The organism is Hymenobacter properus, assembly GCF_015694735.1.
Lineage (GTDB): Bacteria > Bacteroidota > Bacteroidia > Cytophagales > Hymenobacteraceae > Hymenobacter > Hymenobacter properus.
The window spans coordinates 459752-514356 of record NZ_JADQDP010000004.1; the positions used below are offsets into that span (position 1 = coordinate 459752).

The 54605-nt window shown below is 62.7% G+C and carries 55 protein-coding genes and 1 pseudogene (2 of these 56 running past the window's edge); 17 read left to right on the forward strand and 39 right to left on the reverse strand.

Features of this window, described 5'->3' with window-relative positions; all coding sequences use genetic code 11:
* A protein-coding gene (locus tag I2I01_RS18475) for a spondin domain-containing protein (RefSeq protein WP_196287983.1) crosses the window boundary here: on the forward strand, positions 1-499 show its 3' portion. Its footprint begins 182 nt before the window's first position; only the last 499 of its 681 coding nucleotides appear in the window; its start codon lies off the left edge, out of view; it ends in the stop codon at positions 497-499.
* A gap of 271 nt (positions 500-770) precedes the next feature.
* Positions 771-3002: a TonB-dependent receptor gene (locus tag I2I01_RS18480; protein ID WP_196287984.1), complete on the forward strand. Its 2232-nt coding sequence runs from the start codon at positions 771-773 to the stop codon at positions 3000-3002.
* A gap of 38 nt (positions 3003-3040) precedes the next feature.
* Here the strand turns inward: I2I01_RS18480 and I2I01_RS18485 are convergent, their stop codons facing one another.
* A complete protein-coding gene (locus I2I01_RS18485) occupies positions 3041-3877 on the reverse strand; it encodes an SDR family NAD(P)-dependent oxidoreductase (protein WP_196287985.1) in 837 nt (278 codons plus the stop codon).
* Between the two features lie 82 nt (positions 3878-3959).
* On the reverse strand, positions 3960-4862 hold the full coding sequence (locus tag I2I01_RS18490) for a helix-turn-helix domain-containing protein (protein ID WP_196287986.1): 903 nt from the start codon (positions 4860-4862) through the stop codon (positions 3960-3962).
* A 199-nt stretch (positions 4863-5061) separates the two neighbouring features.
* Between I2I01_RS18490 and I2I01_RS18495 the strand changes: the two genes are divergently transcribed.
* Together I2I01_RS18495 and I2I01_RS18500 are read left to right on the forward strand one after the other, a co-directional pair.
* Complete coding sequence (locus tag I2I01_RS18495; protein WP_196287987.1) at positions 5062-5709, forward strand: zinc ribbon domain-containing protein; 648 nt, start codon at positions 5062-5064, stop codon at positions 5707-5709.
* Positions 5710-5931: 222 nt separating this feature from the next.
* Positions 5932-7251 (forward strand): glycoside hydrolase family 28 protein, encoded by a 1320-nt coding sequence (locus I2I01_RS18500; protein ID WP_211538030.1) that lies wholly within the window; start codon positions 5932-5934, stop codon positions 7249-7251.
* A gap of 278 nt (positions 7252-7529) precedes the next feature.
* Here I2I01_RS18500 and I2I01_RS18505 read toward each other — a convergent pair whose 3' ends face one another.
* From I2I01_RS18505 to I2I01_RS18515, 3 genes are all read right to left on the reverse strand, one after another.
* A complete protein-coding gene (locus tag I2I01_RS18505) occupies positions 7530-7820 on the reverse strand; it encodes a hypothetical protein (RefSeq protein ID WP_196287988.1) in 291 nt (96 codons plus the stop codon).
* A 220-nt stretch (positions 7821-8040) separates the two neighbouring features.
* On the reverse strand, positions 8041-8391 hold the full coding sequence (locus I2I01_RS18510; RefSeq protein WP_196287989.1) for a DUF3140 domain-containing protein: 351 nt from the start codon (positions 8389-8391) through the stop codon (positions 8041-8043).
* 151 nt (positions 8392-8542) lie between these two features.
* Positions 8543-8914, reverse strand: coding sequence for a hypothetical protein (locus I2I01_RS18515; RefSeq protein ID WP_196287990.1), 372 nt, complete (start codon positions 8912-8914; stop codon positions 8543-8545).
* Positions 8915-9048: 134 nt separating this feature from the next.
* Between I2I01_RS18515 and I2I01_RS18520 the strand changes: the two genes are divergently transcribed.
* Together I2I01_RS18520 and I2I01_RS18525 are read left to right on the forward strand one after the other, a co-directional pair.
* Entirely contained in the window at positions 9049-9411 is a 363-nt protein-coding gene (locus I2I01_RS18520) for a glyoxalase superfamily protein (RefSeq protein WP_196287991.1), read from the forward strand.
* A gap of 218 nt (positions 9412-9629) precedes the next feature.
* Positions 9630-10049: a response regulator gene (locus I2I01_RS18525; protein WP_196287992.1), complete on the forward strand. Its 420-nt coding sequence runs from the start codon at positions 9630-9632 to the stop codon at positions 10047-10049.
* Positions 10050-10163: 114 nt separating this feature from the next.
* Here the strand turns inward: I2I01_RS18525 and I2I01_RS18530 are convergent, their stop codons facing one another.
* Positions 10164-11405 (reverse strand): serpin family protein, encoded by a 1242-nt coding sequence (locus tag I2I01_RS18530; RefSeq protein ID WP_196287993.1) that lies wholly within the window; start codon positions 11403-11405, stop codon positions 10164-10166.
* Positions 11406-12001: 596 nt separating this feature from the next.
* On the opposite strand from I2I01_RS18530, the gene I2I01_RS18535 reads away from it, so the two are divergent.
* Entirely contained in the window at positions 12002-12457 is a 456-nt protein-coding gene (locus I2I01_RS18535; protein WP_196287994.1) for a hypothetical protein, read from the forward strand.
* A gap of 120 nt (positions 12458-12577) precedes the next feature.
* On the opposite strand, the gene I2I01_RS18540 is transcribed toward I2I01_RS18535, so the two are convergent.
* Entirely contained in the window at positions 12578-13567 is a 990-nt protein-coding gene (locus I2I01_RS18540) for a GlxA family transcriptional regulator (protein ID WP_196287995.1), read from the reverse strand.
* 168 nt (positions 13568-13735) lie between these two features.
* On the opposite strand from I2I01_RS18540, the gene I2I01_RS18545 reads away from it, so the two are divergent.
* The 4 genes from I2I01_RS18545 (at position 13736) to I2I01_RS18560 (ending at position 15651) form a co-directional block, all read left to right on the forward strand.
* Positions 13736-14173 carry a DoxX family protein gene (locus I2I01_RS18545; RefSeq protein WP_196287996.1) on the forward strand — a complete coding sequence of 146 codons (438 nt, stop codon included), beginning with the start codon at positions 13736-13738 and terminating at the stop codon, positions 14171-14173.
* A gap of 105 nt (positions 14174-14278) precedes the next feature.
* Positions 14279-14737, forward strand: a complete 459-nt coding sequence (locus tag I2I01_RS18550; RefSeq protein WP_196287997.1) for a VOC family protein — start codon at positions 14279-14281, stop codon at positions 14735-14737.
* Complete coding sequence (locus I2I01_RS18555) at positions 14734-15267, forward strand: dihydrofolate reductase family protein (RefSeq protein WP_196287998.1); 534 nt, start codon at positions 14734-14736, stop codon at positions 15265-15267. The genes I2I01_RS18550 and I2I01_RS18555 overlap by 4 nt, the downstream gene beginning before the upstream one ends.
* Positions 15268-15273: 6 nt before the next feature.
* Entirely contained in the window at positions 15274-15651 is a 378-nt protein-coding gene (locus I2I01_RS18560) for a VOC family protein (protein ID WP_196287999.1), read from the forward strand.
* A 142-nt stretch (positions 15652-15793) separates the two neighbouring features.
* Here I2I01_RS18560 and I2I01_RS18565 read toward each other — a convergent pair whose 3' ends face one another.
* The 20 genes from I2I01_RS18565 to I2I01_RS18660 form a co-directional block, all read right to left on the reverse strand.
* Complete coding sequence (locus tag I2I01_RS18565) at positions 15794-17590, reverse strand: HAMP domain-containing sensor histidine kinase (protein ID WP_196288000.1); 1797 nt, start codon at positions 17588-17590, stop codon at positions 15794-15796.
* A 153-nt stretch (positions 17591-17743) separates the two neighbouring features.
* On the reverse strand, positions 17744-18904 hold the full coding sequence (locus I2I01_RS18570) for a sensor protein KdpD (protein ID WP_196288001.1): 1161 nt from the start codon (positions 18902-18904) through the stop codon (positions 17744-17746).
* A 183-nt stretch (positions 18905-19087) separates the two neighbouring features.
* Positions 19088-20227 carry a porin gene (locus I2I01_RS18575; protein WP_196288002.1) on the reverse strand — a complete coding sequence of 380 codons (1140 nt, stop codon included), beginning with the start codon at positions 20225-20227 and terminating at the stop codon, positions 19088-19090.
* Between the two features lie 97 nt (positions 20228-20324).
* Positions 20325-20885 carry a potassium-transporting ATPase subunit KdpC gene (gene kdpC, locus I2I01_RS18580; RefSeq protein ID WP_196288003.1) on the reverse strand — a complete coding sequence of 187 codons (561 nt, stop codon included), beginning with the start codon at positions 20883-20885 and terminating at the stop codon, positions 20325-20327.
* A gap of 141 nt (positions 20886-21026) precedes the next feature.
* Positions 21027-23072: a potassium-transporting ATPase subunit KdpB gene (gene kdpB, locus I2I01_RS18585; RefSeq protein ID WP_196288004.1), complete on the reverse strand. Its 2046-nt coding sequence runs from the start codon at positions 23070-23072 to the stop codon at positions 21027-21029.
* Positions 23073-23198: 126 nt separating this feature from the next.
* The gene (gene kdpA, locus I2I01_RS18590; RefSeq protein WP_196288005.1) at positions 23199-24899 is read right to left on the reverse strand and encodes a potassium-transporting ATPase subunit KdpA; all 1701 of its coding nucleotides are present in this window, start codon (positions 24897-24899) and stop codon (positions 23199-23201) included.
* Positions 24900-25052: 153 nt separating this feature from the next.
* Complete coding sequence (gene kdpF / locus I2I01_RS23695) at positions 25053-25133, reverse strand: K(+)-transporting ATPase subunit F (RefSeq protein ID WP_394369287.1); 81 nt, start codon at positions 25131-25133, stop codon at positions 25053-25055.
* Positions 25134-25471: 338 nt separating this feature from the next.
* Positions 25472-26608, reverse strand: coding sequence for a TlpA disulfide reductase family protein (locus I2I01_RS18600; protein ID WP_196288007.1), 1137 nt, complete (start codon positions 26606-26608; stop codon positions 25472-25474).
* A 104-nt stretch (positions 26609-26712) separates the two neighbouring features.
* Complete coding sequence (locus I2I01_RS18605; RefSeq protein WP_196288008.1) at positions 26713-28065, reverse strand: sigma-54-dependent transcriptional regulator; 1353 nt, start codon at positions 28063-28065, stop codon at positions 26713-26715.
* 147 nt (positions 28066-28212) lie between these two features.
* Positions 28213-28587, reverse strand: coding sequence for a cupin domain-containing protein (locus I2I01_RS18610; protein ID WP_196288009.1), 375 nt, complete (start codon positions 28585-28587; stop codon positions 28213-28215).
* A gap of 22 nt (positions 28588-28609) precedes the next feature.
* Positions 28610-29206: a hypothetical protein gene (locus I2I01_RS18615; RefSeq protein ID WP_196288010.1), complete on the reverse strand. Its 597-nt coding sequence runs from the start codon at positions 29204-29206 to the stop codon at positions 28610-28612.
* A 64-nt stretch (positions 29207-29270) separates the two neighbouring features.
* Positions 29271-30461 (reverse strand): MFS transporter, encoded by a 1191-nt coding sequence (locus I2I01_RS18620; protein WP_196288011.1) that lies wholly within the window; start codon positions 30459-30461, stop codon positions 29271-29273.
* 128 nt (positions 30462-30589) lie between these two features.
* Entirely contained in the window at positions 30590-30883 is a 294-nt protein-coding gene (locus I2I01_RS18625; RefSeq protein ID WP_196288012.1) for a hypothetical protein, read from the reverse strand.
* A 91-nt stretch (positions 30884-30974) separates the two neighbouring features.
* Complete coding sequence (locus tag I2I01_RS18630; RefSeq protein ID WP_196288013.1) at positions 30975-31961, reverse strand: DUF4249 domain-containing protein; 987 nt, start codon at positions 31959-31961, stop codon at positions 30975-30977.
* A gap of 24 nt (positions 31962-31985) precedes the next feature.
* The gene (locus tag I2I01_RS18635) at positions 31986-34343 is read right to left on the reverse strand and encodes a TonB-dependent receptor (RefSeq protein WP_211538032.1); all 2358 of its coding nucleotides are present in this window, start codon (positions 34341-34343) and stop codon (positions 31986-31988) included.
* A 248-nt stretch (positions 34344-34591) separates the two neighbouring features.
* Complete coding sequence (locus I2I01_RS18640; protein ID WP_196288014.1) at positions 34592-35287, reverse strand: OmpH family outer membrane protein; 696 nt, start codon at positions 35285-35287, stop codon at positions 34592-34594.
* Between the two features lie 214 nt (positions 35288-35501).
* Positions 35502-36467, reverse strand: a complete 966-nt coding sequence (locus I2I01_RS18645) for a succinylglutamate desuccinylase/aspartoacylase family protein (RefSeq protein WP_211538033.1) — start codon at positions 36465-36467, stop codon at positions 35502-35504.
* A 155-nt stretch (positions 36468-36622) separates the two neighbouring features.
* On the reverse strand, positions 36623-37576 hold the full coding sequence (gene rimK, locus I2I01_RS18650; RefSeq protein ID WP_196288015.1) for a 30S ribosomal protein S6--L-glutamate ligase: 954 nt from the start codon (positions 37574-37576) through the stop codon (positions 36623-36625).
* Between the two features lie 208 nt (positions 37577-37784).
* On the reverse strand, positions 37785-38267 hold the full coding sequence (locus I2I01_RS18655; protein ID WP_196288016.1) for an ATP-dependent zinc protease family protein: 483 nt from the start codon (positions 38265-38267) through the stop codon (positions 37785-37787).
* Between the two features lie 221 nt (positions 38268-38488).
* On the reverse strand, positions 38489-38794 hold the full coding sequence (locus I2I01_RS18660) for a 2TM domain-containing protein (RefSeq protein ID WP_196288017.1): 306 nt from the start codon (positions 38792-38794) through the stop codon (positions 38489-38491).
* 180 nt (positions 38795-38974) lie between these two features.
* Between I2I01_RS18660 and I2I01_RS18665 the strand changes: the two genes are divergently transcribed.
* Positions 38975-39508 (forward strand): O-acetyl-ADP-ribose deacetylase, encoded by a 534-nt coding sequence (locus tag I2I01_RS18665; RefSeq protein WP_196288018.1) that lies wholly within the window; start codon positions 38975-38977, stop codon positions 39506-39508.
* Between the two features lie 121 nt (positions 39509-39629).
* Here the strand turns inward: I2I01_RS18665 and I2I01_RS18670 are convergent, their stop codons facing one another.
* The 6 genes from I2I01_RS18670 to I2I01_RS18695 form a co-directional block, all read right to left on the reverse strand.
* The gene (locus I2I01_RS18670; protein ID WP_196288019.1) at positions 39630-40511 is read right to left on the reverse strand and encodes a 4-hydroxy-3-methylbut-2-enyl diphosphate reductase; all 882 of its coding nucleotides are present in this window, start codon (positions 40509-40511) and stop codon (positions 39630-39632) included.
* Positions 40512-40615: 104 nt separating this feature from the next.
* On the reverse strand, positions 40616-41308 hold the full coding sequence (gene cmk, locus I2I01_RS18675) for a (d)CMP kinase (RefSeq protein ID WP_196288020.1): 693 nt from the start codon (positions 41306-41308) through the stop codon (positions 40616-40618).
* 31 nt (positions 41309-41339) lie between these two features.
* On the reverse strand, positions 41340-41744 hold the full coding sequence (locus tag I2I01_RS18680) for a hypothetical protein (protein ID WP_196288021.1): 405 nt from the start codon (positions 41742-41744) through the stop codon (positions 41340-41342).
* A 147-nt stretch (positions 41745-41891) separates the two neighbouring features.
* On the reverse strand, positions 41892-42632 hold the full coding sequence (locus I2I01_RS18685; protein ID WP_196288022.1) for a hypothetical protein: 741 nt from the start codon (positions 42630-42632) through the stop codon (positions 41892-41894).
* Between the two features lie 309 nt (positions 42633-42941).
* A complete protein-coding gene (locus I2I01_RS18690) occupies positions 42942-43490 on the reverse strand; it encodes a hypothetical protein (RefSeq protein WP_196288023.1) in 549 nt (182 codons plus the stop codon).
* A 16-nt stretch (positions 43491-43506) separates the two neighbouring features.
* The gene (locus I2I01_RS18695) at positions 43507-43668 is read right to left on the reverse strand and encodes a hypothetical protein (RefSeq protein WP_196288024.1); all 162 of its coding nucleotides are present in this window, start codon (positions 43666-43668) and stop codon (positions 43507-43509) included.
* A 78-nt stretch (positions 43669-43746) separates the two neighbouring features.
* On the opposite strand from I2I01_RS18695, the gene ade reads away from it, so the two are divergent.
* Both ade and I2I01_RS18705 read left to right on the forward strand, forming a co-directional pair.
* Positions 43747-45405 carry an adenine deaminase gene (gene ade / locus I2I01_RS18700; RefSeq protein WP_196288025.1) on the forward strand — a complete coding sequence of 553 codons (1659 nt, stop codon included), beginning with the start codon at positions 43747-43749 and terminating at the stop codon, positions 45403-45405.
* A 78-nt stretch (positions 45406-45483) separates the two neighbouring features.
* Positions 45484-45999: a hypothetical protein gene (locus tag I2I01_RS18705; protein ID WP_196288026.1), complete on the forward strand. Its 516-nt coding sequence runs from the start codon at positions 45484-45486 to the stop codon at positions 45997-45999.
* 67 nt (positions 46000-46066) lie between these two features.
* Here the strand turns inward: I2I01_RS18705 and I2I01_RS18710 are convergent, their stop codons facing one another.
* From I2I01_RS18710 to I2I01_RS18720, 3 genes and pseudogenes are all read right to left on the reverse strand, one after another.
* On the reverse strand, positions 46067-46471 hold the full coding sequence (locus I2I01_RS18710) for a response regulator (protein WP_196288027.1): 405 nt from the start codon (positions 46469-46471) through the stop codon (positions 46067-46069).
* 74 nt (positions 46472-46545) lie between these two features.
* A pseudogene (locus I2I01_RS18715) lies at positions 46546-47520 on the reverse strand (PLP-dependent cysteine synthase family protein); the annotation flags it as partial.
* Between the two features lie 126 nt (positions 47521-47646).
* On the reverse strand, positions 47647-48366 hold the full coding sequence (locus tag I2I01_RS18720) for a GAF domain-containing protein (protein WP_196288029.1): 720 nt from the start codon (positions 48364-48366) through the stop codon (positions 47647-47649).
* A gap of 328 nt (positions 48367-48694) precedes the next feature.
* Between I2I01_RS18720 and sucD the strand changes: the two genes are divergently transcribed.
* Positions 48695-49576, forward strand: a complete 882-nt coding sequence (sucD, locus tag I2I01_RS18725) for a succinate--CoA ligase subunit alpha (protein ID WP_196288030.1) — start codon at positions 48695-48697, stop codon at positions 49574-49576.
* Positions 49577-49682: 106 nt separating this feature from the next.
* Positions 49683-51371, forward strand: a complete 1689-nt coding sequence (locus tag I2I01_RS18730) for an IPT/TIG domain-containing protein (protein WP_196288031.1) — start codon at positions 49683-49685, stop codon at positions 51369-51371.
* A 127-nt stretch (positions 51372-51498) separates the two neighbouring features.
* On the opposite strand, the gene I2I01_RS18735 is transcribed toward I2I01_RS18730, so the two are convergent.
* Positions 51499-52233, reverse strand: a complete 735-nt coding sequence (locus I2I01_RS18735) for a hypothetical protein (RefSeq protein ID WP_196288032.1) — start codon at positions 52231-52233, stop codon at positions 51499-51501.
* A gap of 150 nt (positions 52234-52383) precedes the next feature.
* Here I2I01_RS18735 and I2I01_RS18740 point away from each other — a divergent pair, with 150 nt between their 5' ends.
* Entirely contained in the window at positions 52384-53784 is a 1401-nt protein-coding gene (locus I2I01_RS18740) for a mercuric reductase (protein WP_196288033.1), read from the forward strand.
* 165 nt (positions 53785-53949) lie between these two features.
* Here the strand turns inward: I2I01_RS18740 and I2I01_RS18745 are convergent, their stop codons facing one another.
* Both I2I01_RS18745 and I2I01_RS18750 read right to left on the reverse strand, forming a co-directional pair.
* Positions 53950-54318, reverse strand: coding sequence for a hypothetical protein (locus I2I01_RS18745; RefSeq protein WP_196288034.1), 369 nt, complete (start codon positions 54316-54318; stop codon positions 53950-53952).
* Between the two features lie 133 nt (positions 54319-54451).
* Positions 54452-54605 carry the 3' portion of a hypothetical protein gene (locus tag I2I01_RS18750; protein WP_196288035.1) on the reverse strand. Its footprint extends 362 nt past the window's final position, so 154 of the gene's 516 nt are visible here — the last part of the coding sequence; its start codon lies off the right edge, out of view; its stop codon occupies positions 54452-54454.

A 54605-nucleotide genomic window follows, 5' to 3' on the forward strand; every position in this document is an offset into this window, starting at 1 on the left:
CGTCATCGGCGCCTCGCACGCAGCCGATGGGCTGCTGTTTCGGCCCGGTCAGGCGGCCAGTCTCGGTATCAAGGACATGGCCGAGCGGGGCAACAACACCGCCCTGCGCGCCGAAATTGCGGCGCTGCAACGTAGCGGGGTCGCTTTCCGCTTGCTGGAAGCTCCCTACTTCTACTCGCCCGGCATGGTGGCCGACACCATTCGCCTCGACGCCGCCCATCCCCGCCTGAGTCTGGTCACAATGATTGCGCCGAGCCCCGACTGGTTTGTGGCGCTCGAAGCCGAAAACCTGCTCGACGCCAAGGGCCAATGGGTAGCGCAGCGCCGGGTTCCCGCCCGCGCCTACGACGCCGGCACCGACAGCGGCCCTACCTTCACCGCCCCCGACCAGCCCACCCTGCCGGCCGGCGTGGTAGCCCCGCTGCAATTGCCTCCCGCCCAGGGCACCGCACCCGACGGCCCACCGCTGGGCACTTGGCTGCTGGAGCGCATTAAATAATAAGTTGGCCGCGGCTTCTAAAGCAGGCAACGCGGCCCGGCCTCGTGCTTCACGGCGCCTTCACCCCCGGGCGCGGTATTTGGCCCCGCGAGCTACTTGGTCGCAAACCGGCTTTTTTCCAGTAAGCCCCGCCTCTGCGTCGTTGGGTGCGCGAGCGCCGCCGTACCGATTTGAAGCCCCTGCGCTACAGATTTGCTACAAAAGAGGCGCCTACCTTCGCCGCGCCCGGCCGTATGACGCCGGTTGGGCTTTCACCAAATCTTTCTGTGGCATGCGCTTTTGTGTTGAGTTGTTGAATCGGCGGGCTGGCGGGCTGCTGGTCGTGTTGTTTTTGCTGCTGCCGCTGGCGGGCCGGGCGCAGTCGCTCACGGTCATTCTGCGCGATTCGCTGAGCCAGGCGCCCGTGATTGGGGGCAGCGTGAGCGTGCCGGGCACGGGCGTGGGCGCCGCCACCGACGTGCGCGGCGAGGCCGTGCTTACCCCCGCTCCGGCCGCCGGCACCCGCCTGCGCGTGGAGGCGCTGGGCTACCGCACGCGGCTGGTGGCCGCCCCGGCCGCAGGCACCCCGCTCACCCTGCAGCTGGCCGCCAGCGCCCAGGCCATTGAGGAAGAAGTGCTGGTGACGGCCACCCGCACCAATTCGCGCCTCGAAGACCTGCCCACCCGCGTGGAGGTGATTGGCGAGGAGGAGCTGACCGAGGAAAACGGCATCAAGCCCGGCAACATCGCCTCGCTGCTCGGCGACCTGGCCGGCACACAGATTCAGCCCACCTCCCCCACCACCGGCAACGCCGACCTGCGCATTCAGGGCCTGCCGGGGCGCTACTCCCAGATTCTGCGCGACGGCCTGCCGCTGCTCGGCGGCTACTCGGGCTCGTTCGGCATCCTGCAGATTCCGCCGCTCGACCTGCGCCAGATTGAGCTCATCAAGGGCTCCAGCTCTACGCTGTATGGCGGCGGTGCCATTGCGGGCCTGGTGAACCTGGTGAGCAAGGCGCCCGTGCTGGGAACCCCGCAGCTCACCTTCACGGCCAACCAATCGACGCTGAAGGAAAGCAACCTCAACGGCTTCGCCAGCGGGCGCAACCAGCGAGTGGGCTACACGCTGTTTGCGGGCGGCACCCGCCAGCAAAGCACCGACGTGGACGGCGACGGCTTCGTGGACGTGCCCCAGCTGCGCAACTTCATGGTGCACCCGCGCCTGTTCTATTACCCCAAAAACGGCCAGCTGGCCCTTGGCTATACCGGCACCGTGGAAAACCGCCAGGGTGGCGACGTGGCCGTGGTGCAGGACCAAATCAGCACCGGCGTGCCCAAGTTTTTCGTCACCAACCGCACCCAGCGGCACTCCGCCGACCTCATTTACACCCAGGACAGCCTGGCCGGCGGCAGCCTCACGGTGAAGGGCACGGCCAGCTGGTTTCGGCGCGGCGTGAGCACCAACACGGTGGACTACGCCGCGCGGCAGCTGAGTTATTACTCCGAAGTGAGCTACCTGCACCGCTACGGCCACCACACGCTGGTGGGCGGCCTCAACGTGCTGGGCGAGGACTTCCAGCCCCTGCCGGCCGCGAGCCGCACGTCCCTGCTCAACGACTACACCTATGCCACGGTGGGTGGCTTTGTGCAAGACGACTGGCAGCTCACGCCCACCCTGAGCGTGCAGGGCGGCCTGCGCCTCGACCATCACAACATCTACGGCAACTTCCTATTGCCCCGCGCCGCCGTGCTGTTCAAGGCCAGCGCCGATTTCACGCTGCGCCTGAACGGCGGCTACGGCTACCGTGTGCCGGTACCCTATGTGAACGAGCTGGACGAGCGGGAAATGCCCCTGGTGCAGCCCCTGCGCGGCCTCAGCGCCGAGCGCAGCCAAGGCCTAAACGGCGACGTGAACTACCTGCACCGCTTTGCCTCCGGCCTCAGCCTGAACCTGAACCAGGGCTTTTTCTACACCCGCCTGCAAGACCCGCTGGTGCTGAGCCAGCCGGTAATAGATTACACCAACCCGTTGCAGTACACCGAGCCCCTGACCTGGTACAACGCCTCCGCGCCCACCGTGAGCCAGGGCCTGGAAAGCTACGCCCGCCTGCGCTACGACGAAACCGAAATCTACTTCGGCTACCTCTACACCTACGCCCGCCGCCAATACGACGCCGCGAACCCCAACGTGCCCCTGGCCGCCCGCCACAAGCTCTCCACCGTGGCCACCGAGGAACTGGGTGAGCACCTGGCCCTGGGCATCGAGGCCAGCTACACCGGCCGCCAGTACCTCGACGACGGCTCCACCCGCCCCGGCTATCCCATTCTGGCGGCCCTGGTGCGCTACACCACCGGCCCCTGGACCTTCATCCTTAACGGCGAAAACCTGCTCGACTACCGCCAGACCCGCCGCGAGGCCGTGGCCTTCGGCAACCGCGCCAATCCCGTTTTCCCCGAGCTCTGGGCGCCGGTGGAAGGCCGCGTGTTCAACCTATCGGTGAACTGGAAACTGGTGCGGCAATAGAGCGGCTACGCAAGGCTGTCGGTGGCTTGGCGCGGGCTTTAGTCGAAGGCGATGGATTTCGAGACGGCCTGCCAGGTATCAAACTGCTGGCCGAGCGAGGTCAGTTTGGCTTGCGCCCGCTCGTAGGCATCGGCCCCGAGCAGCAGGTGCAACGGCGGATTTTTTTCACGGGCCAGGCGAATGATGGCGGCCGCGGCTTTGGCCGGGTCGCCAGCCTGGGCGCCGTTTAGGGTGAGGTAGCGGGCGTGGGAGGCGCGCACGGCTTCGTATTCGGCAATGGGCTGGCGGGCCATCACCAAGGATTCGGGCGCAAGGAAATTGGTGCGGAGCGCGCCGGGCTCCACCACCGTCACTTTTAGGCCGAAATCGGCCACGTCCTGGGCCAGCACCTCCGTGAAGGCACTCATCGCTGCCTTCGTCGCGGCATAAATAGCCCAGCCCGTAGCGCCCGCCATGGCAGCAATGGAGGAAATGTTAATGATGTGTCCGCTGCCCTGCGCCCGCAGGTGAGGCAAGGCCTTCCGAATAACGTTCAGCGCTCCAAACACGTTGGTTTCGAAGCTGTGGCGGGTTTCGGCATCGCTCATTTCCTCGATGCTGCCGCCCATGCCGTAGCCGGCGTTGTTCACCACCACATCGAGGCGGCCGAAGGTGGAAATGGTGGCGTCAATGGCCTGCGCCACGCTGGCCTCGCTGGGCAGGTCGACGGCCAGCGGCAGGAAGGATTCGGTGGGCTCGGAAATGGCAGCGGTGAGGCTGGCCAGGTGGCGCGAGGTGGCCGCCACGCGGTGCCCGGCGGCCAGCAGCTGGGTGGCCAGGCCCAGGCCCAGGCCCTGCGAGGCGCCGGTGATAAACCAGGTTTGAGGAGAATTCATAAACTGTGCGGTTAGTACAGCACAAAGGTTGGGCAAGCCACGGCCCGCCCGTTTGCCCCATTCAAACCAATGCTTACGAAAATCAAACAGCCCGCGCGGCGGTGGGCGTGTGGCCGGTGTGCTTCTTGAAAAAGTTGTTGAAATGCGCCGGCTCCTCAAATCTCAGGCTGTAGCCAATGAGGCCCACCGGCCAGTCGGTGTGCTTGAGCAGGGCCTGGGCTTCCTGCACCAGGCGCTCGGCCAGGAGCTGGGTGGTGGTTTTGCCGGTTACTTCCTTGAGGGCGCGGTTGAGGTGGTTGGTGTGCACGGCCAGCTGCGTAGCGAAGTCCTGCGCGGTGCGCAGCTTCACTTGCTGCCCTTTCACTTCGATGGGAAACTGCCGGGCCAGAAGCTCAGTGAAGAGCGAGGCAATGCGCGTAGCAGCCGTGCTGCCGCGGTAGAGCGTGGTGGCCGGCTGCAGCTTCTGGGCGCTGTGAATCAGCTCCAGCACGTAGGCCCGCAGCAGGTCATACTTAAAGGCATAGTCCGAACCAAGCTCGTCGAACATCTTTTGGTAGAGCTGGCGCACATTGGCCTGCTGGGCTTCATTGAGCAGGTAAATGGCTTGGCCATTGGGCTGAAACACGGGGAACTCAGCGAGCCGGATGCTGGTGTGCTGCTGCAGGAAATGCTCGGTGAAGATGCAGAAAAAGCCGCTTTGCTGCGCGTCAAACGGCTCCCAGTGGTAGGGCACCTGCGGGTTAGAGAAGAAGAGTGCATTGCCTTCCACGCGCACACTTTTATCGGCGTAGTGGTAGGTGCTTTGGCCCACCACGAAGGTGATTTTATAAAAATCCTTGCGGCTATACGGCAGGCTCCTAGCGGCCGGCCCCACAAAGTCGTCGAGCCGGAACACGTTGAAATGGCCGAGGTCCTGGCGCAGGTTGTCGGGCAGCCAGTTGACCTTGACGCGGTAAAAGTCTTCGAGGGTGTGATGCTGGGGCATAGGCCGAAGCTACGCAAATCAAACGACCAAATTTCACCAGGCAAGGCTTCGAGCGCAGGGCAATGCGTGTGATGGCAGTGCCATTTAATTGCAGTAATGAAAAATGCCGGGCGGCGATGAAATGAGCACGTTGGCTCCCCTAGCAGCCAAATCGGAGCTGCTTCTATTTTTGCCCATCCACACCCTTCCCCGTTCCGCTATGAGCGACTTAATTCAATTCGTTGCCAACTACGACGACCTTTCCACCGACAAAGGATTCCAGTTCAAGTTCCACTGCGACAAGTGCTACAACGGCTACATGTCGCGCTTCCAGCCCAACGCCATTGGCATTGCCGGCAGCCTGCTGCAAGCGGCGGGCAGCTTGTTTGGCGGGCTAGGCGGGGCCGAAAATGCGGCCTACCACATCCAGCGCGCCGTGGGCGGCAAGGCCCACGACGAGGCCCTGCAAAAGGCCGTGGCCGAGGGCAAGCAGCAGTTCAAGCAGTGCACCCGCTGCGGCCACTGGGTGTGCCCCGATGCCTGCTGGAACCATAGCGCCGGCCTCTGCGAAGACTGCGCCCCCGACGAGCAGGAAGAGCTGCGCGCCCACCAGGCCCAGGCCACGCAAGAACAAATTCGCACCAAAACCCGCGAGCAGGACTACACCCAGCACATCGACTTTCTGAACCGCGGCGCCCTGCTGCAGTGCCCCAACTGCCAGGCCAAGCTCACGGCCGAGCAGAAGTTCTGCGGCAGCTGCGGCACTCCCAACCCCGCCGCCAAGCCGCAGGAGCGCCACTGCACCGGCTGCGGCACCAAGCTGCAGCCCGAGCAAAAGTTCTGCGCCGAGTGCGGCACGAAGAGCTAGAGCGGCTGAAGGCCAATACCTGAGTAAAATTGACCGTCATGCTGAGCGCAGCCGAAGCATCTCTACCGCGAGAGTAAATGATAACTGCTGCACGCGAGATGCTTCGGCTGCGCTCAGCATGATGTTCTTCTTAACATCGAAAACGCCTACATCAGGTAACTACAGAACAGTGCGGCCGGCGGGTGGGCGCTTCTTTGCGTTGTTCAACCTATTTCCCGCCCCATGAAACTCCTCCTAGCGCCGCTGATGGCCTGCCTGGCGGCCTTTTCGCTCCGCTCCCCCGCCCCGCCGAAAGCGCCTGCTGCCCCCAAAGAGTACGTCATTACCCAGTACGGCGCCAGCACCGACAGCACCAAGCTGAATACCCAGGCCATCCAAAAGGTAATCGACAAGGCCAGCGCGGCCGGTGGCGGCACCATCGTCATTCCCAAGGGTGTGTATTTAAGTGGGGCGCTGTTTTTCAAGCCGGGCACCCACCTGCGTCTGCAGGCCGGGGCCAAGCTCAAAGGCTCCGATAACATTGCCGACTACCCGCTGGTGCCCTCGCGCATGGAAGGCCAGAAGCTCGACTACTACGCCGCGCTGGTGAATGCCACCAAGGTGAACGGCTTCACCATCAACGGCCCCGGTACCATCGATGGCAACGGGCTGAATTTCTGGAAGCGGTTCTGGTTCTACCGCGACTCGATGTCGAAGCTGGGCAAGTATGCCACCAATCTAGAGGTGCACCGCCCCCGCCTGGTCTTCATCTGGGGCTCCGACAACGTGGCCATCAAGAACGTGAAGCTGCACAACTCGGGCTTCTGGACCACCCACCTCTACCAGTCCAACAACGTCCTCATCGAGGGCTGCGACATCCGCTCGCCCTTCCGCCCGGTGAAGGCGCCCAGCACCGACGCCATCGACATCGACGTGTGCCGCAAGGTCACCGTCCGCAACTGCTACATTTCCGTCAACGACGATGGCATCGCCATCAAGGGCGGCAAAGGCCCCACGGCCCAGAAGCTGCCTGAAAACGGCCCCATCGAAGACGTGCTGATTGAGAACTGCACTTTCGGCGAAGTGCACGCGGCCCTCACCTGCGGCAGCGAGTGCATCCACGCCAACCGCATCACCATGCGCAACTGCAAAATGGACAACGAGCGGCCCGTGCTACTCTTCAAGATGCGCCCCGACACCTACCAGGTCTACGAAAACATCACCGTTGACGGCATCACCGGCAAGTGCGGCACCATCGTCACGCTTTCGCCCTGGACGCAGTTTTTCAACATGGCCGGCAGCACCGAAAAGCCTTTTGGCACCATCCGCAACATCACCGTGTCGAACGTAAAGGTGAAATGCAAGCAGTTCGCCGTGCTCAACGGCAACCCCACCGACAAAGTGAGCAACATCACCTTCAAAAACGTGGACGCCACCGCCGACCAGGCCGCTTTCCCAAATAAGTACCCGGACATCAAATTCCAAAACGTCACCCTCAACGGCACCCCCCTCACCGCTGCCACCCAAACCGCCCCAGCCGCTACGCCCCTGAAGCCGGATTGAGCTCATGGGCAGATGACCATTCGAACGTCATGCTGAGCGCAGCCGAAGCATCTCTACTGCGCCATCTGTCATCTGAGCATTCTGCGGCTCGAGCAGAGACGAAGGACCTTATCAAGTAAGAACGACTGTCGTTCAGTGGTGATAAGATGCTTCCTTCGTCAGGATGACAAACGGCGCGATAGAGATGCTTCGGCTGCGCTCAGCATGACGGCCCTTTTCGCCAACAAAAAAGCCTCGCCAGTATATGGCGAGGCTTTTTTGCTCAAAATGGCATCTACTTAGCGGCGGCCGTGGCCATCGTAGCGGTGCTGGGCTTCCCAGCGGGCGCGTTCGGCGGCGCGCTGCTGCTCGGCGCGGCGCTGGGCTTCGAGGCGGGCGCGCTCGGCGGCGAGGCGTTGCTGTTCCCGTTGGGCGGCTTCGCGGCGGGCCCGCTCAATGGCCCGTTCGCGCTCAATGCGGGCCAGTTCGCGGCGGTCTTTGATGGGAGGATAAGTGGCGGCCGTGGCCGAAGAAGCAGTGGCAGCAAACAGGCCGAGGGCGGCGACGAACGAAAAAAGCTTGGTTTTCATGGCAGTGGTTTTTTAAAGGGTGATGCGCTGTGATGAGTGTTTAAGCGCTTGTCTATCCCTTTGCAACGCCTGTGCCACGAGCCAGGGGCATAGGCTGCTCTCCGGCGTTTCACCGCCGAACCGGCCCGGATTATCGGCTGGCCTGGATGTTTCCCCTACCAAATCCGGTCGGCATGCGAAGACGCGCCAGCAAGAAAACCGCTGCGCGCAGCCCGCCGGGCTACTTTTTCAGCGGGTCGTGGCCCCAGTTCATCAGCGAATAGCGCCAGGCAGAGGTTTCCACGTCCTTTTGGTGGTGCGGGCCCTGAGCCGAGTGGCGCGCCACGTAGCTGTGCACCTTGTGCATGTGGGCCTCGTCGTCGGGCGTGAGGTCGGCCTTTTTCTTGTGCAGTATTTCGACGATGCGCTCGCCGGAGTGGTGGCCGATGCTCTGGCCGTCGCCGCTGTCCTGGCCCACCGACTTGGATTCGTCGGTTTTGAGCCATTTCTCCAGCTCGCTGGCGGTCATGTTCACGTCTTGTTTGAAGGCCGCGTAAACGTCGGCGGGTTCGGAGTGCTTGGCAGTGGCCATAATGCTGAAACGGTTTGAAATGTGGAAGGCTTACCGTTGAGCATACTGTACTGCGCGCCAGGGGGTTGCCGGCGGCTTGGGGTGGGCCATAAAAAAGCCCCGTCAGTAGCTGACGGGGCTTCTTGGGGCTCCAACGCACGGGGCGCTGGTGCTAGTTACCGTCATGCGCCATGGGCGGGCAGCGCGGAAGCCCCTCCTCAAGGCAGGTGATGTTGGCCCGCGCGCTGCCTGCCGCATCGGTGGGCGGGTTGGTTTGCGAATAGCCGATGTGGAGCACCTGCCCTTCGGCTTGATGCGGCTGATAAGCCGCCCACAGGGGCCCGGTGGGGTGCAGGCGGGTGCCGTCGGCCAGTTCCAGGGTGGTGTGTTCGGTGGCACACACGGCCGTCATGCCGTAGCACAGGCGCACGGTGGCGTAGGTGCCGCAGGGCGCTTCGGGCGCTATGTCGGTTTTGGCGGTGCAGCCGGTCAGGAGGCCTGCCGCGGCCAGCACGGCCACCGGAAAAAGGGGAAAAAGGCGCATATGGCAACGAAATGAAAGGTAAAACCTGCGGAGCAACAGCCCCTGTCGCAGCCCTGACCGGCAAGACAGCAGCGGGGTTGCGCGGGACTCCGCGCGTGGGCCTACTTTTGCCGGCGTACCTCACCTTGCTGCCGATGGCCACCGTCAAACCCATCCTTCGCATTTTCGACTACGACAAAGCCCGGACGTTTTACCTCGACTGGCTGGGCTTTCACCTCGACTGGGAGCACCGGCCCGCCGACAGCCCAGCCTACCTGCAAATCAGCCGCGGCGACGTGACGCTGCACCTCTCCGAGCACCACGGCGACTGCTCGCCGGGCGCCCGGGTGTTCATCGACGACTTTGAGCACCTCGCCGCATTCCATCAGCAGCTCCTGGCCCAGGACTATAAATACAACCGGCCGGGCCTCGACACCCCCTTTTACGACCCCACGGCCCTGGAAATGACCGTGACCGACCCCTTCGGCAACCGCCTCACGTTTGTGGAGCGGCGGTAGCGCACGGCCCGTATACAACGCAGCCGGCGCGGACATCCCGCACTTTCGCCTGTCGCCCCCGCCGCCCAGCAGCAGCTGTAGCCCGCGCGCCCGGGCGGGTCGTTTCGCCCCCTGGCACCATTGGGGTGCGCAGCGCGCCCGGCGTGGGTAGCCTTTTCACGGTGCGGCTGCCCACAGGCGCCTGAACCCGGCCGGGCGGTCTCGCGTAGGCCACAGCTATGCCCAAACTTACCAGCGTGTTGCTGGTCGACGACGACCCAACGAATAATTTCCTCAACGAGCGCCTGCTCAAGCGCCTCGACGTGGCCGAAAACATCGTAGTAGCGGCCAATGGCCAGGATGCGCTGGCCGTGCTGCAGCAGGCCAGCCAGGGCGCGCAGCCCAGCTACCCGTCCCTGATTCTGCTCGATATTCAAATGCCCATCATGAACGGCATCGAGTTTTTGCAGGCGTTTCAGCATCTCTCGCCGGCCCAGCGGCACGCCACCACCGTGGTGGTGCTCACCACTTCCATGGATGCGCGCGACCTCAACCGCCTCGACGGCCTGCCGGCTGCCGGCTGCATCAACAAGCCCCTCACCGCCGAGAAGGTGGACACTCTGCTCCAGCTGCACTACCAGCGCCAGCGCCCCTGCTGAGGGATGGCGTCATGCCGCGCGCAGTCGTCGCGCTTCTGTTGCGCCTTTGTCATCCTGAGCATCCTGCTTTACGCGGAATGCTCAGGATGACAAAGGCGTTTTTTATTGCCCCGCTTAAGGGTTCATCAGCTGCCCGATGAACAAGATAGCGCCCGACGATTTTTCGCGGATAAGAAACAGGAAGGGCCGGTTGAGCATCGTGGGCGAGGGCACCGACGTGGTAACCGCGCCCACCGACGTGACGGCGGCCGCCTCGGTGCCTTCCTCGTTCACTTCCAGGTAGGTCTTGTGCTTCACCTCGCTGATGAATAAGGTGCTGGGGCCGCCGTCGAGCATGCGGCTGAAGTTGGCCTGGGGCGTAAACGCCTCGCTCATGCCCAACTGCTTGAGCATGTCGTTCAGCTGGTTTTCGTAGGCAAACTTGAACTTGGGCACGCGCAGCTCCAGGCCGGTCGAGTCGGCCGCCGCCAGCCAGGTGCTGAGTTGGGTGCGGGTGAGGCGGCTGGCCACACTGGCGAGCGTGCTTTGCCCCTGCGGCACCACAAACGTCATGCTGAAGCGGCGGTTGCCGTAGGGCAGGTCGATGACCTGCTGCTGGGCATCCTGGTAGCGGCGGTAGCGGCCGGTGGTCAGGCTCATGAAGTCAGCGTTGACCGAAGTGCCGTTTTCCAGATAAAAGGGGGCCGGGCGGGTGTTTTGGGGGTTGAAGCGGTAGGTCCAGGCGCCCTTGAAATAGAGGGCGTTTATCAGGTACATCACGTCGTTGGCCGTGGTGCTGTTGAGGATGGTGGAAATCTTCCCGCGCGTTTGGGTATTCACCCAATCGTTGATTGTCGTGGTCGTAGCCGGCACGCCAAACGTGACGGGCCGCACCGTGGCGCCGAAATACTGCTGGTTGGCCTGCACAAACGGCGCCTGCAGCCGGTACTGCTGCCCATACCAAATAGAGTTGCCCGTGGTAAAAGTCACCTGTGGGTCGAGCCCGCCCAGCAGCGCAAACAGGCTTTGGTAAGCCTCGTTGATTTCGACATCGGTGAGCGGCTGGAAGCCCAGCGTTTGCTTCATGGCGGCCTTGGTGCTGCCGTCGGCGCCGTTGTAGGCCATGGTGATGGCGGCCGAAATGCTCAGCGGCGAAATGCACATGTTATCGGCCGGGGCGGCCGTGCGCAGCTTGTCGAAAGCCTGAAAAGCGAAGTCGTTGGCGCTGCTCACCGTGCTGCGCTCGGCGCTGGTGAGCGGGCGCGTGGGCTGGGCCACGGGGTCGGGAGCCGCTACATCGTGCTTCTGGCAAGCGGTGAAAAGCAAGGCGCCGGCCAGCAGGCCCAGCAGGGCAGGTTTGGGGGTGAAGGTGACCATAAAGCAGAAAAAAATTAAACGGTGTGCAGAACAGGTAATGCCCGTACGCCTGACCGGCGGTGGGGCCAGCCGGTTGCACTGGGCCCCTGCCTATGCAGCTAAACGCTTGTTTCTGCCTCTTTTACCCGTGTTGAAGCCCAAACCAGCCTCTAATAATGAAGCGTCTAAAAAAAGTTTTCGCGGGCGTGTAACGTTCGCCGACATCGGCGGTATCCACATTCGAAAGCTCCCCAGGCAACCCGCCGCACCATCGGCGCATCTTTAGGACAACGGTTACGATTTGATACTCTCGCCTCCCGCTACCCTGGCTTTTTCCGTCAATCTGACTCCCTCCACCTCAGCCCCCACGCGCTTCTCCTACCACGAAGCTTCTTATTGAAGATTTTTAAGTAAAATTTTCACGCTGATAATCAACCACTAACGGACATAACAATATGAAAACAGTAATTTAATTGAAACAGTACCTTGCTTTACAAAGTACCTACCATACATTTGTACTGTTCGTCGCACAGTACTATAAGCCGCCCCTCTTCTCCTCCTACCTGCCCCACCTTTTTCTGCAAAATTTTCATCCTCACCTTTTTTCTGTAAGTACCATGAAACGTTCCTTCTCCCTCCGCCCCGCCCAGCAACTGACTGGCGCCACCACCTCCACTTCGGCTCTGCGGGCCTTGCTGCTCGGCGGCCTGGCCGTGCTGGGCACCGCCGGCGCTGCCCTGGCCCAGGATGCCCCCTCGGTGAAAGCCAAGCAGGCCGACGGCCAAGCCCTGTGGCTCACCGTTGAAAACCCCAAGCAGGACCGCATGCGCCTGGATGTGGTGTGCCTGACGCACGATACCTGCCTGATGACCGAAACCAACCGCAAGCCCTCCTACGGCAGCCAGCTGAACTTCCGCGACGTGCCGGCCGGCAAATACGCCGTGATGCTGCGCGTGGGCCGCGAGCACTACCGCTACAACGTGGAGGTGCGCAAAGGCCAGGAAACCACCATCTCGGTGCCCGAACTGACGCCCGCCCAAACCCCGGAAGTGGTGGCCTCGGCCACCCGCTAACCGCTCCAATCCAAGCGGTGGGCTTAGCGACGAGGCCCGCCGCCGCATGTGATTCGGCCCCCGACGACGCAGTGCCTTGCACTGCGCTGCCGGGGGCCGAGTCGTTTTTTACGGCACCTGCTACGCCGCCAGCGCCGGCGCTTTGCGGCTGTACCGCTCTCGGTAGGCCAGCGGCGACACACCCGTGAGGCGCTTGAACAGCGTACGGAAGGCCTTGGTGTCGGAGTAGCCCACCGAGTACATCACCTCGTTCACGTTTTCCTGCGACGATTCGAGGCTCATCTTGGCGGCCTCAATTTTCACGCGCTGGATGTACTCGGCCACGGTGTTGCTGGTGGCTTTCTTGAAGCGGCGCTCAAAATTGCGGCGGCTCAGGCAGCTCACCGCGGCCAGGTCGTCGACCGTCAATTTATCGGCAAAGTGCTGCTCGATGAATTCCTGCGTCTTTTTGATGGGCGCATCGGCGTGGTCTTTCTGGCCCTGGAAGATGACGAAGGGCGACTGGCTGCGGCGCCCGAAATCAATCTGAAACACCTTGGCGCAGCACACGGCCAGGTCGCGGCTCACGTATTTCTCGATGAGGTAGAGCACTAGGTTGAGGTAGGAATAGGCCCCGCCGCTGCTGTAGAGGCCCTGCTCGTCGGTGATGACCTGCTCGGGCACGAGCTGCACGGCCGGATACATGGCCGCAAACTGCTGGGTGGCCAGCCAGTGAGTGGCGCACTTGCGGCCGTCGACCAAGCCCGTGGCCGCCAGGATGAACGCGCCCAGGCACAGGCTGGCCACTTCGGCGCCGGCCGCGTGCTGTTGCCGTATCCAGGGCACAAAGGGCGCGTTGAGGGCCACGGCTTCGGCCAGGTCGCCGTGCGGGGCCGGGATGATGATGAGGTCGGTGCGGAAGTCTTCGGCAATGGTGCGGTGGGCATGCAGCGTGAACAGGCCCTGGTTGAAGGTCTTATCGCGGGTGAGGCCGACCAGCTCAATCTGGAAGGCCGGCGCTTGCCCGGCACCCGCCAGAAAGTCATTCACCTGGCTCAGCACCTTGTGCGGCCCCTCGATGCTGCCTACCACCGCCTCGCCGGCCGGCACCAGAATAGAAACGTGCTTCATAGCCCAAATGTAGGCAGCAGGCTGCCGCATTCCACCCTGTATTTGGGCACAATTACCCCCCTTGCATCCTTATGCTTTGCTAATACCTTTGCTAAACCAGTTAGGCAATCAAATTTTTAGCATTTGCCGCGCCGGTCCCGCATTTTTCACCTCAAAAAAACTTTCGCCATGACGCTCCGCACCACCGCCCGCTTCTATTGGACGCTCACCATCCTCTTCTGCCTCATGATGCTGGCCGATGGCGTGGCCGGCCTGCTGCACGAGCAAAACGGCGTGGCCGCCATGCGGCAGCTCGGCTACCCGGTGTTTATCATGGACATCACGGGGGCGGCCAAAATCCTCGGCGCCCTGGCCCTGCTCCAGAACAAGTACCGCACGCTCAAGGAGTGGGCTTTCGCAGGCTTCGTGTTCGACTTTGCTGGGGCGGCAGCCTCGGTGCTGTTTGCCGGCATGGGTGCGGCGGCCGCCATTCCGGCGCTGGTGATGCTGGCGGTGGTGCTGGGGCTGTATTTCCTCTGGAAGCGCTACCTCATTGGCCGCAGCCTTGCAGCCAGCACGCCGGAAGCAGAAGTAGCGCTTCCTGAGCCGGTTGCGGCCGCGCTGTAATCGGGCCAACTGCCATCCTGTCGCAGCAAGGTCATACCCGGCTGCTCCTCTCTTTTCAATTTCATTCAGAATCCTCCATTTTCAAACCCCAAACCCTCCAACCCCATGGCACTCCTCAGCCCCCACATCGCATTTCCCAACGGCACCTGCCGCGAAGCCCTCTCCTTCTACCAAAGCTGCCTTGGCGGCGAGCTCAAGCTGATGCGCGTGGGCGATTCGGCCATGTGCGACCAAATGCCCGCCGACGCTCAGGACAAGATTATGCACGGCACCCTGACAACCGGCCAATTTGTGCTCATGGCCTGCGACGCCCTGGACCCGCGCAGCCCCTACGCCCCCGGCAACAACATTGCCATGTGCCTGAACTGCAGCAGCGACGAGGAAATCAACACCCTTTACGCGGCGCTGAGCGAGGGCGGCACCGTCGTCGACCCCTTGAACGACATGTTCTGGGGCGGCAAGTTCGGCACGCTCATCGACCGCTTTGGTACGGAGTGGATGCTCAATTTCGACAAGGCTGCGAGCGTGGCACAGCTCACGTTTGAACGCGCCGAAAACCTATGAGCAAAGTAATAGCCGCCGAATACCTGACGCTGGACGGCGTGATGGAAAGCCCGGCCTGGACGGCGCCCTATTTCAACGACGAGCTGGGCGAGTTTCAGGGCGAGCTCATGGCCTCCTGCGACGCCCTGTTGCTGGGCCGCCTCACCTACGAGGCCTTTGCCGGTGCCTGGCCCCACATGCCCGATGCCCCCGGGGCCGCCCGCATGAACAGCCTGCCCAAATACGTGGCTTCGCGCACGCTGCAAACGGCCGAATGGAACGCCCAAATCATTGAGGGCAATGTGGGCGCCGCCGTGGCCCGCCTCAAACGCGAGCCCGGCCAAAACCTGCTCATCTACGGCAGCGCCCAACTGGTGGAATACCTGCGCCAGCACAGCCTGATTGACGAATACCGCCTCATGGTGTTTCCGGTGGTGCTGGGCAGCGGCAAGCGCCTGTTTGCCGAAGCGCCGACGAACTTCAAGCTAAAATCGTCGCATACTACCAGCACGGGCGTGCTGGTGCTCACCTACCAATCGGCCACTGCCTAAGTTTTTATGGACCTGAAACTAGAACTCATTCCCGTGCCGGTAGCCGACATCGACCGCGCCAAGCAATTCTACACCCAGCAAGTCGGCTTCCGGCTCGACCACGACGTGCGGCCCGGCGGCCCGGTACGGGTGGTGCAGCTCACGCCGCCCGGCTCGGGTTGCTCCATTGTGCTGGCCGAGGGCCTAGCGGGCCTGGCCATGCCAGCGGGCTCGCTGCGCGGCCTGCACCTGGTGGTAGCCGACATCGTGGCCGCCCGCGCCGAACTGGCCGGCCGGGGCGTGCCGATGGGGGCGGTTCAGGACATGGGCGGCATCAAGTTTTCCGCTTTCAAAGACCCCGACGGCAATACCTGGACCTTGCAGGAGATTCCAGGCCGGAAGTAACAGAAAGTCAAGAATACGGTCATGCTGAGCGCAGTCGAAGCATCTCTACCGCACAACTAATCCCAATCGACAGGAATAGTGTTGCGGTAGAGATGCTTCGACTGCGCTCAGCATGACCGTTTATATTTTCAACTAACTAAACTCAAGCCACCGCCGGCAGCGTGAAGCTGAAGGTGCTGCCGCTGCCCAACTCACTTTCCACCCACAGCCGGCCCCCTTGCGTGGCGATGAACTCGCGGGCAATGCTCAGGCCCAGGCCCGAGCCGCCGCGGTAGCCGGTTTTGTCGGGCAGCTGGGCGAAACGCTGGAAGATGCGGTCGTGGTGCTCGGGCGCGATGCCGGGGCCGTGGTCCTGCACGCTCACCCGCACGAAGGCGCCGGCCACTGCCACCCGCACCGTGAGGGCCGCCCCCACCGGCGAGTAGCGGATGGCGTTGGCCAGCAAATTGATGAGCACCCAGGTGGTCTTTTCCACGTCGGCGCGCACCTCGGGCAGGCGCGGGGGCTGATGGAATTCCAGCCGCAGCTGCTTGTCGTGCAGCTGCGGCTGCACGGTGGCGGTGGCGAAACTCACCACATCGGCCAGGTTAGTGGGCTCCACATCAAGCTGAATGCCTGCGCCCGCATCGAGGCGCGACACGTCGAGTAATTCAGCCACCATGCGCTGCAGGCGCTGGGTTTCGTGGCGGATGTAGCCGGTGATGCGCTGGCGCTCGTCGGCGGGCAGGCGCTCGTCTTGCAGCAGTTTGGTATTGAGGTTGATGCTGGAAAGCGGCGTTTTAAGCTCGTGGCTCACGGTGGCCAGGAAGTTCGACTTTACCTGGTCAAGCTTCTTGAAATCGGACACGTTGCGCAGCGTGAGGATGTGGCCCACAAACTCGGTTTTCTCGGTGGCTTCGTTGAAAGACACCAGGTCCTGCACGGCTAACTGATAAAAGGCTTCCTCGCCGCGCTGACTGATATGCAGCAGCGGCGCTTCGGCCACAGCGGCTTCGCGGTTGGGCGCGTCCAGCGGCCGAAGCATGGCCTGGAACAAGTCATTTTCGAGGCGCACGGTGGCGGCGGGGCGGCCCAGCAGCTTTTCGGGGGGCATACCCAGCAGCTCGCACAGCACGGGGTTGGCCAGCAAAATGGTGCGGTTTTCATCGAGCAGCAGCAGACCCTCGTCCAGCGTGTTCACGATGCTGGCGGCGCGGTTGCGCTCCGTGATAAGCTCGGCGGCGGTGGAGGTGCGGTACTCGCGCAGCTGGCCCAGCATGCGGTTGAAGGCCCGGGCCACCTGGCCGAATTCATCGTGGCTTTCCTGCGGGATGCTGGCCGAAAAGTTGCGCTCGGTGGCGTGGTCGAGGGCAGCGGTGAGCTTGCGCAGGGGCTGCACCGCGGCTTCGGGCACACTGCCTACCAAAGCCAGGCCCAACAGCACGGCCAGCGTGGCGAAGAGCAGCAGGTTGCGGTTGGCCTGGTCGGCGCGCAGGTTGGCGGCTTCGGTTTTGCGGTTCAGGGCATCGGTATTCAGCGCCATCATCTGATAGGTGAGGCCACCCAACTGGTACGGTTCAGCCTCGATGCCCAACGGGCTGGCCTGCCCTGCCTTGGTGGCGCCCTGCGCCTGCTGCTGGTGCTGCTGCAGCTGCTGCGTCAGGCGCTGCAAGTCGCTCACCACCTGCTGCTCGCCGGGTTCGGTCACGTTGCGGGATTCCTCTTGCAGAGCCGCTACGAAGGCCGCCGTGCCGGCCGTGTCGGCCAGCGGCTTTCGGGCCAGCTGGTCGAGGCTTTTGAGCATGCGCTGGCCCAGCTCTATCGAGTAGAGGTTGGCCTTGAGTACATCGCGCGAGCTGCGGTCGAGCTGGCGCAACGAGTAGTACGCGTAGCCCCCGATGCTGAGCACCAGCAGCAGCATGGCCAAGAAACCGGTGGTGATTTTGGTTTTGAGGTTCATGGAGTTGAACGGTCTAGAAGGGCGTCATGCCGAGCGCAGCCGAGGCATCTCGCGTGCGGCAGTAATTAAAATCGTTGGGCCGATTGGATGCGTTGCGCACGCGAGATGCCTCGGCTGCGCTCGGCATGACGTTCTGATTTTATTCATCGCGGCTCAATACGTCACCAAATACACGTCCACGTCCCGCCCATCATCGGCCACGGCGCGGAGCAAATCCGCCGTCACGCCGCGGCGGCTTAGCTGCTCCCATAGGCCCTTTTCGCGGGTGATGCCGCAGACCAGCAGCGTGGCGTTTTTCTCCTGTGCCACCCGACGGATAGCGCCCACCACGTCGTCGTCCTTCACCCGCAGAATCTGGGCACCTAGCTCGGTGGCCAGCTGCAGGTTGTTGAGCAAGTGGCGCTGGGTGGCCAGACCGATGCGGTCGGCGGTTTCGCGGCCGGTTTGCACATAGAGCACGTACCAGGCAGCGGCCGAAAACCGGTCGGCCAGCCGCGAGGTCTTGCGGATTATTTCTTTGGCAGCCTGGCTGTTTGAATTGATGCAAGCCAGCAGGCGGTCGTCGTTGCGGCGCGGCGCGGCCACGGCGGGCGCGCCCCCGGCGTCGGATTCCACTTGGCGGCTCAGCAACTGGGCCACTTCGCGCACCGCCAGCCGCCGCAGCTGCAGCAGGTTTTCGGCCTGGAAGAAGTTGGCCAGCGCGGTGGGCACCTTGGCGGGGTCGTAAATTTTGCCTTCCTCGAGGCGGGTGCGCAACTCGCCCACGGTCAGGTCCACATTCACCACCTCATCGGCCTGCTTGAGGAGCTGGTCGGGGATGCGCTCGGTCACGTCGGTTCCCGTGATGCGCAGCACCTGGTCGTGCAGGCTTTCGAGGTGCTGCACGTTCACGGCCGTAATCACCGAGATGCCCTGCGCCACGAGGTATTCCACATCCTGCCAGCGCTTTTCGTGGCGCGAGCCGGGCACGTTGGAATGCGCCAGCTCATCCACAACAACGACTTGCGGCCGACGCTGCACGATGCCGTCCAAATCCATTTCCTCCAGCGCCCGCCCTTTGTAGAATAGCTGCTTGCGCGGCAGCAGTGGCAGGTCTTTCAATTCGGCCACCGTACCGGGGCGGCCGTGGGTTTCGATGTAGCCGAGCAATACGTCCACGCCGTGCTGGCGCAGCTCGTGGGCTTCCTGCAGCAGGCGGAAGGTTTTGCCCACGCCCGCGGCCAGCCCTAGGTACACCTTGAGCGTGCCGCGCCGCTTGGCCTGCACCAGACGCAGGAACCGCTCGGCGGATTGGTCGCGGGGGTCGGGCTGCATGGGGTTCATGGTTTGGGGTTTGTCATTGCGAGCGCAGCGAAGCAATCCGTCCTGTTCTTAGCGACTAACCTAACAATGTGACAAGTTTTATCGAACGTGCTTTCAAAGGCTTCATCACAATTCAGGGCTTGTCACATTGAGAGGACAAATTGCCACGGCCTGCGGCCTCGCCATGACAGGAGACTAAAACGACAGCGCCAGGCTCGTCGTCACGTTGCCGTAGCTGCGGTTGTCGGCGTTGTCGGCGCGGGCAAACACGCCCCGCATCCCGTTCAAATACCGCCCTTCTACCCGAAACAGCACGTTGGCGCCCGGAGCGTAGTCGAGGTTGAGCGAGCCGCCGGCTACCCGGAAATCCTGGTCCAGCGCCCGGGGCATGATGCTGCGAATGATAATGCCGCGTTCGGCGTAGTAGTACTCGCCACGCAGCGTGGCCGAGAGCTTATCTGCCAGCTTCTGCTTGATGAAAACGGCCCCCGTGTGCCAGGTATCGTACTTCTCGCGGCCCACGCCGCGCTGCTTGCCCACATCGAACACTACCGCTAGGCTGGTGTGCTCGGAAGCGGCGTAGGTAAGGTAGAAGTCGTGGAAGAAGCGGCGGCGAATGAGCGAGTCCTGGGGTTGCTCGTTGCCGTAGAAGGTGCTACTGTTGATAAGAATTTTATCCGAGGGCTTCCACTGAATCTGGGTGCCGAGGGCTTTGGCCTGGTTGGTTTCGCGGATGTTTTGCCAGCCGTTCAGCACCAGTCCGGTCAGCGTCAGCTTGGGGCTCACCTCGTAGGTGAAGCGCGCGCCGCTTTCGTAGTAGGGCGAATTCTCGGCCATCACGGACCGCGTCAGCGTCCAGTTGTCTTTCGAAATGGCCGACTCGAAACCGATGTGCGAGCCGAAAATGCCCATGTCCAGCCAGGCTTTGGCGAAGGGCCGGAAGCCCGCGTAGGCCTCGTACACGTGCCGGAGCACCGGGTCCTCGTTGGCGTAGTTGGCACTCACGTAAGTGCCGGCGTGCAGGCCCAGCGCGCCGCGCACGCGGCCATCGTCGTAGCGCAGGCCGATGAGGGCCTGGTTGATGGTGAACTCGTTCTGGCGGCCGTGCGAGTAAAGGAAGGCCTGCCGGTTGTTGCCGTTGGCGTGGTTGAAATCGTAGCCGTAGTAGGCATCCACGAAGCCGTAGGTACTGAGCGGGCCGGGTGCGGGGGCCGGCGGGGCCGGGGCGGCGGGTGGCGGCACGGCCAAGGCCGGGTCGGGAGTGGTGGGGGCCGTTTGGGCCAGGGCGGCGCGCATGCTCAAAGCCACGAGCGGCAGAATTAGCAGGTTTTTCATGGAAAGCTGGCCAGCATCGGGCGCGGCCAAAGAAATAAGAGAAGAGTTACGCGAGCCGTAGCGGCAAGGTCACTATATCGTGGGTTAACCTCGGCTATTAATTACCTACTAGCGCGTCCAGCGCCAGGTTCAGCTTCAGCACATTCACGCGGTCGGGGCCGAGGGGGTTGGTTTCGGTTTGCGCGCGCACCAGCGCGGTCACGCGGGCGGCATCTAGCCGGCGGGCGCGGGCCACGCGGGGCACCTGCACCAGCGCCCCGGCCGGCGACAGGTGCGGGTCGAGGCCCGAGCCGCTGGCTGTAATCAACTCGGCCGGCACGTCGGCGGCGCGCACACCGGGGTTTTCGAGCAAAAAGGTATCGAGCCGGGCTTTCACGGCGGCCAGGTATTCGGGGTTGCTAGGGCCTTTGTTCGAACCGGCGCTGGCGTCAGCGTGGTAGTCCACGGCCGAGGGACGAGAGTTGAAATACTCGGGCTTGTCGAACTTCTGGCCCACGTTGGCGAAGCCCACCACGCGGCCGTTTTTCGAGATTTGCTCGCCCTCGCCGTGGCCGGGTGCCAGTTGCGCGGCGGCGGTAATGAGGGCCGGGTACAGGCCGCAGCACAGCACTAGCATTACCAGGGTGAGGCGCAGAGCGGGAAGGAGTTGGGTTTTCATGGGGGTTGGAGTTTTTTTAGACCGTCATGCCGAGCGCAGCCGAGGCATCTCGCTCGCTTCGTTCACGCGGTTTTGATTACTTCGGCACGCGAGATGCCTCGGCTGCGCTCGGCATGACGGCCTTATTTGCTACTATCATTCTTACAAAAACGCCCCTACAATCAAGTCCAGCACCTTAATCCCGATGAAGGGCACAACCACCCCGCCCAGGCCGTAAATCAGCAGGTTGCGGCGCAATAGGGCCGAGGCGCCCACCGGTTTGTAGGCCACGCCTTTCAGCGCCAGCGGCACCAGGGCCGGGATGATGATGGCGTTGAAAATCACGGCCGAGAGAATGGCTGACTGTGGCGACTTCAAGCCCATCACATTGAGGGCACCCAAGGCCGGTATGGCCACCATGAACAGCGCCGGCACGATGGCGAAGTACTTGGCCACGTCGTTGGCGATGCTGAACGTGGTGAGCGTGCCGCGCGTCATCAGCAGCTGTTTGCCGATTTCCACCACCTCGATGAGCTTGGTGGGGTCGTTGTCGAGGTCGACCATGTTGCCGGCTTCCTTGGCGGCCTGCGTGCCCGAGTTCATGGCCACGCCCACGTCGGCCTGGGCCAGGGCGGGAGCGTCGTTGGTGCCGTCGCCCATCATGGCCACCAGCTTGCCCTGGTGCTGCTCGGCCCGGATGTACTGCATCTTGTCCTCCGGCTTGGCTTCGGCAATGAAGTCGTCGACGCCGGCTTTTTCGGCGATGAATTTCGCGGTGAGCGGGTTGTCGCCGGTCACCATCACCGTTTTGATGCCCATGGCCCGCAGCCGCGCAAACCGCTCCTGAATGCCGGGCTTGATGATGTCCTGCAGTTCCACCACTCCCAACACCCGGTCGTTTTCGCTCAGCACCAGCGGGGTGCCGCCGTTCTTAGCCACGGTTTGCACCCGCTCGGCCACCTCGCCGGGGTAGGTTTGGCCGGCGGCTTCGGCCAGGCGGCGCATGGCGTCGGCCGCGCCTTTGCGCAGGCGGGTGCCGCCGGCCAGCGTCACGCCGCTGCTGCGGGTTTCGGCCGTGAACTTGATAAGCTCGGCCCCAGCCAGGCGGCTTTGCAGCTGCGCGGGGTCCACCTTGTTGTCGCGCGCCAGCTCCACGATGCTTTTGCCCTCGGGCGTTTCATCGGTGAGCGAGCTGATGGTGGCCGCCTCCACGAACTGCGGCATGGGCACGCCCGGCGCGGGCCAGAAGTGCGTGGCCTTGCGGTTGCCAATGGTGATGGTGCCGGTTTTGTCGAGCAAGAGCACGTCCACGTCGCCGGCCGTTTCTACGGCCTTGCCGCTTTTAGTGATGACGTTGGCCCGCAGCGCCCGGTCCATGCCCGCGATGCCGATGGCCGAAAGCAGCCCGCCGATGGTGGTCGGAATCAAACACACAAACAGCGCGATAAACGAAGCCACCGCAATGGGCGTGTGCGAGTATTCGGCGAAGGGCTGCAGCGTTACGCACACAATCACGAACACCAGCGTGAAACCGGCCAGCAGGATGGTGAGGGCGATTTCGTTGGGCGTTTTCTGCCGCGAGGCGCCTTCTACCAGCGCAATCATCTTGTCGAGAAACGACTCGCCGGGGGCCGTGGTCACCTGCACCACGATGCGGTCACTGAGCACCTTGGTGCCACCCGTCACGCTGGATTTATCGCCGCCGGCTTCCCGAATCACCGGCGCCGACTCGCCGGTAATGGCCGATTCGTCGATGGTAGCCAGTCCTTCGATAATCTCGCCGTCGGTGGGGATAATCTCGCCGGCCTCGACCACGAAAATCTGGCCTTTCTGGAGCTGGGCCGAGCTGATTTGCTGCATCTGGCCGTTGTCGAGGCGCACGTTGGCGGGCGTATCCTGCCGGGTTTTGCGCAGTGAATCGGCTTGGGCCTTGCCGCGTGCTTCGGCAATGGCCTCGGCGAAGTTGGCGAAGAGCAGGGTCAGGAACAGCACAACGAACACCGTGCAGTTGTAGCCGAAGCTGCCCTGCGCCGCGTCGGGCTTGAACAACAGCCCGAGGGTGACGAAGAACATCACCACCGTGCCGATTTCCACGGTGAACATCACCGGGTTGCGGAACATGGTGCGCGGGTCGAGCTTGACGAAGGCCTGGCCGACGGCTTCGCGGACCAGCGCGGGTTGAAAGAGGGATTGGGATTGGGAAGCCATGGCTTGATTTGTCATCCTGAGCGCAGCGAAGGACCTTATCACGTCCGCGCCGCAAGGGTTAGTCATATTGATGAGTGCAGCCTTGATAAGGTCCTTCGCTGCGCTCAGGATGACAGATGATTGAGGTTAATACAGCGTAAAATGTTCGGCCAGCGGCCCCAACGCCAGGGCGGGGAAGAAGGCCAGCGCGGCTATAATCCAAATCACGAAGAAGACCATCACGCCGAAGGTGGCCGTGTCGACGCGCAGGGTGCCGGCGCTTTCGGGGATGAATTTCTTGCGGGCCAGCAGGCCGGCAATGGCCACCGGGCCGATGATGGGCAGGTAGCGGGCCAGTATCATCACGAGGCCGGTGCTGATGTTCCACCAGGGCGTGTTGTCGCCGAGGCCCTCGAAGCCCGAGCCATTGTTGGCGGCCGAGGACGTAAACTCATACAGCATCTCGGAGAAGCCGTGGTAGCCGGGGTTGGCCAGCCAGCCGGCGTACTCGGTGGGGTTGCCGGCGTAGAGGTGGGCCGACATGGCCGTGCCGGCCAGGATGAGCAGCGGGTGCAGCAGGGCCACGATGACGGCAATTTTCATCTCCCGCGCCTCAATCTTCTTGCCCAGTAGCTCCGGGGTGCGCCCCACCATCAGCCCCGAAATGAACACGGCAATGATGACGAACACGAAGAAGTTGAGGAAGCCTACGCCCACGCCGCCATAGAAGGCATTGGTCATCATGCCCAGCAATTCGGCCATGCCCGAGATGGGCATGTGCGAATCGTGCATGGAGTTCACCGAGCCGCAGGAAATCACCGTGTTGGTGATGCCCCAGTAGGCCGAGGCCGCCGCGCCGAAGCGTACTTCCTTGCCTTCCATGGCCCCCAAGCGCTGGTCGGCTCCTATATGGGCGATGGCGGGGTTGCCGTGCATCTCATAGTACACCGTGGGCGCCAGTAGCATCAGGCAACCCACTGTCATCACGCCCATCACCATGTAGGAGAGCTTGGGCCGCTTCAGGTAATACCCGAAGGCAAATACCATGGCCAGTGGAATGAGCACCAGCGCGAAGTTTTCCACCGCGTTGGTCAGGTAAGTGGGGTTTTCGAGCGGGTGGGCCGAGTTGGCCCCGAAGAAGCCGCCGCCGTTGGTGCCCAGCTCCTTGATGGCAATCATGGCGGCGGCCGGGCCGCGGCTCACGCTCACCGAGTCGCCCTGCATCGTCACGATGCTGGCTTTGCCGCCCCAGTTCATGGGCGTGCCCTGGAACACCAGCACCAGCGCCACCGCCGTGGCAATGGGCAGCAGCACCCGGGTGATGCTCTTCACGAAGTAGTTGTAGAAGTTGCCCAGCTTCTCGGTGGTGCCTTCTTTCAGGGCGTTGAAAACGACCACGCAGGCGGCCATGCCGGTGGCGGCCGTCACAAATTGCAAAAAAGTGATGGCGAACAGTTGCGAGAAGTACGTGGCGCCCGACTCGCCCGAGTAGTGCTGTAGGTTGCAGTTCACCAGGAAGGAGATGGCCGTGTTGAACGCTTGGTCGGGCGTCATGCTCGGGTTGTGGTCGGGGTTGAGCGGCAGGCTGCCTTGCAGGCAAAACACCAGTATGGCCCACAGGAACCAGGCCAGGTTGATGGTGAGCAGGGCCACGAGGTGCTGCTGCCAGGTCATGCCCCGGTTGGCGTCGATGCCAGCGGCCCGAAACAGCAGACGCTCCAGCGGCGCCAGGAAATCGGTCCAGCTCTTGTTGCCCCGGTACACGGTGGCCAGGTAGCGGCCCAGCGGCAGCGGCAGCAGCATGGTGCTGCCGAAGATGACGAGGAGGCCGAGAAGTTCTTTGTTCATTTTGTAGGGGATAATTGGGAGCTCAGACCGTCATGCTGAGCGGTGGCGTAGCCGTAGTCGAAGCATCTCTACCGCTTCGTTGGGTCAGCTCTGATTACTAATGAGGTAGAGATGCTTCGACTTCGCTCAGCATGACGGTCTGGGATTGTTCAATCAGAATTTCTCAGGTTTCAGCAGCACGTAGCAGAGGTAGGCGAACGTGGTCATGGAGAGCACAAGCAAAGCGGTCATCATGGCGATAAGGGGATTAGATGTGGTCGAAAAAGTCCACCGATTTGTAGAAGAGCCAGAAGCAGCCAAGGCCGGCGGCGGACAGAATGGGGGCAAGCAGCAGAGGGGGCATACCGAGGTTGAATAATTGGTTGCGCAGGCCATTGCCAACGCCGGCCCGAAGTCTCCGGTCGGCTGTCTTTGCCAATACAATTCTTTGTTAATCAGATAGTAATTTTTTAAAATAATCAATTCACAAATACCCCGAACGCAAGAAACCGGGTCATTCTGACCCGGTGCGGCGGTCAGAATAACCCGGTTTCTTAAGTGTCAGCAGCGGCTCAGGAGCCGGCGGCGATGAGCTACTTTATCAGCTTCGCCAGTGTCGTTTTCAACTCCTCGCCGCGCAGGTTAGCGGCTACAATTTTACCGGTGGGGTCAACCAAAAAATTCTGCGGGATGGCGCGCACGTGGTAGCGCTGGGCAGCCTCGTTCTGCCAGCCCTTCAGGTCCGACACCTGCGTCCAGGCGAGGTGGTCGTCTTCTACCGCTTTCAGCCATTTGGCCCGGCCTTTTTCGTCGTCGAGCGACACGCCCAAGATATCAAAATTGCGGCCCTTGAACTCGTTGTACACCTTGGTTACATTCGGATTTTCAGCACGGCAAGGACCGCACCAGCTGGCCCAGAAGTCAACCAGCACGTACTTGCCGCGGTAGTCGGCCAAACTCACGGTTTTGCCATCGGGGGTTTTCTGGCTGAAGGCCGGAGCCGGCTGCCCAACGGCCGTTTCCTTCAGGCCCTGCACTATTTCGCCATATTCATGCCCTTGCGGGCTGTTTTTCAGTGCCGGGCTTAGCGCCTCGTAAAGCGGGCCCACGGTGGCATACTGGGGCACTTCCATGCTGCGCAATCCCAACAGAGCATCCAGACTTGCCCAGGAGTTAGGGTTGGCTTTGATGAATTTATAGTAACCCTGCGTCATCTCCTTGCTGAAACCTTCAAATTGGGCCTGCATACGCTCCCTAAACGCGGGGTCGTTGCGCTCCGCTTCAGTGGCTTTCCGGTTTTCGGCCCCAGCGGCTTTCATGCGGTCCATTACCGGCTGCACGGCCGCCGTTAGTCGGAGGTAGTCGGCCATAGCGAGACCGCCCTTGAAGGTGGCGTGCGCCAGCGAATCGGGGCTGGTGATGGCCAGCGTGCCGGGCTCTAGGAAGATGCGGGCCCGGTCGCCCATCGGCCCAAACAAGGTAGTCAATCGGCCTTTGCGGCGAAACACCAGGTCGGCGGTAACGGGGGCGTCGGCGGTACCTCTCATCTCAAACGCGCCGTTTTTCAGCGTCGCCGAATCGGCTATTTGCATACCCCGCACAAGGTACAGCTTCGCCGGTGCATTCAGGCTGCCCAATTTCCCTTTAATGGTGTAAGAAAACGGCGCTGGGGTTTGCGCTTGGGCCAGGCACGGCAGGGCCAGCAGCGCAGCTAGTAGAGTCTTTTTCATGAAAGCGAAGGATGGAGGTGAAATGTGTACAGAGCGAACAGGCCGCCGAACAGAGCGCTAACGTTCAACTACCTTTGAACAGTACATCAGCACAGGCCAATGTTCTACAGCCCATACTCCTGAATCTTGCGGTAGAGTGTTTTGGTGCCAATGCCGAGCTGGCGGGCTGCCTCCATCTTATTCCCGCCGGTGTCGAGCAGCACCTGCCGAATCTGACGCTTCTCCATCGTGCGCAGGGTGCGGTCGGCGGCCTCGTCGAGGCCGGGGGCGGGCGGCAGGTGGTGGAACTCGGGCGGCAGGTCGTCCACGGTCAGCGTGTCGCCATCGGCCAGGATGGCGGCGCGCTCCAGCACGTTCTTCAGCTCACGCACGTTGCCGCGCCAGTCGTGGCGCACGAGCTGCTCCAAGGCTTCGGGCTCGAGGCCGCGCAGGCGGCGGCGCAACTTGGCGGCAAAGAATTGCAGGAAGTAATTGGCCAGCTCCGGCACGTCGGCGCGGCGCTCGTTCAGGCCCGGCACGGGCACCGTGAACACGGCCAGGCGGTAGTACAGGTCGGGGCGGAAATGGCCGGCGTCGGCCTCCTGGCGCAGGTTACGGTTGGTGGCGGCCACAATGCGCACGTCCACGCTCGTGGGCCGGGTATCGCCCAGTTTGGTGAACTGCCGCATCTCAAGCACCCGCAGAAACTTGGCCTGCACGTTCAATTCCAGCTCCCCAATCTCATCCAGAAAAAGGGTGCCGCCGCTGGCTTCTTCCAGCAGCCCCTTCTTATCGGCCAGCGCCCCTGTGAAAGCCCCTTTCTTATACCCAAACAGCTCCGATTCCAGTAAATCCTTCGGGAACGCCGAGCAGTTCACGGCCACAAAGGGCTTGCTGCGGCGCGCGCTGGCCTGATGGATGGCCTGGGCAAACAGCTCCTTGCCTGCGCCGGTGGGCCCTTCGAGCAGCACCGTCGAGTCGGTGGGGGCGGCGCGCTGGGCCAGGCGCTTGGCTTGCTCCAGAGCGGGCGCGTGCCCAATCATCGAGTCGAAGCTGTACTGGGCGCCCACTTTCTTCTCCAAATCGGCCACCCGGCGCTGCAGGCGGGCTTTCTCGGCGGCGCGCTCCACCACTACCACCAGCTGGTCGTCGGCGTCGCCTTTGGTCAGGTAGTCGAAGGCGCCTTCCTTCATGGCGCGCACGCCGTCGGGGATGGTACCGTAGGCTGTCATCAGTACCACTTCGGCCAGGGGGGCGAGGGCTTTGTAGCGGGGCAGCAGGTCGAGGCCACGGCCGTCGGGCAGCTTCACGTCGCTGAGCACTACGAGGATGTCGGCGGAGTATTCGCGCAACAGGTCGAGGCCGCGCCGGGCGTCGGGGGCCTGGCGCACGGAGTAGCCTTCCAATTCCAAGGTGCGGGCCACGGCCTGGCGCAGCATGGCTTCGTCGTCGATGAGCAGCAGGGTGCCGGTCGGCATGGGCAGATTTAATGGGTTTGGGCCCATCAAAGCTACCGCTGCCCGGTTTGGCACAGGCCAAAATGCCCCAAATGCCTACCCCGGCCATTAGAACGGTAGTCATTCAATGAGCCAAAGCAGGGGCTTCGGGGCATTTGCTCGGTCGGCTTAGCCGCGGCGCAAGCCCAGGCGCTCCACGGTTTCGCCTTCGAAGTCGAACTCGATGAGAATGGCGGGCTCCTCCCCCACCACCCAGCCGTCGTGGCCGGGCGCGATGGCCACGGCCTGCGGGGCCACAAACTCTTCCACCATGCCGTCGGCGTACTGAATGCTGATGCGGCCGCTGGCCAGAAAGCCCACATGCGCGTGCATGCACAAGGGCGTGCCCACAATGTCCTTCAGGTTTTTCGACCAGCGAAAGCCCACCGGATACACAATGCGCTTCACGCGGGCATTGCCGGTGGGCACCACGTCAACGAGTACGCCACCGACTTCGCGGTGCGTGGCGCCCTTCATCGGGCCGAGTAGGGAGGAGTTTTCCATGCCCTAACCTACGCATTTTGCCTTATTTCTTCGCAGGCGCTACCACCACCATCGTGTTGGCGGCCAACGGAATTTCGCGGGCCGTTTCGAAAGCGCCGGGCTCGGTGGCCGTTTCTTCCACCCGGCGCTGAACAATGCGCAGGTGCCGGCCGTCTTCGTTCAGCACGGCCAGGTCCTGGCTGATGCCAGTAGCCGCTTGGTAGCTGCGGAAGCCCAGCAGCGTGCCGGCCGGGAAATTGGCGGCTTTGGCCTTGGCAGCATCCACTACGTCGGGCTTGCCGGCGAATTTCCCTAGGTCGATGTCCTGTGGCTTGCTGCCCTGCAGCAGCAGGTGGGCGCTGGTGCGCGGGTGGGCGGGGTCGTCGGGGTTGGGTGCGGGCTTGAAGGCGAAGGCCAGCTTGAGGGTTTCGGCATCCTTGAGCTGGGGCGCAGCGGCTGGCGCGGAGCTAGTGGCCGCGGCGTCGGGAGCCGTAGCTGCTTCCGCTTTTGCCGAATCGACCGCAATGGGGACGTCGGGCGCGGTGTTAGCGGTGGGCGCCGAGGTAACAGGGGCCGTTTGGTTGCAGCTCGCGGCCAGGAGCGAGAGGGTGGCGCTCAAAAACAAGGTGGTACGTTTCATAAAAACGGCTTGCTCCGGCCAACCGATTGGCTCGGAAAAGCAAGATTAAGCAAAAGCAGGCGCATCAGCCCACTTCCGGCGCGGGTGCCCGGCGCGTGGCCCATAAACCCAGCAACGGCCCCGGCGCCAGCAGCCAAAACCAATAGCGCGCGTCCAGCTGCGGGTGCAGCGCCGCAAACGCCTGCAAACTCACAATGGTGAGCGCAAACCCCAGGCAGGTAACCAGCGTCAGGGCCGTGCCCTTGGTGGCGGCCGGTGCCTGCTGCGCCACCAGCGTGGAAAACTGCGGCGAGTCGGCTACCACGGCCATGCCCCACAAGGCCATCAGGGCGCCAAAGGCCCACAGGGGCAGCGCCAGCAGCAGCGGACTTAGCAGGCAGCAGGCCCCCGAAATGGCCAACGCCAGCCGGGCCGTGCGGCGGCTTCCCACGCGCTGAGCCAGGTAGCCGCCGGCCACGCAGGCCGGCGCCCCCACCGCAATGATGCCAAACGCCCAGCCCGGCCCGAGCAAGCCACTGCCCGGGTGCCGCTGCGCATACGCCGCCAGCCACAGCGGCACAAACGCCCAGAACGTGTACAGCTCCCACATGTGCCCGAAGTAGCCCAGCGCGGCTGCCCGAAACGGCCTGTCCCGGAACACCTGCCAGACCGCGCCTGGCTGCAGCCGGCTGCCGGGGCGGCGAAAAGGCCCATCGGGCACGCGCCACCACAGCAGCACCCCGCCCGACAGGGCCAGGCCCGAGGTGGCCAGCACCACGCCGCGCCAGCCCTCGCCCGCGGCCAGCAGGCGCAGCAGGTGCGGCAAGGCCGTGCCCAGCACCAGGGCGCCTACCAGGTACCCCAGCGCCCGGCCTAGCCCACCTTCGGTGTAATCAGCGGCGATTTTCATGCCCACGGGGTAGATGCCGGCCAGGAAAAACCCCACCGCAAACCGCAGCACCAGCAGCGTAGTCGTGGTCTGGCCCGGCAGCAACAGGCCGGCGTTAAACAGGCTGCCGGCAATGGCACACAGCAAAAACAGCTTCGAGGGCGACATACGGTCGGCCAGCGCGAATAGGGCAAAAACCAGCGTGCCCACAATGAAGCCAAACTGCACCGCCGACACCACCGTGCTCAGCGGCGTGCCCACGAGGCGAGCCTCGTGCAACAGGCCGGGCAGCACGGCATTGCCTGCAAACCACAGCGAAGTACAGGCAAATTGTGCGGCCACCACCAACGGCAGCACCCGGCTAGCCGGCGGGGGAAAGGTTTTCAACTCAATGAAGTGCAGGGTGGGAAGAGGACGCTAAACTAACGCACCGCGCCGTGGCCTACCATCGCCACCGCTACGGGCAGCAAAAAGCCCCGCCGAAATGGGCGGGGCTTTGAGCAAGACGAATTGTGTTACCAGCGGCGACCGCCGTGGCCCCAGCCACGGCCCCGGTAGCCGTAGGGCCGGGGGGCGTAGTACACCGGCCGCGGTGCATAGTACACGGGCGCGGGGGCGTAGTACACGGGAGGAGGCGGCGGCACGGCATACACCACCGGCGGGCGGGGCGCGTAGTAGCGCGGGCCGTAGTAGACCCCGGGCGGCGGGTAGCCAATGCCCACGTTAACCCGAACCTGGGCCTGCGCGGCCTGGCTGCTCAGCAGCAACAGGCAGAGGCCGAAAGCGAGAAATAATGACTTGGTCCGCATAATACATGGTGCGCCGAAGCGCGCTAGTGAATGAAGAAAGACAAATTATGGGCTTTAGACGAAAACAGCGGCGCCGGGTTTAATGGTTCGGCTAGGGAATCTGGACGCGGTAGGTGGCGTTGGTGGCGCCGCCAAACAGGCCATAGCCCTGGCGCATGTTGCCGGCCAGCGGAGCGGGTTCGGCAAAGGGGTTGCCGTCAGCGTCGTAGTAGCGGCGGTTGGAGAGGTAAAAGTTGTAGGCATCGGCCGTGAGGCTGCTCACCGTAACTTCGATGAAGGCCGGCGGCGGGCACACGCCCGGCGTGTAGCAGCCGGTATTGTAGCGCACGTCGGCGTTGAGGGTCAGGCGCTCGCCGTTGTGGTTGGTGTCGGCGTAGGGGTGGATGCCGTAGGCCCCGAGGCTGTACTGCTGCTGGGCGCTCGACAACTGAAACTGGTCGATGCTGATGCCGCTGTCGTCGTCCTCGTCTGTTCGCAGGTCGCCATAAGCGGTGGGCTGCCCCTGCGCATTGAGGGCACGCGCAAACACCAGGTAGTAATTATCGGCGCCGGCATCGTCGCGCACGCTCACGCTGAGGCGGCCCGTGGCGGTGCCATAAACGGTGGCCCCTCGCTTCTGAAATGACACGCTTTCAATGGTGGGCGCGGCCGGTAGGGTCAGCGTGCTTTCAGCGGTTTCGAGGCCCGGCAACGTGGCGCGCAGCGTGTAGGGCTGGCCCGGCTGGGGCCGGAACCCCAGCACCGGGCGGTAGTAGCCGGGGTCGCCGCGGTAGCTGGCCGAAAAATTACTGCCCACCGGCCGGTAGCGCTCCACCACACGGCCGGCGGCGTCGCGCAGCTCCACGGCGGCATCGGTCCGGCCCTGAGGGCGTTCGGTACTGAACACGTGCTGGCTGTTGCTCACGTAAAGCTGGCGCTGCTGAAATAGCTCCTGATACGACGAATCTTGCGGGGCCTGCGTGAGCACGTAGAACAACGACACACGCGGCGTGTGCGGCGGCTCGGGCAGGCCGGCGTCCGATTCGCAGCCGGCCAGGGCCGCGGCGGCGAGGAGCAGAGCGAGGGATAGGTTTTTCATGGGGATGACAGGCGGCGTCATGGCCTAAAACCGGAACGTTTTGCTAAAGGACGGCAAAATGGGAAACAGCGACACCTGGCGGTAGCTCAGCTGCTGGCTGCCCTGTGCGCGGCCCAGGTAAATGAAATAGGGATTTTTGCGGTTGTAGAGGTTGTACACGCTGAAGCTGTTCACCACTTCGCCCCAGCGCTTTTTCTTGGTGTGGCTCAGGTCGAGGTCGAGGCGATGATAGGCGGCCATGCGGTAGCTGTTGCGCGAGCCGTAGTCGTCGTAGGTGTCGTAGGGCCCCAGCTGGTAGCGGCCTTGGGCCAGCGTGATGGCGTTGCCGGTGCCGTACACGAACGTGCCCGAAAGCGTGAGCGTCGGGCTGAACTCGTGAATGACCACCAGCTTAAAGTCGTGCCGCCGGTCGTACTTGTAGGGGTAGGTCTGCCCCTGGTTCAGGGCCGCAAACTGGCGCTTGCTCCACGAGAGCGTGTAGCCTATCCAGCCGGTGGTTTTGCCGGTTTTCTTCTGCAAAAACAGCTCCGCACCGTAGGCCCAGCCCCGGCCGCTGGTGATTTTGGATTCGTAATTGTCGTCGGTGGTCCCGATGAAGTCCGCGCCCTCGCGGAATTCAATCAGGTTCTGCATGGGCTTGTAATAGGCCTCGGCGCTAAACTCAAAGTCCTCGCTCTTGAGGCGCACGTTGCGGGCCGCGCCCAGGCTGAACTGCTGCGCCTTCTGGGGCAGGGTTTTGGCCGTGGCGGGCACCCATAGGTCGGTGGGCAGGCCAATGCTGCTGTTGGTGAGCAGGTGCACGTACTGCGTGGTGCGGGCGTAGGCGCCTTTCAGGGCCCAGTCCTCCGTGAGCAGGTAGCGGGCGGCCAGGCGCGGCTCCAGGCTGGGGTACAGCTTTTTCTCCACCAAAAACGAGTTCAGGCGCAGACCCACGTTCACCTTCAGGCGGTCGTTGAGCTTCACATCGTCTTCGGCGTAGAGGCTGGCTTCGCTGGCCCCAATGCGGCGGCCCACGGCCTGGTTTAGGGTGGGGTCGGCGTTGCCCTCGCTCTGCATGGCGCCGGGCCGGAACTGGTGCCGAATGGTCTGCCCACCAAACCGGATGTAGTGGCTGGGGTTGGGCACGTAGTCAAAATCAACCTTCGCACTCACGTCCTGAATGTTCGACAGGTAGCTCAGGCTGTATTTCTCGTCGCGGGTCTGGCCGTTGTCCTGGTAGTGGCTTTCCTGGGTCGAGCCCACGTCGAACTGGTAGCGCGTGAAGGTGAGGTGGGCGTTCATGAACAGCCGGTCGTTCACCACGTGGTTCCAGCGCAGGGCGGCAATGCGGTTGCCCCAGCCTAGGGCGTTGCGCTGCTTGTAGGTGTCGCCGTTGTCGCGCTTGTCGTCGTCGTTGGCGTAAAACTCGTCGTAGCCCAGGTAGCCGCTCAGGTAGAGGCGGTCGCGGGCGCCCAGCTTCCAGTTCAGCTTGCCGTTGAGGTCGTAGAAGTAGTAGCCAGCCACCAGCCCGTTGGCTTGGGCCATGATGAGCGGCCGGGCCAGAATGTCGATGTAGGTGCGCCGGGCCGAGAAAATGAACGAGGCCGTGTCTTTCTTGATGGGCCCTTCCAGCGTGAAGCGCGAGGCAATGAGGCCAATGGCGCCCTCGCCGTGCAGCTTCTGCATGTTGCCCTCCTTCATGGTGATGTCAACCACCGACGACAGGCGCCCGCCGTAGCGCGCCGGAAACCCACTCTTGATGAGCTCCACGTTCTTGATGGCATCGGCGTTGAACACCGAGAAAAAGCCGAACAGGTGGGAGGCGTTGTAAATGGGCGTGCCGTCGAGCAGCAGCAGGTTCTGGTCGGGCGAGCCGCCGCGCACGTAGAGGCCGCTGCTGCCCTCACCGCCGGCCTGCACGCCGGGCAGCAGCTGCAGCGCCTTCAGCACATCGGTTTCGCCAAACAGCGCGGGCAGCAGCTTAATCTGGTTCACCGGGATGTTGATGGTGCCCATGCGGGTGCTCTCGGCCACTTTTTCTTCGCGGCTGCCCACCACTTCCACCCCTTCCAGTTCGGCCGAGGCCGGCTTCAGCCGGAAATCGTGGGTGAAGCTGCGGTCGGCTTTTTCGGCCAGCCGTTGCCGCTCGTAGCCCAGCGCCGATACCAACAGCTTCACCGAATCAGAAGCTGCCAGGGTGAGCGAGTAGAAACCGAAGGTATTGGTGGTGGTGCCCTGGCCGCTGGCGGGGTGCACCACGGCCACGCCCGGCAGGCTTTCGCCGGTGGCGCCGTCGCGCACGTAGCCACTGATGGTGAAGCGGTTGTTTTGCTGCGCGTGGGCGGTAGCGCCCGTTAGCAGCGCCGCGCTGCCCATGGCGGCCATGCGTAAAAATGACTTCATGCAGAAGGGAAGGAGAGAAAAGCCAGCTCGGGCGGCCTAACGGCCGCCAGGGCAGTTTTATTGGAGAGCAGATTTCGGGAGTTGGGGTTGCTTGTGCTTGCAAAAAATTGCGGCAAAAAAGAACGTCACGCTCAGCGACGTCGAAGTACCTCTACTGCGGTAGTAAACAGATTACTTGCGCGGTAAAGGTGCTTCGACTTCGCTCAGCATGACGTTCTGAAACTCAGCTGGCAACCGAATACAAGCGCCTACTTCTTGCGGTATTCTGCGTTCAGGTAGGCCAGCACCGGGGCGGTGATGTCGAGGTCTTTCTGGCCGTAGGCAATGGTGCCGCTGGGGGCCGCAATCAGGATGAGCTTGTAGCCGTGGGCTTTGCCGTAGGCTTCCACTTTCTTGTTCACGCTTTCGAGCACGGTTTGGGTCAGCTTGGCTTCTTCTTCCTGGGCCTGGGCCTGGATGCGCTGCTGGGCCTGGCCCGACTCCTGCTGCTGGGCCTGCAGCTTCTGCTCGGTGGCGGCGCGCTGCTCGGCGGTCATGCCCTGGGCTTGCTTCTGGTAGTTTTCTACCGCGGTGCGGAAGTTGGCAATCAGCTTCTGGTTCTGGCTTTCCCAGCCGCGGGCCTTGGCCTCGAACGACTTCCGCGCGTCTTTCATGCCCTGATAGCCGTCCAGCATCTTGCTCGACTCCACGTAGGCGATTTTGCCTTCGCTGCTGACTGCAGCGGCGGCGGGCGTGCCGGTTTCGGCCACGGGGGCAGCGGCGGTTTCAGTGGTGGCAGCGGCCGTAGTGTCAGCCGTGTTCAGCTCGGGCGAGGCCACCACGGCGGTCGATTTATCGGTGGCAATGGCCGGTGCCACCGGCTTTTGGTTGAAATGCAGGAAATACAAGCCCGCCACCAGCAGGGCCAAAACAACGTTAATGGTTAATTGAATGGGGTTTTTCATTGAAAAGCACAGATGAGGAAAAAACAAAAGTAAGGCTTTGCCTGAAGGAAAAAGCGGGGGCTGTCCTTGCGAGGCGTAGCCGAAACAATCCGTGCTGTCAAAACCAGTCACGCGCCTGTGCCAGAAAGCCCCTGCTCCGCACAGAGCCGGGGCTTTTTCACGCCCTTATGGTGCTTACTGAGAACAAATTGCTCTGCCTCGCAATGACGAAAGGCTACTCCGGCACGGCAATGTGCAGCAGCGCATCGCCCTGGTTCACCACCGGCATGTGGTTCAGGCCGATGACATAACCGCTCAGCGGCGACTCCAGCCGCACGGCCTGCTGCCCGTAGGGGTCGGCCACGGACCCGTAAATCTGGCCTTTTTCTAGAAACTGCCCGTTTTCGACGTGCGCCCGGAACAAGCCCGCAAAGCGCGCCCGCAGCCAGGTATGCCGCCGGCACACAATGCTGGGCCGCGCCGGCGCCGGCGCGGCCGGCGCCATGCCCAGGTGATTCATTACCCGCAGGGTGCCCGCCACGGCCTCCTCAATGCCGGGCTCATCCAGCCGCAGGCTCTCGCCGGTTTCGTACACGATAATGCGCTTGCCCAGCCCCTGCGCCGCCTCGCGCAGCGAGCCCGCCCGCAGCGCCGCGTGCAGCGTGAAGGGCGCCGCGAAAGCCGCCGCCATGGCGTCCACTTCGGCGTCGACGCCCAGCAGGGCTCGCACCTGCGGGTAATTGGCCCGCGCCGCGCCACCGGTATGGAAATCGATGCCGTAGTCAATCAGCGGCATTATTTCACGCATGAAGCGGTGGGCCACCCGCCCGGCCAGCGAGCCGCGCGGAAACCCCGGAAACGAGCGGTTCACGTCCTTGCCGTCGGGCACTTCGCGGCTGAAATTCAGGAAGCCGTAGATGTTGAGGATGGGAATGGCGATGATGCTGCCGCGCGTAGGCGTGAGCAGCTCGCGCCGCACCAGCCGCCGAATGGTTTCGATGCCGTTCACCTCGTCGCCGTGCATGCCGCCCATGAGCAGCAGCGTGGGGCCGGGCTCCGTGGCCCGCAGCACGTGCACCGGCACGTCAATCACCGTGCCCGAGGGCAGGCGCGAAATCACCAGCCGCGTGAGCACCCGCTCGCCCGGCTGAATGGTGAGGTCGTTGAGGTACATCGGAGCAGGAGCGGCGGGGTCGGGCATGGGTCGGGAACAGAATAAAATGAAACGTCATGCAGAGCGCAGCGAAGCATCTTTACCGCGCAACGCAATCCAACCTACAGGGTTTGCGGCTGCGGTAAAGATGCTTCGCTGCGCTCTGCATGACGGACGTTTACCGGCTTAGCCGGCCCTCTCCCCTACTTCCCCGCCGGCACGTCCGACTGCGCATCGACGCCGTGGGCAGCGCCTTTTTTGGCTTTTGGCTTCGTCTTTTTCTTCGTGGCCAGCGTGGTCGAATAATCAATGATGCGGCCGGCAATATCCTGCTTGGTGGCTTTTTCGATGCCCTCCAGGCCGGGCGAGGAGTTGACTTCGAGCACCAGCGGGCCGCGCTTGCTTTGCAGCATATCCACGCCCGCAATGCCAAGGCCCAGGGCTTTGGTGGCCAGCAGCGCCGCCGCTTTTTCGGCCCGCGTGAGCTTGACCAGCGTGCCCGAGCCGCCGCGGTGCAGGTTCGAGCGGAACTCGCCCTCCTTGCCCTGGCGCTTCATGGCGCCCACCACTTCGCCGTCCACCACAAAGGCGCGCAGGTCGGCGCCCTTGCTTTCGGCAATGAACTCCTGCACAATGATGCGCGCCTTGAGGTTGTGGAAGGCTTCGATGACCGACTGCGCGGCCTTGGCCGACTCGGCCAGCACCACGCCCAGGCCCTGCGTGCCTTCCAGCAGCTTGATGATGACCGGCGCGCCGCCCACCTGCTCAATCATGGCGGGCACGTCTTCGGAAAAGTTGGTGAAGGCCGTTTTGGGCATGCCCACGCCGGCGCGGCTCAGAATCTGCATCGAGCGCAGCTTGTCGCGCGAGCGCACGATGGCCTGGCTGTCGATGGCCGTGCGCACCTTCATCATCTCAAACTGCCGCACCACGGCCGTGCCGTAGAACGTGACCGAGGCGCCGATGCGCGGAATGATGGCGTCGAAGCCCTCGAGCCGCGCGCCCTGGTAAATGATGCCAGGCTGGCCTTTTTCCAGCACAATGTTGCATTGCAGATGGTCGATGACCACGGCTTCGTGGCCCTTGGCCGCTGCGGCCTCCACCAGCCGCTGGGTGGAATAAGATTTCGGCTCACGCGAGAGAATGGCCAGTTTCATCGGGTGGTGGATTGGGGGAGGTGGTGAGGGGGTGGATGGAAGCGGCGGGTGGGATGGGCGGAGCGGCGGGTGGAGGCGCCTGTCATCAAAGTCATTTCGTGAGCAAAGCAGCGACGAAAGACGACAGTTGCGGACGCTCTTACGTGAGAAGGTCGTCGGTTACGCTATACAATGACAGATTTTCCACAGAATTTCGCCGCAAAACTACTCAAGTGCGGGCGCGGCGCGCGGCGGCATGGGCCAGGAATTTGTAGGAAAGGTTGCGCTTGGCCACGTCGACCACGAAGCGGCCTTGCCGCAACAGGCTGCGGCCCAGCAGCACCGGGTACTTCATGTCGGAGCGGTCGGAGAGCGAAAACTCTGTTTCAAAATCTTCGCCGTAGAGCTGCACCACGGCCCGGATGACGTAGCGCTCCTGCACTTCGCCGTTGGACGAGCGAATGTCGCGCAGCACAAAATTGGCGAAAGCCAGGGGCCGGCCGTCGGCGTCGGCGTGCTCGGGGTCGAGCAGGCGCACGAGCAGCACGGGGCGCTGCGCAGCATCGGTTTCGATGTGGATGTCGGTGCAGTGAATGGCGCTGGTGTAAGCGCCGGTGTCCACCTTGGCCTCGATGCCACCGAGGGCAAAAGCCGGAAAATCGACCAGTTCGCGGCGGCCGAGCAGGCGCTTGGAAGAGCGAGGGCGGTTCATGGCGGTGAAGATAGGTGCGACGGCCGCTTATCGAGCCGGGCCGCTCCGCCTGTCATGCCCGTGCCGAGTCAGCCGGCTCCGGCTTGGACACCAGAAAATCGATTAGTAAGCCTCAGAATAGATTGGAAGACTATATATCCGTTGAAACCCGCCCGGCATCGGCCGGGCGGGTTTCACTTGTGGATTGCAGAAAAAAGGTACAGTTACAGGAAATTGAACGCCTAGCGGTACTTGTCTAAAGGGTCCGCAGCGCCTTGCTCGCGCAGCAGCCGCTCGTACTCGCGCTGGGTGCGGTGCTCGCGGCTCAGGCCGCCGTAGGCCGCCAGCCCGCTCATCAGCACCCCGAAACCCCAGAACGCAGTACTCCAGAGGGGCCAGGGAATTTCGCCGGTGTGGTAACGGTCGGTAAAGGCCCAAATCACCCAGAGCAGGGCGTTCACCCACAGGTAGGTGGCCAGGTGCGATTGAAACTTAGCCCGGGCTTTCGCTTTTTGCCACAGGTAGGGGTCGCGTTGCAGGGGTTCCATGAGCTTGGGGGTTGGGATTGGTTGAAATTGATGATGAAAGGTACATTTTAGGTCGAGGGGCGCGCCACTTCCCGTCGCCCAAGTGTCGTAAGCGGCGGCTCAAGCATCAATTGCCACGGCCGAAGCGTAGGCCATGAATCGTGCGGTGGCACGCTTCGTTACACCCGCCCGGAAATCCTTATGTCTACTCCCCTTCCCAACCGTATTCAACTCGTGCAGGGCGACATCACCAAGCAACACGTCGCCGCCATCGTCAACGCAGCCAATTCCAGCCTGCTCGACGGGGGCGGCGTCGATGGGGCCATTCACCGGGCCGGCGGGCCCGCCATATTGGAGGAGTGCCGCGCCATCCGGGCCCGGCAGGGCGGCTGCCGCACCGGCGAAGCCGTCATCACCACCGGCGGGCGGCTGCCGGCCGCGCACGTCATCCATACCGTGGGGCCCGTCTGGAATGGCGGCCATAAGGGCGAACCAGAATTACTAGCCAACTGCTACCGCAACAGCCTGCGCCTGGCTGCAGAAAACCACCTGGAAAGCGTGGCCTTCCCCGGCATCAGCACCGGCATCTACGGCTATCCCAAGGCCGAAGCGGCGGCCGTGGCCGTGCGCGAGGTGCGCCAGTGGCTGGCGGCGCACGCGTGGCCGCAACAGGTGGTGTTCGTGGTGTTTGACGAGGAAAACCGGCGGCTGTACGAGCAGGAATTGGCCAACTAACGGCAAACGCCTGTCATCCTGAGCGCAGCGAAGGACCTTATCACGCTAGAACATACTGACGTGAGAAGGTCCTTCACTGCGCTCAGGATGACAGGCGTTGAAATCTATGTAAAAACGCTGGTTACGCCAGTTCGCCCACGCCTTCCACGCGCTCGGCTACTTGCTGCATCAGCCACAGCGGGGTGCTGGTGGCGCCGCAGATGCCTACGGTGTGGGCGCCGGCCAGCCATTCGTCATCCACCTCGTCGGCGTTTTCGATGAAGTAGCTGCGCGGGTTCACGGCGTTCACCACCGAGAACAGGGCCTTGCCGTTGGAGCTTTTGCGGCCGCTCACGAAGAGCACCACGTCGTATTCGGTAGCGAATTTGGCCAGGGCGGGCTCGCGGTTGCTCACCTGCCGGCAGATGCTGTCGTTGGCGTCGAAGCTGTCGAGCTGCCCACCAGCGGCGGCAATGCGGGCTTCCATCAGGGCCTTCATCTTGTAGAAGCCGGCCGTGCTTTTGGTGGTTTGGCTGAAGAGCGTGACGGGGCGCGAGAAATCGATTTGGTCGAGGTCGGCCTCGTTCATCACGATAATGGCGCGGTTGCCGGTCTGGCCGGTGAGGCCGGCCACTTCGGCGTGGCCGGGCTGCCCGTAAATCACAATCTGGCCGTTTTGGCGCTGGCTCAGGTCGAAGGCGTGCTTCACGCGGTTTTGCAGCTTGAGCACCACCGGGCAGCTGGCGTCAATCAGCTCCAGGTTGTTTTCGAGGGCCAGCTGGTAGGTTTCGGGCGGTTCGCCGTGGGCCCGGATGAGGACTTTGGTGTCGTGCAGTTCGGCCAGCTGCTCGCGGTCGATGATGCGCAAACCCAATTGGTGCAGGCGCTCCACTTCCATGCGGTTGTGCACAATGTCGCCCAGGCAATAGAGGCTGTGGCCTTGCGCCAGCTCGTCTTCGGCCATTTGGATGGCGAATTCGACGCCAAAGCAGTAACCGGAATTTTTATCAATCGTGACCTTCATGCTGAGCCCTTAACATCCCTGCGGCGGCGAGGAGTTCGCCAGGGCAAAGTTACGGAGTAGCCCGGCGGCATGGCGTACAAATTGCCGGCGTCTTTAATCCCGCTTTAATCCCAGCCCGCCGCAAACAGCGCCGACGAAGCCCTATCGAGCACAAAATCGACCTGTTCGGTGATGGTGATGTGCGTGGTGTCGAGCAACACAGCGTCGGGGGCGCGGCGTAGGGGGCTCTCGGCGCGGGTCGAGTCGAGGTGGTCGCGCTTGCGCAGGTTCTCGATGATGTCCTCGAGGGGCACAATCTCGCCTTTTTCAGCCAGCTCCTCCTGGCGGCGCTTGGCGCGCAGCTCCACTTCGGCCGTCATGAAAATCTTCACTTCCGCATCGGGGAAAACGGTGGTGCCAATGTCGCGGCCGTCCATCACCACGCCGCGCTTGCGGCCCATTTGCTGTTGCTGGGCCACCATGGCGTGGCGCACCATCGGAATGACCGACACCTCGCTCACGGCGTTGGAGATGCGCATCTGCCGGATGTCGTCCTCGCGGTTCACCCCGTTCAGAAACAGCTCGTTGCGGCCGGTGCGGCGGTTGCGGCGGAAGCTGATGTGGATGTCGTGCAGGGCCTTCTCGATGCCGGGCATGTCATCGAAGCCAATCTGGTTTTCGAGCAGGTACAGCGTCACGGCGCGGTACATGGCCCCGGTGTCGACGTAGGCATAGTGCAGCAGCTGAGCCACGGCCTTGGCGGTGGTGCTTTTGCCGCAGGAAGAGTAGCCGTCAATGGCAATAACGAGTTGTTTCATAACGACGCGGGCGGCCATTGGCCCCGCAAGATTACGAAATCCAAGTCTTACGCGCAGCCGGCGGCGTCTTCAAGCGTTGGGGCACCGAGGCAAAAAAAGCGGCTACCGATGCCCTTTCTCCCTCATTTAGTTGGGAATTGACCAAATGAAAGGGGTTGAAAAAAAATCTGCCGGCCATGCCCACGCCGGTGCTGCCGTCCTTGCCCGTGCCCCATTCACCGCCGTACACCTGCACCAGGCACTGCCCCAGAAAGCAGCCCAGCGCCATGAGCACGCCCTCGCGCTCGGCGGCCGGCAAAATGCCCCGCTGGGCCTCGATAAAGTTGTCGAGGTGGGCCACGGCTTCGGCGTCAAACGCTTTCAGATTGAGCTGCTGGCGCACCTGCTCGGCGGCTTGCTGAATGGATTCGAGGGGCGTGGGGCTGGTATCGGGCATAGGAACAAAGCTGGTGGCGAAAGGGCCGGGCGCGGCCGGCTGGTTTGTAAGCTAACACGCTTAAGGGCGCCGGGGTTGTGGCAAGGATGCCTGCTCCGGCGTTTTCTGCTCAAACCGCTGGCTCGAAACCGGCAGGTCGCCGGGCGGCTAGTTACGCGCTCCCTTTTTATCGGCAATGTACTCGTTCAGCACCTTGGGCAGCTTTTCGGTGGTCAGCGAACCCCATTTTACTTCCTGGCTCAGGCGCGCATCGTCGGCAATTAGGGGTTCGACAATGGCCCGCAGCCGGCCGCCCGACTTCGGCAGGCTCACCCACTGCGGGCTGTCGTCGCGCTTGAGCACCCAGGCCTGCGTCATCTCGTATTCGGTCACGTTGGACTTGTAGCTGCCCCCGGCGCTGCCCCAGCTGGCGCCGTTGAATGTGGCATAACTGCCCTGGTGCACGGCATCGTCGCGCCGCATGGTGCCCTTAAGGTGGTAGAGCCCCAGGCCCGCTCCCACGGCGCCCACCCGCACAAAGGCAATGCGGTATTCCTGCTCGTCCTCGCCCACCACTACTTTGAAATCCTTCAGTACCACAAACGAGTCCTGCTTCATTACGAAACTGCTGACGTCGAGCGGCGTGTAGGCGGTTTTATCGGTCAGGCCGACGGCCACAATCTTGTTGTAGTCGATGTAGGCAATGGGCACCTCCAGCGTGCTCCCATCGAGCAGGTGAATGCGGCCCGGAACGGCCTCAGGCAGCTTATCGGGCACGTCGGCCGCCGATTTATTGAAGTTGTAGGTGTTCTTTTTCTGGCCGAAAGCATTGGTTTGCGCTTGGGCGTACCCGGCGCCAGCCGCCAGGCCAATAATGGCTACTGCGAGATGGAATAAAACTTTTGTCATGGCCTGCTCTTTGTGCCGCACAAGTTAAACCCATTGTCAGCATGCCCCCGTGTTTACGAAGCAGCACACGCATCATTTTTCCGGAAAAGGTCAGGGCTATCAGCTTTAGCCTTTTCGGGCGGCCGTGTACTGCGCCATCAGCTCCACCATTTTTTCGATGGTGAAGGCCGAGGGGAATAAGCGGTGTATTTTCTTGCTGAGCTCAGGCTGGTCGGCCGTCAGGGCTTCCAGCAGGTCGTGGGCGCTTTTTGTATGGGGCTGCAGCGTTTGGAAACCCGGGTTAGCAGCGGTTTTAAGCAGCAGTATCGCCTAGACTTTTTCTTCGTAGGTGCCGGTCTTTTTTTCAAGTAGGGCGCCCCCCGCGGCGCCCACAGCCACTCCTAGTAACCCGTAGCGTAGGTTTGCGCCAGCGCCCTGCAACATCGAAGCCTGCGTGCCGGGCGGCGCACTATACACGTCCATGGTGCCTTTCAGGCCGTAAAGCTCCAGCCCCTGGGCGGCCTGGTACACGCGCACCATGGCGCAAGGGTAATGGGCCACCACGCCGTTAATCACCACATCAAACTTGCGCAGCACAGTAAATGAGTCGACCCCAATCACAAAGTTTTTGACCTGCACAGCCGCAAAGTGCTGGGGCTCCGCAACGCCTTCGTCCTTCACCAACAGCTCATTGTCGCTCACCAAGCAAAGGATGCCGGTGCGGGAAATGCCATCGGCCAGCCGGTAGTGGCCCGGGGCGAATACCGGTGGCTTGGGTTTAGGACCGGCCGCCAAGACCTGCGTGGTGGCTAAAACACCCGCGAGGATGCTAAAAATGAATATCCGCCAATGCGTTCGGGAAGTTGCGAAGTCGCTCATTGGCGCAAAATAGCGGCTAGTGCCCGCAGGGGCAGGGCACACTCTTGCCGCCGCTGTGGTGCTTGTACCAGCTGGTTTTTTTCTGCTGCGCGGTGCGGCGCGCGCAGCCGCCCAAGAGGCTGCCCCCCAGCACGAGCAGTACCATCAGCAGGAGCCGCCACGACGAAGATATTTTCATAGCCAATCTATTTTAACTCAAAGTTAAGGTTCTTTGCGCGCCTGCCCATAGGCCGCCGCTTCTAATTTCCGCCAACGCATGACTCCTGCTTTTTCGCTCACTGCCAACGTCGTCGACGTTTTTGCCCGTTCCATTCAGCCCGCCATTGTTTCCGTCGAGGGCGGCCGCATTGCCAGCATCGCGCCCATTGCCGAAGCCGAGGCCGACTCCGCCCTGCCCTACGTGCTGCCCGGTTTCGTTGACGCTCACGTGCACGTGGAAAGCTCCCTGCTGGTGCCCACCGAGTTCGCCCGCCTAGCCGTGACGCACGGCACCGTGGCCACCGTGAGCGACCCGCACGAAATCGGCAACGTGCTGGGCGTGGCCGGCGTGGAGTTTATGCTTGAAAACGCCGCGCATTCGCCGTTCAAGTTTTGCTTTGGCGCACCGAGCTGCGTGCCGGCCACGCCGTTTGAAACGGCCGGGGCCGAAATCACGGCTCAGGACATCGCCAAGCTGTTCGAGAACCCCAAAATCGGCTACCTGGCCGAGATGATGAACTGGCCCGGCGTGCTGCACCGCGACTCCGACGTGATGCAGAAAATTGCCATTGCCCAAGCCGCCGGCCGGCCCGTGGACGGCCATGCCCCCGGCCTGCGCGCCGACGATGCCGCCCACTACGCCAGCGCCGGCATCAGCACCGACCACGAGTGCTTCACGGCCGCTGAGGCGCTCGATAAGCTGGCTGTGGGCATGAAGGTGCTCATCCGCGAGGGCTCGGCGGCCCGCAATTTCGACGCGCTGATTGAGCTGCTGCCCGAGCACTACGCCCACCTCATGTTCTGCTCCGACGACAAGCACCCCGATACGCTGGTGCTGGGCCACATCAACCAGTTGGTGCAGCGGGCCGTGGCGCTCGGCAACGACGTGTTCCACGTATTGCGCGTGGCCTGCGTGAACCCCGTGAAGCACTACAACCTGCCCGTGGGCCTGCTGGGCGAAGGCGACCCGGCCGACTTCATCGTGGTGAAAAACCTGCGCGATTTTGAGGTGCAGCAAACCTACCTCAACGGCGTGCTGGTGGCCGAAAACGGAAAGTCGTTGCTGCCGGCTGCGCCCGTGGCCGTGGTCAACAACTTCCACGCTCAGCCCGTGACAGCGGCCGATTTCCAGCTGCCCGCACCGGCTTCCGCTCAGCCCACGGCACGCGTCATTGAGTGCTTCGATGGCCAGCTCATCACGGCCCGCGTCGACCTGCCGGCCCGAATTGAAAACGGCTTGGTGGTTTCCAACGTGGCCGACGATGTGCTGAAGCTGGCCGTCATCAACCGCTACCAGCCGGGCGTGGCCCCGGCGTTGGCGTTCATCCGCGGCTTTGGGCTGCAGCACGGCGCGCTGGCCAGCAGCGTGGGTCACGATTCGCATAACATCACCGCCGTGGGCTGCGACGACGAGAGCCTGGCCCGCGCCGTCAACCTCGTCATCGAGGCCAAGGGCGGCCTGGCCGCCGTGGGCGCCGACGGCCGCGAAATCCTGGTACCGCTGCCCGTGGCCGGCCTCATGTCAGACCAGCCCGGACCCGCCGTGGCCGAGGCCTACGCCGCCGTCGATGCGCTGGCCAAGCAGCTGGGCTCACCGCTGGGGGCGCCGTTCATGACGCTCTCGTTCATGGCGCTGCTGGTCATTCCCAGCCTGAAGCTGAGCGATAAAGGCTTGTTTGATGGCCAGCAGTTCACGTTTGTGGACGCCGTAGAATAAACAGAACGCAATTTTTTACGTGGCTTCTGCGTAGGAGGCGAAGGCTTGCCTTTGCCTCCTTTTCTGTTTTTACTGGTTATGAAGCTGCTGCCGTTACCCTTTTTTCTCCGCATTGCCTGCGGCTTGCTGCTGGTCGTGAGCGCCCAACCGGCCGCGGCCCAGAAGTACCGCACCGCCGCCGGGCTGCGCAGCGGCGGAGGCAGCTACGGCCTCACCGTGCAGCAGCTCGTGCTGCCCAAAACCACCCTCGAAGGCTTGGGCATGCTGGCCGAGCGCGAGCGCAGCGCCACGCTGCTGGCCGAGCGGCACTTCGGCATTCTCGGGCCCAGCCTCAACTACTATTTCGGGGCCGGCGGGCACTTCGGCACCCACAAAGACGACGGCAACTTCTGGGGCTTCGACGGCATGATTGGGGCCGAGTACAAAATTCCGTTTGCCCGCATTGTGCTCTCGTTCGACTTCAAGCCCACCATCGAGTTCCACTCTGCCGACTGGAACCGTTTCCCGACGGCTTTCTCGGTGCGCTACATTATTCTCAAGCAGAAAAATACCAGCATTTTTCAAGGCATTTTCGACAAAGTCAAAGGCAAATAAAAAGCCCCGACTCATGACGAGCCGGAGCTTTTTACTGTTTGTTTTTAGCTCAGAAAGGGACCAGGAACTACTGAAACCGCTTTTCGAGCAGCTTGAGCATTTTTTCTTCGGTGAGGGGTTTGGTGAGGTACTCCACGTTGGGGTACTTGGCCACGCGGGCCGTGTCGGCGCCGTGCATGGAGGTGGTGAGCACGGCCATCACCGTTTTGTCCTGCACCGGCTGGGGCAGGGCGTTGTAAAGCTCCAGAAACTCGAAGCCCGACACGCCGGGCATCTTCAAATCGACAAACACCAGGTCGGGCGCCGAGCTGCCGCCATTGGCGCTGCCCCAAAGCTGCTCGAATGCTTCATCGGCCCGCGAAAACGTGCTCACGCGGTCGGCCACAGCCAACCGGCCCAGCAGCCGGTTGTTGAGAAAACTGGTTGTTTCGTTGTCGTCAACGAGTACAATGTGATTCAAATTAGCGGACATCGATAAAGGAGTTATTTCTAGCTTCCACGAAGATACCGAACACGGATTGCCCCGGCAATTGTTCAGCTTTTTTACAGCCAGCCCTGGGCGTGCATCCAGTCGTCGTTGTAGATTTTGCCGAGGTAGCGGGTGCCGTGGTCGGGCAGCACAATCACCATGGTGTCTTCTTCTTTAAGGTGCTCGCGGGCATATTCCAGGGCGCCGTGCACGGCCGAGCCGCAGCTCCAGCCCACAAACAGGCCCTCCTCTTTGGCCAGGCGCCGCGTCATGATGGCCGCGTCCTTATCGGTCACTTTCAGAAACAAATCAATAACATCGAAGTCGACGTTCTTGGGCAGAATGTCTTCGCCAATACCCTCGGTTTTGTAGGGATAAATTTCGTTCTGGTCGAAGATGCCGGTTTCCTTGTACTTCTTGAACACCGAGCCGTAGGTGTCGAGGCCCAGGGTGAAAATGTTGGGGTTTTGCTCCTTCAGGTACTTGCTCACGCCGCAGATGGTGCCGCCCGTGCCCACGCCGGCCGCCCAGTGCGTGATTTTGCCTTCGGTCTGCTGCCAGATTTCGGGGCCGGTGGTGTCGTAGTGCGCGGCGGCGTTCGAGAGGTTGTCGTACTGGTTGGGGTAGAAGGAGTTGGGCGTTTCCTGGTTGAGGCGCTTGGCCACCGAATAGTAGCTGCGCGGGTCTTCGGGGGCCACGTCGACGGGGCACACCACCACCTGGGCGCCCACGGCACGCAGAATGTCCTGCTTCTCCTTGCTCTGCTTGTCGCTCATCACGAAGATGGTTTTGTAGCCCTTCGCAATGGCGGCCAGGGCCAGGCCCATGCCCGTGTTGCCGCTGGTACCCTCAATGATGGTGCCGCCCGGCTTGATGAGGCCGGCCTTTTCGGCGTCCTCAATCATGCGGATGGCCATGCGGTCTTTCACCGAGTTGCCGGGGTTGAAATACTCCACCTTGGCCAGAATGGTGCCTTTAATGCCGGCGCTGACGCTGTTGAGCTTAACGAGGGGAGTGCGGCCAACGGCCTCAATGACGTGGTTGAAATACATCGAATTTTACTGGGTGGGATGGGTTTGGGTGAGACGGCAAAGGTACGCACGCCCGCCCGGCGGCAAGGCGCCGCCTTGCATAAGCATCGCTCCGCATGGCATTCCCTACAATTGCCTAAGCCGCTATCAGGCGTCGGGGTGGAAATCGTCGAGCAGGGTCTGCAGGTCGTGCAGGCGGCTTTCCACCTGCGTCAGGAAGGCCGCTGGCACCGGCACCAGGGCGCCGTGCCGGGCGGTGAGGTAGCGCACCAGGGCATTGAGGGCCTGCACTTCTTCTTCCAGCTCGGCGCTGAGGCGGGCCCACTGGGCGTCGCCGGTTTCGGGGTGGAGGCGGCAGAGGTGGCGCACGGCCACCGTGCGGCTCACCAGGGCGGCCAGCAGCTCCAGAATGCGCTGCTCCTCGGCCGTGAACGTGCGCGGGGCGCGGTCGATGACGCACAGCGTGCCGAGCGGGCGCTCGTCGGGCAGCCGCAGCAGGGCACCGGCGTAGAAGCGCAGGCCGTTGGCTTCGGCGGCGCGCAAGGCTTCTTCGGGAATTTCCGGGTGTTCTTCCAGCACCAAGTCGTGGTACACCACGGCCTGGGCCTGCTCAATGGCAGTTGCACACAAGGCTTCGGCGCGCGGCTGCTGCTTGTTTTCGGGCATGCCCACGTTGGCGGGGTAATACACGTCGGTTTCCTCCACCACCGAAATCAGCGAGATGGGCAAGCTGAAAATGCGGGCCGTGAGGGCCACGAACTCGTTGAAAACCGGCTCAGTAAGGGCCGGCAGCAGTTCGGCGGCGCGCAAGCTGCGCAGGCGCGCGGCTTCGTCGGCGGGCAGGTTGGAAAACGGGGTGGTAGCCAAGTTGCAGAAAAGAAAGGGCGTGAAGCAAAGCGGGGCGCCGCCGGGGCAGCGCCGCTAATATACACCCGGCGGCTACGCAGCCTTGCGGAGCACCCGGGCGGCGAAAGGCAAGGTGCGGCCGTTGGGCTGTCAGTTCGCTGGCAGGCCTCGCATCTTTTTTGGGCCCCGGCACGCCGCGCTGGCCCCAGCCGCCGCTGCTTTTCCCTGCACATAAGGCTTCTATCTGATGAGCGGCTTGCCCTAGCCCCAAAATGCCCTACTTTTGCAGCGCCGTTGCCCGACCGGGCCAGGGCGTCCCACCCACCAAATTCCTCAAAAACACCTCCGAATGAGCGTTCTGGTCAATAAAAATTCCAAGGTTATCGTGCAGGGCTTCACCGGCTCCGAGGGCTCGTTCCACGCCCAGCAAATGATGGATTACGGCACCAACGTGGTGGGCGGCGTCACGCCCGGCAAGGGTGGCACCGAGCACCTGGGCCGTCCCGTGTTCAACACCGTGGCCGAGGCCGTAGAGAAGGCCGGCGCCGACACCAGCATCATTTTCGTGCCCCCGGCTTTCGCGGCCGACGCCATCCTGGAAGCGGCTGACGCCGGCATCAAGGTGATTATCACCATCACCGAAGGCATCCCGACCAAGGACATGATTGCCGTGAAGCACTACCTGAAAGACCGGCCGGGCATCACAATGATTGGCCCGAACTGCCCCGGCGTGATGACTGCCGGCGAGTGCAAAGTGGGCATCATGCCCGGCTTCATCTTCTCGAAAGGCAAAATCGGCATCGTGAGCAAGTCGGGCACCCTGACCTACGAGGCCGTGGACCAGCTCACCAAGGCCGGCCTGGGCCAGACCACGGCCATCGGCATCGGCGGCGACCCCATCATTGGCACCACCACCAAGCAGGCCGTGGAGCTGCTCATGAACGACCCCGAAACCGAAGGCATCGTGATGATTGGCGAAATCGGCGGCGGCATGGAAGCCGAAGCTGCCCGCTGGATTAAAGAAACCGGCAACAAGAAGCCCGTGGTAGGCTTCATCGCCGGCCAGACGGCGCCTCCCGGCCGCCGCATGGGGCACGCCGGCGCCATTGTGGGCGGTGCCGACGACACGGCTGCCGCCAAAATGGCCATCATGCGCGAGTGCGGCATCCACGTGGTGGATTCGCCGGCCGAGATTGGCGACACCATGCTGCGCGTGCTGGGCAACAAGTAAGCTGCGCACCCGCTTCATTAATAGCAAAATAAAAAAGCCCCGGCCGTTGCGGTCGGGGCTTTTTTATTTACCTTCATCCAATCTTCATCTTTACTCCGGCAAGCCTATGCGTCAGCTTTTTACTCATTGTTACATTCTGCTGGCGCTGCTGGCTGCCTCCTGGGCAGCCAACGGACAAACGCTAACGGCAACGCCAACCAGTCTGGGCGGCTTTACCACGGCGGTGAGCACGCCATCGGCCCAGCAAAGCGTGCTGGTGAGCGGCAGCGGCCTGACCAACAACGTAACGGCAACAGCCCCAGCGGGCTTCGAAGTGTCGTGGACGTCAGGCTTTAATTTTACCACCAGCCAAGTGCTAACCCAGTCGACGGGCAGCATCACCAATATCCCGTTGTATGTGCGAATGACGGGCGCGGTGCTGGGTCCTGTGAGTGGCGTGGTAACCATTGCCAGCCCGGGCACCACGACTCAGAACGTGGCCGTGTCCGGCACGGCCACGGCAGCCCCTACTCCTAACCCGGCTAGTACGCTCACGAGCATTTCCCCAACCTCCGGCCCTGGCGGAACACAGGTGCTCGTCACTTTCTATGGCAGCGGATTCGTGCCGGGGGCCACTATTGGCCTCCAGGCAGGCGCAAGCTTTGTTACAGCCACTTACATTTCTTCTACGCAACTCACCGCCTTGATTACACTGCCTAGTGTAGCCGCTCCGTTAGTTACCTACTTCATCGCATCCAATCCGCCGCCGGGCGGAGGAGGCAGTTCGGTGGGAGGAATGAAGTTTTTCACCATCAACCCTAGTCCGCCGGTCATCACCGGTTTTTCGCCGGCTAGTGGCCCTCCCGGGACGCTCGTAACCATCACGGGGCGCAATCTGGATGTGCCAGGGGGTACCGGCACCGTCATTTCCTTCAACGGTACCTTGGTTACTGTAGTGCCGCAGACGCCAAGCGTGGGCGCGTATTATGTGCGGGTGCCCACTGGGGCAACTACCGGCTACATCACGCTCACCAATGGCAATGGCGGGGCCGTGAGTCCGACGCAATTTGTGGTGCCCCCCGCCCGCCCACCGTTTTTCGAGGATTTCGAAACCGGCACCAAAACCAGCTACGCGGCCGCCTCGGTGCAGTTGCAAACCGGTGGCTGGACCCTGGGCGAATCCCTTATCGGCACCACGGCCGGCGCCGATAAGTTTAACGGTCTCAAATCGGCGCGGCTGCGCGGCGGGGGCTTCATGGAGATGGACGTGGACAAGCCCAACGGCGCGGGCGTGGTGACGGTGAGCGCGGCCGCCTATGCTACCGAAACCGGAGCTTCCTTCGTGCCCGAAATCTCGACCGACGGCGGCGTGACTTACACCAGCTTGCTGGGCGGCAGCCCCGCTCCCACCCTCACCAGCACGCTCACGCCTTATTCCTTCACGGCCAACCGGACGGGCAACGTGCGCCTGCGCTTCAGCAGCACCAATACGGCTGGCGCAACAAACCCGCGCATCAACCTCGACGACATCGGCATTACCGATTACCGGGTGGGCACTGCCACCAAGCCGGGCCAAAGCCTGTCGGATTTGAGCCTGTTCCCGAACCCGGCGCAAGGCCGCGTGACGGTGCAGGGTACCGGCGCGGGCCCCGTGTGGTGTAGCCTGCGCGACCTGGCCGGGCGGCAGCTAACGGCCCCGGTCGCGTTGCCGGCCGATGGCAACCTGGCACTGCCAGCCAATTTGCCCACGGGCCTTTACCTGTTGCAGGTAGAAACCCCGACAGGCCGACGCACCCTGCGGCTGGCCACCCTATAGGCGGTGCCCTCGGTGCCGTGCGTACTGGGAGCCGCGGCACAGTTGGTTTTAGCGGGAGCTTGCCGGCATGAAAAAAGCCTCAGCTTCGGCTGAGGCTTTTTTCATGTCCATCTACTGTGGGCTTGCCCTAATCGTCCAGCGTGGTGTTCTTGTCAAAGTTGATAACAATGCCAATCTGAAACACCGAGTTCGCCGCTTTCAAATAGTCGTTGTGGCGTAAGCCAAAGATTTGGCCGCTGATGAGCTGCAGCTGCACCGGCCCGGCAATTTGGGTGCGGGTGAAGGTGATGGGCTCGAAAAACACGTTGTTTTCGCCGGGCGCGGGCAGGCCGTCGATGGTGAAGTTATTGAGCTGCATGTAGCTCAGGCGCATGGCCGCGCCATAGGTGAGCGGGAAGTCGCGGTTGAAAAGGTGAAGGGTTTTCTGCTTCTTTTTGGCGTAGTTCACCTGAGCGAAGAACTTGGACAAGCTGCCGTCGAGGGTGCGCGTGGTAATTTGAGCGTCGTTGCGCTCGATGCGCTGGGTGGCGCCGCCCCCGCCGCCCACGTACACTTCGAGCACGCGCTTGTCGGGCAGCCGGGTGAAGTAGCCCAGGCTGGCTTCGCCGAAATCAATGTCTTCGGTTTTGTCGGATTTCTTACGGTGCAGGGAAGAGAACGTACCGGCCACGGCCAGGTGGTTGGTAAGGCCGTAGGCGCCCTGCAGGGCATAGTTGGTGTGCTGGTTGGTGCTCACGGCCCCGTAGAACTCGCCCTGGTGCGTGAGCATGGGCGCGTGCGGCGGCGGCGGAAAATACAGCGAGGCACAGCCCGATAATCCCAACGGCCCGAGGGCCCACAACAAACGCAAGGGTGACTTCATGGTGCAATATTCGGCATTCGGCGGCGCTGGCTAACGCGCAGGGGCCTAGTTCCGTGTGGCGCAGTGCTACGGCGCAGCTTTTTAGGCCGTAAAACCAGCCTCCTACCCGTGCCGGCCGTATGGCTTACTACACTTTCTTTTTGCGCCGCTATGCCCGCTGATTCGTTTGATGCCATCATTATCGGGGCCGGCCAGGCCGGCACGCCCCTCGCCTACGCCCTGGCCGAAGCCGGCCGCCAAGTGGCCATGATTGAGAGTGCCTCGCTGGGCGGTTCCTGCATCAACTACGGCTGCGCGCCTACCAAGGCCCTGCTGGCATCGGCTCAGCGCGCCCACCACGTGCGCCTGGCCGGCGACCTGGGAATTGAGGCGCCCGAGCCGGTGGTGAATTTTGGGGCCGTGATTGAGCGCATGCACCGCCTGCGCCAAAACTCGCGCGACAGCCTGCACCGTAAGCTCACCGAAGACCGCGAAGGCATTACGCTCATTCGCGGGCGGGCCCGATTCACAGCGCCGCACACGCTGCAAGTAGCACTGGTGGGCGGCGGCGAACAGCAGGTCACGGCCCCGCTCGTCTTCATCAATACCGGTACCCGCGCCGCCGTGCCCGACATCGATGGCCTGGCCGACAGCGGCTTTTACACCAGCGACTCCCTGTTGCTCAACATGACCGAGCAGCCCGCGCACCTGCTCATTTTGGGCGGCAGCTACATTGGGGTCGAGTTCAGCCAGATGTTCAAGCGGCTGGGCACCCACGTCACGGTCATCGACAGCAAACCGCGCCTCATGGCCCGCGAAGACCCCGACGTGAGCCACCCACTAGAGCAATGCCTCACCGACGCGGGCGTGGAGCTGGTACTTGGCGCCGAAACCCGCCGCGTGAGCCGTGCCGAAGACGGCAGCATCACCCTCACCGTGACTACCAAAGACGGCGAGCGCCGCCTGCGTGGCAGCCACCTGCTGGTGGCCGTGGGCCGCACGCCCAACACCGACGACCTCGGCCTCGAAAACACCGGCATCACCCTCGATAAGAAAGGCTACATCGAAGTGAACGAGCAGCTGCAAACCGGCACCCGCGGCGTGTACGCGCTGGGCGACGTGAAGGGCGGCCCGCAGTTTACCCACATCAGTTACGACGACTACCGCGTGGTGCGCGACAACCTGCTGCACCACGGCAAGCGCAACACCGAGCACCGCCCCCTCCCCTACGTGGTGTTCACCGAGCCGCAACTGGGCCGCATCGGCCTCTCGAAGAACCAGGCCAAGGAAAAGGGCATCCCCTACCGCGTGAGCCGGCTGCCGGCCCGCACCATCGGCCGGGCCATCCAAACGGGCGAGACGGACGGCTTCGCGGAAGTACTTGTAGGCGACGACGACCGGTTGCTGGGGGCGGCCGTGTTCTGCGAGCAAGGCGGCGAAATCATGACCATGTTCCAGCTGGCGATGGCCGGCCGGCTGCGCTACCAGGAACTGGAAGACATGATTCTGGCCCACCCCACCTGGGCCGAAGTGCTGAACAACGCCTTCCAACGGCTGAAACCGGGAGAGTAAGTATGAAGCAACTGCCGGCACCGCTGGCGCGCGTTTCCGACGCGTGTCGGTTGGCGTCGAGCTTCTGGCTCGGGGCGTGCGTCCGTCAGGTGTATTTGTTTCTTTCCCGAGCCAGAGGCTCGACGCCAACCGACACGCGTCGGAGAAGCGCCAGCTCAACATTTATTAAGCCAGCTGCTTGTCCTGCATGAACGCGCGCACGGCGCGGGAATCGTTCAGCACCTTGAGCACCACGAAGTGCAGCAGCAGCATGAGGCCGTAGCCCAGCAGCGGGCCGCCGTTTTTCCAATTCAGGTACAGCATCAACACGCCTATCATGCACTGCAGCCCGTTCAGGAACAAGGCCAGGGTGATGGCGTGCCGCCACCGCCCAAACAGCAGCAGAATCATCAGCAGATTCAGCGTTTGCCCGGAGCTGATGTGGCCGGTTTCGCTCACGAACCACAGCTTGAAATGCGTCGGTAGCCAAGCGCTGAGCAGCATGCAGGCGGATACCAAGAGGAGCAGGCGGAAACCGTGGCTGTTAATGGGCATGGTGGAGTAACTGTAAGTTCAAGCAGCAGACAGCAATCAACTTTTCTTTATGTAAACGCTAGTTTTAACCGCCTTCTGAGCCTATACGAAAGCCATGAAGGTATGCATAGATATGTTGTGAACTGCTTTGTATTTAGCGGAAGTCAATAGACACTCCTTGTTTCGGTTCTACGAATCCACCATAAAGAAATACTTTGCGCAAGGAGTCAAATTCAGTTTTTGTGAAGGCGCTAGCCGTTACGCTAAACGCTCCCTCCATATCATGCAGCGTGCTATCAATGCGCATT

What these genes read in the sequence shown, in the direction of transcription:
- I2I01_RS18480 (WP_196287984.1), top strand. Translation starts at nt 771, where the DNA reads ATGCGCTTTTGTGTTGAGTTGTTGAATCGGCGGGCTGGCGGGCTGCTG.
- I2I01_RS18485 (WP_196287985.1), bottom strand. Translation starts at nt 3,877, where the DNA reads ATGAATTCTCCTCAAACCTGGTTTATCACCGGCGCCTCGCAGGGCCTG.
- I2I01_RS18490 (WP_196287986.1), bottom strand. Translation starts at nt 4,862, where the DNA reads ATGCCCCAGCATCACACCCTCGAAGACTTTTACCGCGTCAAGGTCAAC.
- I2I01_RS18495 (WP_196287987.1), top strand. Translation starts at nt 5,062, where the DNA reads ATGAGCGACTTAATTCAATTCGTTGCCAACTACGACGACCTTTCCACC.
- I2I01_RS18500 (WP_211538030.1), top strand. Translation starts at nt 5,932, where the DNA reads ATGAAACTCCTCCTAGCGCCGCTGATGGCCTGCCTGGCGGCCTTTTCG.
- I2I01_RS18505 (WP_196287988.1), bottom strand. Translation starts at nt 7,820, where the DNA reads ATGAAAACCAAGCTTTTTTCGTTCGTCGCCGCCCTCGGCCTGTTTGCT.
- I2I01_RS18510 (WP_196287989.1), bottom strand. Translation starts at nt 8,391, where the DNA reads ATGGCCACTGCCAAGCACTCCGAACCCGCCGACGTTTACGCGGCCTTC.
- I2I01_RS18515 (WP_196287990.1), bottom strand. Translation starts at nt 8,914, where the DNA reads ATGCGCCTTTTTCCCCTTTTTCCGGTGGCCGTGCTGGCCGCGGCAGGC.
- I2I01_RS18520 (WP_196287991.1), top strand. Translation starts at nt 9,049, where the DNA reads ATGGCCACCGTCAAACCCATCCTTCGCATTTTCGACTACGACAAAGCC.
- I2I01_RS18525 (WP_196287992.1), top strand. Translation starts at nt 9,630, where the DNA reads ATGCCCAAACTTACCAGCGTGTTGCTGGTCGACGACGACCCAACGAAT.
- I2I01_RS18530 (WP_196287993.1), bottom strand. Translation starts at nt 11,405, where the DNA reads ATGGTCACCTTCACCCCCAAACCTGCCCTGCTGGGCCTGCTGGCCGGC.
- I2I01_RS18535 (WP_196287994.1), top strand. Translation starts at nt 12,002, where the DNA reads ATGAAACGTTCCTTCTCCCTCCGCCCCGCCCAGCAACTGACTGGCGCC.
- I2I01_RS18540 (WP_196287995.1), bottom strand. Translation starts at nt 13,567, where the DNA reads ATGAAGCACGTTTCTATTCTGGTGCCGGCCGGCGAGGCGGTGGTAGGC.
- I2I01_RS18545 (WP_196287996.1), top strand. Translation starts at nt 13,736, where the DNA reads ATGACGCTCCGCACCACCGCCCGCTTCTATTGGACGCTCACCATCCTC.
- I2I01_RS18550 (WP_196287997.1), top strand. Translation starts at nt 14,279, where the DNA reads ATGGCACTCCTCAGCCCCCACATCGCATTTCCCAACGGCACCTGCCGC.
- I2I01_RS18555 (WP_196287998.1), top strand. Translation starts at nt 14,734, where the DNA reads ATGAGCAAAGTAATAGCCGCCGAATACCTGACGCTGGACGGCGTGATG.
- I2I01_RS18560 (WP_196287999.1), top strand. Translation starts at nt 15,274, where the DNA reads ATGGACCTGAAACTAGAACTCATTCCCGTGCCGGTAGCCGACATCGAC.
- I2I01_RS18565 (WP_196288000.1), bottom strand. Translation starts at nt 17,590, where the DNA reads ATGAACCTCAAAACCAAAATCACCACCGGTTTCTTGGCCATGCTGCTG.
- I2I01_RS18570 (WP_196288001.1), bottom strand. Translation starts at nt 18,904, where the DNA reads ATGCAGCCCGACCCCCGCGACCAATCCGCCGAGCGGTTCCTGCGTCTG.
- I2I01_RS18575 (WP_196288002.1), bottom strand. Translation starts at nt 20,227, where the DNA reads ATGAAAAACCTGCTAATTCTGCCGCTCGTGGCTTTGAGCATGCGCGCC.
- kdpC (WP_196288003.1), bottom strand. Translation starts at nt 20,885, where the DNA reads ATGAAAACCCAACTCCTTCCCGCTCTGCGCCTCACCCTGGTAATGCTA.
- kdpB (WP_196288004.1), bottom strand. Translation starts at nt 23,072, where the DNA reads ATGGCTTCCCAATCCCAATCCCTCTTTCAACCCGCGCTGGTCCGCGAA.
- kdpA (WP_196288005.1), bottom strand. Translation starts at nt 24,899, where the DNA reads ATGAACAAAGAACTTCTCGGCCTCCTCGTCATCTTCGGCAGCACCATG.
- kdpF (WP_394369287.1), bottom strand. Translation starts at nt 25,133, where the DNA reads ATGATGACCGCTTTGCTTGTGCTCTCCATGACCACGTTCGCCTACCTC.
- I2I01_RS18600 (WP_196288007.1), bottom strand. Translation starts at nt 26,608, where the DNA reads ATGAAAAAGACTCTACTAGCTGCGCTGCTGGCCCTGCCGTGCCTGGCC.
- I2I01_RS18605 (WP_196288008.1), bottom strand. Translation starts at nt 28,065, where the DNA reads ATGCCGACCGGCACCCTGCTGCTCATCGACGACGAAGCCATGCTGCGC.
- I2I01_RS18610 (WP_196288009.1), bottom strand. Translation starts at nt 28,587, where the DNA reads ATGGAAAACTCCTCCCTACTCGGCCCGATGAAGGGCGCCACGCACCGC.
- I2I01_RS18615 (WP_196288010.1), bottom strand. Translation starts at nt 29,206, where the DNA reads ATGAAACGTACCACCTTGTTTTTGAGCGCCACCCTCTCGCTCCTGGCC.
- I2I01_RS18625 (WP_196288012.1), bottom strand. Translation starts at nt 30,883, where the DNA reads ATGCGGACCAAGTCATTATTTCTCGCTTTCGGCCTCTGCCTGTTGCTG.
- I2I01_RS18630 (WP_196288013.1), bottom strand. Translation starts at nt 31,961, where the DNA reads ATGAAAAACCTATCCCTCGCTCTGCTCCTCGCCGCCGCGGCCCTGGCC.
- I2I01_RS18635 (WP_211538032.1), bottom strand. Translation starts at nt 34,343, where the DNA reads ATGAAGTCATTTTTACGCATGGCCGCCATGGGCAGCGCGGCGCTGCTA.
- I2I01_RS18640 (WP_196288014.1), bottom strand. Translation starts at nt 35,287, where the DNA reads ATGAAAAACCCCATTCAATTAACCATTAACGTTGTTTTGGCCCTGCTG.
- I2I01_RS18645 (WP_211538033.1), bottom strand. Translation starts at nt 36,467, where the DNA reads ATGCCCGACCCCGCCGCTCCTGCTCCGATGTACCTCAACGACCTCACC.
- rimK (WP_196288015.1), bottom strand. Translation starts at nt 37,576, where the DNA reads ATGAAACTGGCCATTCTCTCGCGTGAGCCGAAATCTTATTCCACCCAG.
- I2I01_RS18655 (WP_196288016.1), bottom strand. Translation starts at nt 38,267, where the DNA reads ATGAACCGCCCTCGCTCTTCCAAGCGCCTGCTCGGCCGCCGCGAACTG.
- I2I01_RS18660 (WP_196288017.1), bottom strand. Translation starts at nt 38,794, where the DNA reads ATGGAACCCCTGCAACGCGACCCCTACCTGTGGCAAAAAGCGAAAGCC.
- I2I01_RS18665 (WP_196288018.1), top strand. Translation starts at nt 38,975, where the DNA reads ATGTCTACTCCCCTTCCCAACCGTATTCAACTCGTGCAGGGCGACATC.
- I2I01_RS18670 (WP_196288019.1), bottom strand. Translation starts at nt 40,511, where the DNA reads ATGAAGGTCACGATTGATAAAAATTCCGGTTACTGCTTTGGCGTCGAA.
- cmk (WP_196288020.1), bottom strand. Translation starts at nt 41,308, where the DNA reads ATGAAACAACTCGTTATTGCCATTGACGGCTACTCTTCCTGCGGCAAA.
- I2I01_RS18680 (WP_196288021.1), bottom strand. Translation starts at nt 41,744, where the DNA reads ATGCCCGATACCAGCCCCACGCCCCTCGAATCCATTCAGCAAGCCGCC.
- I2I01_RS18685 (WP_196288022.1), bottom strand. Translation starts at nt 42,632, where the DNA reads ATGACAAAAGTTTTATTCCATCTCGCAGTAGCCATTATTGGCCTGGCG.
- I2I01_RS18690 (WP_196288023.1), bottom strand. Translation starts at nt 43,490, where the DNA reads ATGAGCGACTTCGCAACTTCCCGAACGCATTGGCGGATATTCATTTTT.
- I2I01_RS18695 (WP_196288024.1), bottom strand. Translation starts at nt 43,668, where the DNA reads ATGAAAATATCTTCGTCGTGGCGGCTCCTGCTGATGGTACTGCTCGTG.
- ade (WP_196288025.1), top strand. Translation starts at nt 43,747, where the DNA reads ATGACTCCTGCTTTTTCGCTCACTGCCAACGTCGTCGACGTTTTTGCC.
- I2I01_RS18705 (WP_196288026.1), top strand. Translation starts at nt 45,484, where the DNA reads ATGAAGCTGCTGCCGTTACCCTTTTTTCTCCGCATTGCCTGCGGCTTG.
- I2I01_RS18710 (WP_196288027.1), bottom strand. Translation starts at nt 46,471, where the DNA reads ATGTCCGCTAATTTGAATCACATTGTACTCGTTGACGACAACGAAACA.
- sucD (WP_196288030.1), top strand. Translation starts at nt 48,695, where the DNA reads ATGAGCGTTCTGGTCAATAAAAATTCCAAGGTTATCGTGCAGGGCTTC.
- I2I01_RS18730 (WP_196288031.1), top strand. Translation starts at nt 49,683, where the DNA reads ATGCGTCAGCTTTTTACTCATTGTTACATTCTGCTGGCGCTGCTGGCT.
- I2I01_RS18735 (WP_196288032.1), bottom strand. Translation starts at nt 52,233, where the DNA reads ATGAAGTCACCCTTGCGTTTGTTGTGGGCCCTCGGGCCGTTGGGATTA.
- I2I01_RS18740 (WP_196288033.1), top strand. Translation starts at nt 52,384, where the DNA reads ATGCCCGCTGATTCGTTTGATGCCATCATTATCGGGGCCGGCCAGGCC.
- I2I01_RS18745 (WP_196288034.1), bottom strand. Translation starts at nt 54,318, where the DNA reads ATGCCCATTAACAGCCACGGTTTCCGCCTGCTCCTCTTGGTATCCGCC.